Origin of the sequence: Halopseudomonas sp. Lyrl_26 (assembly GCF_051948695.1) — a bacterium.
In the GTDB taxonomy this organism is placed as follows: Bacteria; Pseudomonadota; Gammaproteobacteria; order Pseudomonadales; family Pseudomonadaceae; genus Halopseudomonas; species Halopseudomonas formosensis.
Map to the genome: position 1 here is coordinate 1 of NZ_JAYJLH010000015.1, position 51,097 is coordinate 51,097.

The window sequence follows — 51,097 nt, forward strand, 5'->3', positions numbered from 1 at the left end:
GGGAAGGGCCGGCGAGTGGGTGCTCGCCAACCCGAGGCCTAGAGAATCCAGCCCGATTCGCCCAGCTCCTGCCCGTTGGGGCCGAAGTTCCGCTCGACGAAGGTAATGCTGCCGTCGGCATCGATGGCCAGCAGGCTGCTGGCACGGGTGCCGTAGTCTTCCCCGCGGATGAAGGTGGCGGACAACCGCCGTTCCCACTCCAGACCCACACCACTGTCCGGCAACTGTTCGTCGGGGTATTCCCGGCTGTCCCTGAGCAGGCCCAGCAGGGCGTCGCTGTCACTCTCGCTGTCCAGATGCTGGTCGAGCCCCTGGCGCAGCGCCTGCAGCTTGGGCCAGGGACTGTCCAGCGCGGCATTGGACAGACCGTAGAGCCCGGGCGTCAGTGCCTGGGGTCGAGCCTCATCGCTGTTGAGGTACCACAGCTGCTGCATGTTGCCGACCAGCAGATTGAAGCCTGCATAGCCCGCCAGGTCATCGACCAGGGCGTTCAGGTAATCCTCCGGCGCGCTGCGTCCGGTGAGGTAGTCCAGTACCAGACTGCCCCGGGAGCGGGGCCCCCGGCGTGCACCGGGCGAGCGGATATTGGTCAGCGCAGCGAAGCGCCCGCTGCGGGTGACCCCCAACCAGGTGCCGCCGGCTTCCAGATCCTTGCCGGCGAGCAGCTCCGGGTGGCCCTCCTCGTTCCAGAAGGTGGCGGGGCGGGTAGGGCGGGCATGGAACTCGTCGCGGTTGCCGAGCAGCAACAGCGGGCGCCCGGACAGCTGCCAGGCAAAGGCGATCAGACACATGGCACTCTCCATCAGGTTGGCACCAGTGTACCGGTTTCCATGCGCCCGGTCGTCAGCCCACCAGCGCGATCAGGCAGGCGGCTGCCATATCCGATTGAACAGCAACTGGTCCTCCACCTACCTGTGTTGCCAACCCCGGTCTGGCTTCTGTGATCCTGCTGCAGTGCGCCAAGGCAGTCAGCGTAGCGCTCAGCCTGATGCGGGTCATTGAATACGGCGGTAATCCAGATACGTGTTTCAGACATTGGCACTTCCCTGTGACAGTGGGCCCATGATGACAGCGCCTCAGCACTACCGGCCATGCAACGCGGAGCCGGTCCGGGTCGGCGGTTTCGGCTCCAGGGTTATCGCGTTAAACTAGCGCACTTTGACATTCCTGGGGATAGGCTGCAGCGGACCCGGGTATGCCTCGCCTCGTTTTTCCGCACAGGGGACGTTAATGGAATTCATCTTGTATCTGGTTCTGGGAGGTTGTGCGGGGGTGCTGGCGGGTCTGTTCGGGGTCGGCGGCGGCATGATCATAGTCCCGGTGCTGGTCTACAGTTTCGCCCTGCAGGGCTTTGCCCCCGATGTGCTGACCCATATGGCGGTGGGTACCTCGCTGGCGACCATCGCCTTTACCTCGATCAGTTCGGTGCGGGCCCACCACAAGCTCGGTGCGGTGCGCTGGCCGCTGTTTGTCTGGCTGACCCTGGGCATCATTGGTGGCTGCGTGCTGGGTGCACTGACCGCGGCGGCGCTGAGCGGACCGGTGCTGCAGAAGGTGATAGGGGTGTTCGCCATCTGCGTGGCCATACAGATGGCCTTCGATCTCAGACCCAGAGCGGCGCTGGCCGAGCCCGGCAGGCCGACACTCGGCGTGGCCGGGGTGGTAATCGGCTGGGCGTCGAGTATCTTCGGTATCGGTGGCGGCTCCCTGACCGTGCCCTTCCTGGTCTGGCGCAGCGTACCCATGCAGCAGGCGGTGGCCACCTCCGCCGCCTGTGGCATGCCGATCGCCGTGGCCGGCGCGCTGAGCTTCATTGCCACCGGCTGGGGCGCCACACCGCTGCCGGATTGGAGCCTGGGCTATGTTTACCTGCCGGCGATGGTCGGTATTGCCGCCACCAGTGTGTTCTTCGCCGGCTTCGGGGCGCGTCTGGCCCACCGGCTGTCGCAGCGCCTGCTCAAGCGGCTGTTCGCCCTGCTGCTGGTGCTGGTGGGCATCAACTTTCTACTCTAGGACCCTGTCATGCTGACTTACCCGCAGATTGATCCCGTTGCCCTGTCCCTGGGGCCGGTGCAGATTCACTGGTACGGCCTGATGTATCTGGTCGGCATTGGCGGCGCCTGGTGGCTGGCCGCGCGGCGGCTGCACCGCTTCGAGCCCGGCTGGAGCCGTGAAACCCTGTCCGATCTGGTGTTCTGGGTAGCACTGGGGGTAATCGCCGGAGGGCGCCTGGGTTATGTGCTGTTCTACGATCTGGGTTCCTACATTGCCGACCCCAGCCTGGTATTCCAGATCTGGAAGGGGGGCATGTCCTTCCATGGCGGTCTGATCGGCGTACTGCTGGCGGTCTGGTGGTTCTCCCGCCGGCAGCAGGTGGGCTTCTTCCGGCTGATGGATTTCATCGCGCCGCTGGTTCCCATCGGCCTGGGCGCCGGGCGCATCGGCAACTTCATCAATGCCGAGCTCTGGGGCAGGGCGACCGACCTGCCCTGGGCCATGGTGTTTCCCACCGACCCGCAGCAGCTTGCCCGCCATCCGTCTCAGCTCTATCAGTTCGCGTTGGAAGGTGTCGCGCTGTTTGTCATACTCTGGCTGTTCTCCCGCAAGCCGCGACCAACCATGAGTGTCTGCGGGCTGTTTGCGGTGTGCTACGGAGCCTTCCGCTTCTTCGTCGAATTCTTCCGCGAGCCGGACGCCCATATCGGCTATCTGGCCTTTGGCTGGCTGACCATGGGTCAGCTGCTCTGTATACCTATGATTTTGCTCGGTGCCGCCTTCATCTGGTGGGGGTATCGCAAGGGGGATGTAAGGCATGAAACAGTATCTTGAGCTGATGCGCCGGGTGCGCGAGACCGGCACCTTCAAGAGCGACCGCACCGGTACCGGGACCTGGAGCGTGTTCGGCCATCAGATGCGTTTCGATCTGGCTGATGGTTTCCCCCTGGTGACCACCAAGAAGTGCCATCTCAAGTCCATCATCCACGAGCTGCTGTGGTTCCTGCAGGGCGATACCAATATCCGCTACCTCAAGGAGAACGGCGTCTCCATCTGGGACGAGTGGGCTAATGAAAACGGCGATCTGGGCCCGGTCTACGGCTACCAGTGGCGCAGCTGGCCGGCACCCAATGGCGAGTCCATCGACCAGATCAGCAAACTGGTGGAGATGATCAAAACCAACCCCGATTCCCGTCGGCTGATCGTCTCGGCCTGGAATCCGGCGCTGGTGGACCAGATGGCGCTGCCACCCTGCCATGCGCTGTTCCAGTTCTATGTTGCCGATGGCAAGCTGAGCTGCCAGCTGTACCAGCGCTCGGCGGACATCTTCCTCGGTGTGCCCTTCAATATCGCCAGCTATGCCCTGTTGACGCTGATGGTGGCCCAGGTCTGCGATCTCCAGCCGGGTGAGTTCATCTGGACCGGCGGCGATTGCCATCTGTACGCCAATCACATCGAGCAGACCGATCTGCAGCTCAGCCGCGAGCCGTTGCCGCTGCCGACCATGCGTCTCAATCCCGAAATCAGGGATCTGTTCGCCTTTACCTTCGAGGATTTCACCCTGGAAAACTACCAGTCCCACCCGCACATCAAGGCGCCGGTGGCGGTATGACCCGTTCGCTGCCGCTGTGCCTGATCGCCGCCTGTGCCCATGACCGGGTGATCGGGCGGGATAATCAGATGCCCTGGCATCTGCCGGAGGATCTCAGGCACTTCAAGGCGAAGACCCTGGGCAAGCCCATCATCATGGGGCGCAAGACCTGGGAGTCGCTGGGCCGGCCGTTGCCGGGGCGTCTGAATCTGGTGGTGACCAGGCAACCCGATCTGGTGCTGGAGGGGGCCGAGGTATTCGGCGATCTGCCGTCGGCCATTTGCCGAGCCGAGGAGTGGGCACGGCAGCAGGGCGTTGACGAGATCATGCTGATCGGCGGCGGTCAGCTGTATGCGGCAGCCCTGCCGCAGGCCGACCGCATCTACCTGACCCGTATCGAACTGGACGTGGCCGGGGATGCCTGGTTCCCGGCCTTCGAGGGCTGGGAGCGGATTGAGCATGAGGCCCATCCGGCTACCGGGAACACCCCGGCCTACAGCTTCGAAACCTGGGTCAGACCGGCTGGCTGATGCTCAGCCTGCCCTCGCCAGCTGCTCGACCAGTGCCTGACTGAAGGCAGGAATGTCGTCCGGTTTGCGGCTGCTGATCAGCTGGCCGTCGACCACCACCTCCTGATCTACCCAATGGGCGCCGGCGTTCTTCAGATCGTCCACCAGCGACGGCCAGCTGGTGATCTTCTTGCCCTGCACCAGACCGGCGGAAATCAGCAGCCAGCCGCCGTGGCAGATCACTGCGATCGGCTTGTTCGCCCGTGCCGCATCCCGTACCAGTTCCTGCGCCAGCTCGTTGGTGCGGATGGTATCGGAATTGACCACGCCGCCGGGCAGCAGCACCGCGTCGTAGTCGTCCATGCGGATACTGTCGAAGGTATGGTCCACGGTGAATTCATCCGCCGGTTCTATATGGTTCCAGCCGCGGATGGTGCCGGACTCGGCAGATACGATATCGGCCTGTGCGCCGGCCTTCTCCAGCGCCTCCCTGGGCCCGGTCAGCTCTACCTGCTCAAAACCTTCGGTTGCCAGGATGGCCACGCGCTTGCCACGCAGTGCTTGAGTCATGCCTGTTCTCCTCGATCTGAAAAATGGATACAGGATTTCGAACCATGGGATGGACGCTAAGTTCGCCCTATCGGTCGACCGGCAGGGTGGGGGGCAATGGGGCGTCTATGCTCCAGAGGTATCGCCATTTCCGGAGACGCCCATGGGCAAGTCCTTTTTGATCGCGCTGCTGCTGCTCGCTCCCGGCGAGGATGACAGTGCAACGCAGTCGGCAGTGAGGGAGGAGGGGACAGGGTCGTCCGTACAGGTAGTGAAGCTGGAACCGCTGGAGCAGGAGCCGCCGGGTACACCGGCGGCGGATCTGGGGAATGCAGCCCAGGATCTGGGGGAGCTGTGGACGGAGTAGCAGACGCTGCTCCGTCCGTGGTGGTCAGCCCTCCAGAAGAGCCTTGTTGCGTACCGCGCCCTTGTCGGCACTGGTGGCCAGCAGGGCGTAGGCCTTGAGCGCGGTGGAGACCTTGCGGGCGCGCGGTTGGGCGGGTTTCCAGCCCTTGGCGTCCTGCTCGGCGCGGCGCTGAGCCAGCTCCTCGTCGGACACCAGCAGGTTGATGCTGCGCTGCGGGATGTCGATGAGGATCCGATCGCCGTCGCGGATCAGGCCGATGGCGCCGCCGGACGCCGCTTCCGGTGAGGCGTGGCCGATGGACAGGCCCGAAGTGCCGCCGGAGAAGCGGCCGTCGGTGAGCAGGGCGCATTCCTTGCCCAGGCCCTTGGACTTCAGGTAGCTGGTCGGGTAAAGCATTTCCTGCATGCCCGGCCCGCCCTTCGGGCCTTCGTAGCGGATGATCACCACGTCGCCCGGCTTGACCTCGTCGCCGAGGATGCCCTTCACTGCGGCGTCCTGACTTTCGTAGACCCGGGCGCTGCCCTCGAATACCAGGATGGACTCGTCCACGCCGGCGGTTTTCACCACGCAGCCGTCCAGTGCGATATTGCCGTACAGTACGGCCAGACCACCTTCGCTGGAATAGGCATGTTCCACCGAGCGGATGCAGCCTTCGGCGCGGTCCAGATCCAGACTCGGCCAGCGGGTATCCTGGCTGAAGGCGGTCTGGGTCGGGATGCCGGCCGGACCGGCCTTGAAGAACTCATGCACCGCCGCATCGTCGGTCTGGGTGATATCCCACCGGGCGATGGCATCGGCCATGGTCGGGCTGTGCACCGTGGGCACGTCGGTATGCAGCAGACCGCCGCGGGCCAGCTCGCCGAGGATGGAGAAGATGCCACCGGCGCGGTGCACGTCTTCCATGTGGTACTTCTGGATGTTCGGCGCCACCTTGCACAGCTGCGGCACCCTGCGCGACAGCTGGTCGATATCCCGCAGGTCGAAGTCGACTTCGCCTTCCTGGGCTGCGGCCAGCAGATGCAGGATGGTATTGGTCGAGCCGCCCATGGCGATATCCAGGGTCATGGCATTCTCGAAGGCCTTGAGGCTGGCGATGTTGCGCGGCAGCACATTCTCATTGCCCTCTGCATAGTACTGGCGGCACAGATCGACGATCAGGCGGCCGGCCCGCAGGAACAGCTGTTCACGATCGGCATGGGTCGCCAGGGTCGAGCCGTTGCCCGGCAGGGACAGGCCCAGGGCCTCGGTCAGGCAGTTCATCGAGTTGGCGGTGAACATGCCCGAGCAGCTGCCGCAGGTGGGGCAGGCGCTGCGTTCATACTCGGCCACGGTTTCGTCGGAGCAGGAGTCATCGGCCGCCGCGACCATGGCATCGACCAGATCCAGACCGTGGTTGGCCAGCTTGGTCTTGCCGGCTTCCATGGGGCCGCCGGAGACGAAGACCACGGGGATGTTCAGGCGCAGGGCGGCCATCAGCATGCCGGGGGTGATCTTGTCGCAGTTGGAGATGCAGACGATGGCGTCGGCGCAGTGGGCGTTGACCATGTACTCCACCGAGTCGGCGATGATCTCCCGCGAGGGCAGGGAGTAGAGCATGCCGTCATGGCCCATGGCGATACCGTCGTCCACGGCGATGGTGTTGAATTCCTTGGCCACGCCGCCGGCCTTCTCGATCTCGCGCGCCACCAGCTGACCCAGGTCCTTCAGGTGCACATGACCCGGCACGAACTGGGTGAAGGAGTTGGCAATGGCGATGATCGGCTTCTTGAAGTCTTCATCTTTCATGCCGGTGGCGCGCCACAGCGCACGGGCACCAGCCATGTTGCGGCCATGGGTGGACGTCTTGGAACGGTAATCAGGCATGGGTACTGTCTCGTTATGCGTGAAGCAGGGATGGGCCTAGCATACCAATTTGCCGCCAAGGCCGCAGCCTTGTGCTGGGAGTGTCGAGCACCGGTTCGATGAGCGGCGTGGCAGCCGGTTCGGCGAGCGCCTGCTCGCCGAAGGGCAGTACTGCAGCTCACCCGGCGGGTTACAGGTTCTTCTCGAACACCTTGGAGTTGCGCTGGTAGTTGTACAGCTGGGCACGTTGCTGGGGCAGGCGCTCCACCGAGCTGGGCTCGAAGCCGCGTTCGCGGAACCAGTGCGCGGTACGTGTGGTAAGCACGAACAGCCGGGTCAGCGAGCGGCGTCTGGCTTCGGCCTCGATATGTTCCAGCAGCTGGTCGCCGCGCCCGCCGTGGCGATAGTCCGGGTGGATGGCGACGCAGGCCAGCTCGGCGCTCTGCTCGTCCAGCGGGTAGAGGGCGGCGCAGCCGATGATCATGCCGTCACGTTCGATCAGGGTGAACTGGTCGATCTCGGTTTCCAGGACCTCCCGGGAGCGGCGCACCAGGATGCCCGCCTGTTCCAGCGGACGCAGCAGATCCAGCAGGCCGGCCACATCGTCGATATGGGCCCGGCGGATCTTCTCGAAGGGCTCCTGGGTCACCAGGGTGCCGCCCCCGTCACGGGTGAACAGCTCGGTGAGCATGGCGCCGTCGTCGGCGTAGCTGATGATGTGGCTGCGCCGCAGCCCGGCGTTGCAGGCCTTGCAGGCGGCGCTGAGCAGCGAGCCGGGCAGGCTGTTGCCCAGCGCCTCGATCAGCGGCAGCGCGCGGCTGGGCTTGAGTTCGCGCAGCAGCTGGCCGTCGGTATCGAAGATGCCGGTGTCCGGCCCGAACAGGATCAGCTTGTCCGCTTCCAGTGCCGCCGCCGTGCTGATGGCCACATCCTCGCAGGCCAGATTGAATACCTCGCCGGTGGGCGAGTAGCCCATGGAGGACAGCAGTACTATGGAGGCATCATCCAGGTGGCGACTGATGCCCTTGCGGTCGATGCGCCGGACCTCGCCGGTATGGTGCAGGTCCACCCCGTCGATCACGCCGATCGGCTTGGCAGTGACAAAGTTGCCGGAGACCACGCGCAGCCGGCTGCCCTGACCGGCCAGTGTGCACAGGCGCGCCTCGATGGCGATGCGCAGGCTGCCCACCGCATCCATCACGCAGCCCAGGGTATCGCTGTCGGTGATGCGCAGGTCATTGTGGAAGCGCGAGGTCATGCCGCGGGCCGCCAGACGTTCCTCGATCTGCGGACGCGAACCGTGCACCAGCACCAGCCGCACGCCCAGGGTGCTGAGCAGCATGATGTCATTGATGATGTTGTTGAAGTTCGGGTGCGCGATGGCCTCGCCCGGCAGCAACACCACGAAGGTACGGTCGCGGTGGGTGTTGATGTAGGGCGTGGAGTGGCGGAACCACTTGACGTAATCGGACATGCTGCTGTTCCGTGGAAAAATGCCAGTGTAGAGACAATCTGGGGCGGGCATCAAGGTCGGGGCCCCGGGGCGTGCCATGAATCTGAAACACAGGCAAGATAGAAGGGTATCGATACTGTGCAAGGGGCAATGATGTGAGTACCGGATCCGAGCAATTCAGAGTGGTGCACACCCCCGAAGAGGCCGTGGACCAGCTGGCCGCCCTCTATGATCAGGCGGTTCAGGCGCTGTCCGAGGCGCTCAGGGGTTACCTGCGCGATCGCACCCGGCCCAGCGCTGCGCAGCTGGCGCTGTTCCGCTATCCCGAACTGCGCCTTGTCTGGGACGGCGACGACCCGGCGCCCAGCAGCGTGCGCGCCTGGGCGAGATTACAGGTGCCCGGCACCTATGCCGCCACCATCACCCACCCGCAGGCCTTTCGCGGTTATCTGCTGGAACAGCTGGGCCCGCTGACCCGGGACTTCAAGGTGCGGCTGGAGGTCGGTGTCAGTCAGCAGGCGATTCCCTATCCCTATGTCGTGGAACAGGGGGATGAGCTGGCCGGTTCCGGCGTGACTGCCGCCGAGCTGGCCCGGGTGTTTCCCAGTACCGACCTGTCGGCGACCAGCGATGGCATCGCCGACGGCCTGCTGGACTGGGCCAGCAGCGACCCGCTGCCACTGGCGCTGTTCGACGCGGCGCGGGTGGACTTCTCCCTGCGCCGGCTGGTGCATTACACCGGTACCGACTGGCGCCATGTCCAGCCGTGGATACTGCTGACCAACTACCACAGGTATGTGGACCAGTTCATCCGCCACGGGCTGGACATGCTGCTGGGCCAGTCGCGCTTCTGCCGTCTGGTGCTGCCCGGTAACGTGGTGGTCGAGCGTGGCATGCCCGAGGGTGAGATGCAGGCGGTGCTCGACAGTGTGGTCTGGCACAAGTACCAGATGCCGGCCTACCACCTGGAGGCCGCCGACGGCGACGGCATCACCCTGGTCAACATCGGCGTCGGCCCGTCCAATGCCAAGAACATCACCGATCACCTGGCGGTGCTGCGCCCCCATTGCTGGCTGATGATCGGCCACTGCGGCGGACTGCGTCAGTCGCAGACCATCGGCGACTACGTGCTGGCCCACGCCTACATGCGCCGCGACGGCATTCTCGACCGGGTGTTGCCACCGCATATTCCGCTGCCGGCGCTGGCTGAGGTGCAGCAGGCCCTGCAGGAGGCCGCCGCCGAGGTGACCGGCGACCGCGGCGACGCCCTCAAGGGCCGCCTGCGTACCGGCACGGTACTGACCTACGACGACCGCAACTGGGAACTGCGCTGGGCCCAGGAACGGCCGCTGATCAACCTGTCCCGGGCGGTGGCGGTGGACATGGAAAGCGGCACCATCGCCGCCCAGGGCTACCGGCTGCGGGTCCCCTACGGCACCCTGCTGTGCGTGTCGGACAAGCCTCTGCACAGCGAGCTGAAGCTGCCGGGGGCGGCGGGGGCCTTCTACGAACGGGCGGTGGCCCAGCATCTGCACATAGGCATTGCGGCGCTGGAGTTGCTGCGCAGTCAGGTGGGTAGTCTGCACTCGCGCAAGTTGCGCAGTTTTGACGAGCCGCTGTTTCGCTAGGTCGTGCCAGCCCCATCCCCCTCTCCCCGACCCTCTCCCGCCAGGGGAGAGGGAGCAGCCTGTGCCAGGGGAACCTCAGGCGCTGCGCAGAACCGCAGCCTGGCCCGAAGGGGGGCGGGTAGTGGGCCGGGGGGATGCTACAAGCAAAACCGCCCGATCAGTTCCCGCAGCACCCTGACCGTGGGCTCGATCCGCTCCATCGCCAGGTACTCATCCGGCTGGTGGGCCTGGGCGATGTCGCCGGGACCGAGGATCACTGTCTGCAGGCCGAGCTGGTTGAGGTAGGGGCCTTCGGTGGCGAAGGCCACGCTGCCGGCACTGTAGCCGGTGAGCTGTTCGCAGGCCCGGACAATCTCGGCACTGGCCGGGGTATCCAGCGGGGCGACGCCGGGGAACAGGGGCTGGTAATCGATTTCCACTCGGTGCCGTTCGGCCACCACTGCCAGGCGCTGGGCGATGGCCGCGCGCAGGGCCTCGGGTTCCATTCCGGGCAGGGGGCGCAGGTCGAACTCCAGGGCGCAGCGGCCACAGATGCGGTTGGGGTTGTCGCCGCCGTGGATGCAGCCCAGGTTCAGGGTTGGGGTCGGAACGCTGAACAGCGGGTTGTGCCACTGTGCCTGCCAGCTGCGACGCAGCTCCAGCAGCTCGCTGATGACCTGGTGCATCGCCTCGATGGCGTTGCGTCCCAGGCTCGGGTCGGAGGAATGTCCGGCCTGACCGATGATATCCACCCGCTCCATCAGGATGCCCTTGTGGATGCGGATCGGCTGCAGCCCGGTGGGTTCACCGATCACCGCATGGCGGGCACCGAGCAGATCGTCCGCCACCAGTGCCTGGGCGCCGCCCATGGCGCTTTCCTCGTCGGCGGTGGCGAGGATGATCAGCGGCTGCTTCAGCGGCTGATCGAGCAGCGGCCGCAGGGCCTCGATGATCAGCGGGAAGAAGCCCTTCATGTCGCAGCTGCCCAGCCCGTACCAGCGGCCATCGGCCTCGGTCAGGCTGAAGGGATCGTGCTGCCAGCGCTCGGGGTTGCAGGGCACGGTATCGGTATGGCCTGCCAGCACCAGTCCGCCGGGTCCGCTGCCCAGGCTGGCAATCAGATTGGCCTTGCCCGGCGCGTCCGGCACGGGCTGGATGCGGCAGTCGAAGCCGAGCTGGCCGAGCCAGTCCGCCAGCAGGTGAATGACCGGCAGGTTGGACTGGTCGAGATCCGGCTGGGTACAGCTGATCGAGGGGGTCTGCAGCAGGGCAGCGAACTGCGCCTTGAGGGAGGGAAGGGGCATGGCAACTCCTGACTGAACACCCTGCGGTCGCGGTGCGGACCGCAGGGTCGTAGCTGAAACAGCAGCTTACGTCAGTCGGGCGGCGGCGTCAGCCGAAAATGGCCCGGAAGATCAGGAAGTAGATGATCGACAGGATGGCGCCGGCGGGCAGGGTGACCACCCAGGAGGTGAAGATGGTGCCGATCACCCGCAGGTTGAGCGCGGCGATACCCCGGGCCATGCCCACGCCGAGAATGGCGCCGACCAGGGTGTGGGTGGTGGAGACCGGCAGGCCCAGGCCGGAGGCACCGACCACGGTGGAGGCGGCAGCGAGCTCTGCGGCAAAACCGCGGCTGGGGGTCAGTTCGGTGATGTGCTTGCCGATGGTGGCGATGACCCGGTAACCGTAGGTGATCAGACCCACCACGATGCCCAGGGCGCCCAGCAGCAGTACCCAGCCCGGTACGGTGGATTGCGGCTGGATGGTGCCCGACTGCAGCACACCGACGATGGCTGCCAGCGGCCCGACGGCGTTGGCCACGTCATTGGAGCCGTGGGCAAAGGCCATGGAGCAGGCGGTGAAGATCATCAGGATGGCAAAGACCCGCTCCACTCCCTGCAGATGCCGGCTGTCATCCTGTTCCTCCTTGATGCGGCTCATCAGCGCGACGCCGAGGACGGTCACCACCGTACCGGACAGCAGTGACAGGCCGAAACTTTCCACATTGTTCAGGTCCAGGCCAACGTGCTTGAGGCCCTTGGTCAGGGTCATCAGGGCAATGATGAAACCCACCGCGAACATGTAGATGGGAATGTAGCGCTTGGCATTGGCGAAGGGGTTATCCGTATCCAGGATAAGCTTGTGCACCGTGACGAAGATCATGAAGGAGATGCTCCCCGCCAGCAGGGGCGAGATGATCCAGCTGGACACGATCGGCACGACGCCGCCCCAGTGCACCGACTCCACTGATACGCCGACCGCGGCAAAGCCGATCACGGCGCCGATGATCGAGTGCGTGGTGGAGACCGGCCAGCCCTTGATGGACGCGATCAGCAACCAGGTACCCGCTGCCAGCAGCGCGGCCAGCATGCCGAAGATCATCTGCTCCGGGCCGATCATCGAGGAGTCGACGATGCCGCTGCGGATGGTCTGGGTCACGGAACCCCCGGCCAGGTAGGCGCCGAGGAACTCGAAGACCATGGCGATAAGAATCGCCTGCTTGATGGTCAGGGCCCGGGAGCCGACCGAGGTGCCCATGGCATTGGCCACGTCGTTGGCGCCGACGCCCCAGGCCATGAAGAAACCGAACAGGCAGGCCAGCACCAGCAGGATGGTGCCATATTCTGCTATCAGGGTCATAAGTCAGAACTCATTTGGATGGAAGTGAGATGGCCCGTCAGCGGGCCATGATGATTCCCAGGCGGTTCCCTACCCGCTCTGCCCGGTCCGCCACATCACCGATCCACTCGATGACCTGGTAGGTGAACATCACGTCCACCGGGGGCAATACGGCTTCGCGCTGGTAGAGCGCGGCCCGCAGTTTGATCTGCATCTCGTCGGTATCATGCTCGATGCGCTCCAGTTCATCGATCAGATTCTCCACCAGCTTGACCTCACGGCCTGCGAAGCTGGTTTCCATCAGATCGCTCAACTCGCCAATGGCCTTCAGAGCCTGGGCAGAAGCGTCCACGGAGCGAACCACGAAGCTTCTGAATGCGGGCTGCACATCCGGATGAATCTTCATCTTGCGGCCCAGCATCAACCCGGCGATATCCTTGGCGCGGTTGGCTACTTTGTCCTGTACACTGAGCAGCTCCAGCAGATCCGAGCGGGGAACCGAAAGGAAAAGACTGTTGGGCAGACTGACGCGAATATTCTTCTTCATCTGATCGGCTTCGCGTTCAAGGTGGGATATCTGCTGCTGGATGCGCTCGGCCTCGACCCAATCCTCCGCCATCAGGGCATCGATAAAGGGAATCAGCTGCGCTGCGCATTCGTGTGCCTTGGCCATGTGTCGCTGCATCGGCCCGATGGGGGAGCGACCGAACAGGTTCAGAAAGGGATTGTTGGGCATATTCCAGGCTCCAAGGCATGAAGGGGGCGTAATTATAAGCCCGGTTCGCACGGGTGGTCACCCGATAGCAATAAAAAGGCCACAATCAGAATAGACGCTGTATCACCGTTGAGGGTGGTGCAACCAGGTATGAGACAGAGTATGGACAAGGAAACAGAGATCAAGCTGCGGGTCAGCCCGGCGGCGATCACCAGCCTGCGGGAGCATCCGCTGCTGAACAGGCGCAGAACCGGAGAGTGGCACACCGGCACCCTGTACAACCAGTACTACGACACGGCGGAGCGGGATCTGGCCCTGGCCCGGGTGGCCCTGCGTGTACGCAGGGACGGCGAACAGTACATCCAGACACTCAAGAGCAAGGGCCAGAGCGTGGCCGGGCTGTCTGAACGCAACGAATGGGACTGGCCCACCGATGGTCCCGGTCTGGACCTGACGCTGCTGGATGACAGCTGCTGGCCGGCCAGCCTGGCGACCCTGGACAAACTGCTGCTGCAGCCGGTGTTCACCACCGATTTCCAGCGCACCAAGGCGCTGCTGAACTGGGAGCACGAAGGCCAACCGGTGCAGGTGGAGGTCGCGCTGGATCAGGGGCAGGTGCTGGCCGATGGCCGTGCCGAGCCGATCTGTGAGTTCGAGCTGGAACTGCGTAGCGGCCCCGTCGTGGCATTGCTGGAGCTGGCGACCAGCCTGTCGGCCGATATTGCCCTGATACCCTGCGACATCAGCAAGGCCGAGCGCGGCTACCGGCTGTACGACCCCGCCAGCTATGAGCTGCAGTTGCCGGCCCATCCCTGGAGCGAGCAGACCACGGTGGATGAGGTGGTGGCGGCAGCCGGCTGGCAGTTGCTCGGGCATACCCAGCGTCTGGCCGAGCAGTACCGTTTCAGCGGTCAGTGGCGCCTGTTCCGGGAGCTGGTGGCGAGGCTGGTGGATCTGCGGGCCTTCTTCAGCGTGTTCGATCTGGGCGTGCCGCGCAGCTCGACCCAGCGCTTCACCCCCCGTCTGGACAGCCTGCTGGCGGAGTACCGGCCGCTGGTGCTGGCCGGCTGGGCCGATGATGAGGATGGCCGGCGGGCCAGGGAAAAGGCGCCGGAGCTGTTCGACGGCACGCAGAACGATCCGGCCTGGGGCCAGTTGTTCCTCGGGCTTGCCCTCTGGCTGCATACCGGCGCCTGGAAGCAGGAGCGTCCACCCCGGGGTGATCGGGTAGGCGCACTGACCTTGCCGCGCTGGTTGCTGGCGGCGGTGGCCCGGGAGATCCAGGAACTGCGCGTACCCCACCAGAATGACGATGACCGTGACGTCGAGCTGTGGCTGGCCCAGCAGCCGCGTCTGCAGCGACTGGGCTTCCTGCTGGGGAGCTTCCGCCAGTTCCTTGCTCTTCCCCAGGTGGATCACCTGTATGGCGAGCTGAACAAGCTGCAGGCGCTGCTCGAGCAGTACCCGCTGGTCGACGACGAGGTGCGCCCGGCGCTGCTGCTTGCCCTGCGCAAACAGGGTCAGAAGGTGCGTCGGCTGGACGCCTGGCGCGAATTGAACCGCTGATCACGGGGCCAGCTGGATGAACTACCGTCACAGTTTCCACGCCGGCAACCATGCCGACGTACTCAAGCATGCCGTGTTGTTGCGCGTGCTCAACTTGATGCAGCGCAAGACGACCCCGCTGTGCTATCTCGACAGCCATGCGGGCACCGCGCTTTACGACCTGCAGGGCGACGACGCCAGCCGTACCGGCGAGTATCTCGATGGCATCGGACGGCTCTGGGAGCGGGACGACCTGCCCGAACTGCTCGCCGACTACCGCGCTGCGGTGGCGCGGCAGAATCCGGACGGGGCGTTGCGGTTCTACCCCGGCTCACCGCAGCTGGCGGCGGATCTGCTGCGCGAGCAGGACCGGATGATTCTGAGTGAGCTACACCTGGAGGATGCCGCGACCCTGCGCGAGCATTTTGCCGGGCACCCGGCCGTTGCCGTGCACCACCGCGATGGCTACGAGTTGCCCAAAGCCTTCCTGCCGGTCGCGGAAAAGCGCGCCCTGTGGCTGCTGGATCCGCCCTTCGAGAAGAGCGATGACCTGCAACGCTGCGTGGATGGCGTGCAGCAGGCCATCGGCCGCATGCGCCAGACCGTGATTGCTCTCTGGTACCCGATCAAGGACGAGCGCCTGCTGCGTGATTTCTATCGCCGCATCGCCGAGGCCGAGGTACCCAAGGTGCTGCGTGTCGAGCTGCATGTTCGACCTATCGACACCGGCCTCGGGCTCAACGGGTCGGGGCTGATGCTGATCAATCCGCCCTGGCCTTTGTGGGAGGAGCTGGAGGCAGTGCTGCCCTGGCTGGCCTCCCAGCTGGCCCACGCCCCGGGGGGCGGATGGCGGATGGACTGGCTGGTCGGGGAACCCTGAGGCGGATATAGCGGGAACACCGGGGGCGCTTCGGTAGTCAAGTACTATGTCGGCGCCCTGGCGTCCGGCCAATTCGAAGCTATCAAGGAGCCCTGAACATGAGTGCTGTTGACAAGAACGGACCCGTAGTAAACCAGAGCAACGATCGCAGGGAAGAGATCGAGTCCGGCAAGGAAGCCGTGGCTGCCGCCTACAGCAAGCTGATGGAAGCCAAGGAGCATTTCCGTCATGCAGCCGAAGCGGCGGGGATGGACTGGAAGCATGATGCCGAGGCGCAGCTGGCCAAGGGCAAGAGCAAGGCTACCGAGCTCTGCGATCATGCCAACGGTTACCTGCACGACAAGCCGCTGGTGACCCTGGGCATCGCCTTTGCCGCCGGTTTCCTGGTTGCCCAGCTGACCTCCCGGAAATGAGCAGGGTGCCGGGGGACGACGTCCCCGAGAGCGGAGATGTCGGGGGCCAACCCCGGCAATCCCAGCCGGTGCTGGACGAGCTGAAATCCTCCGCGCAGTGGTTGGAACATGCAGCTCTGGTCGGCGGGGATCTGGTTCGCCTGGCGGGTATGGAGCTGCGGTTGGCGGCCGGGGACTCCGGCCGCATGCTGCTGCTTGCCCTGGCGATGATCCCGGTAGCCATTCTGGCCTGGACCGGGCTGTCGGTGCTGCTGGCCTGGCTGGTTTTCACCTGGCTGGGGTCTGTCGCCTGGGGCCTCGCGGGTTTCATTGCGCTGCAGTTGCTGATGCTCGGGATCGTGGCAGCCTACTGTCGAAAACTCTCCGCCAGCCTGCGCTTTCCGGCTACCCGCCGTCAGCTCGACGCTTTGAAGGAGCAGATCCATGGGACGCAAGATACTTCAGAAACAGATTCAGCAACTGGATGAACAGCTGGCCATCGAGATGGCGCTGCTGAAACTGGATGGACGTGAACGCCTGACCGCACTGAAGGGGGTGTCACCGCTGTACTGGATAGGCGGTGGGCTGGCCCTTGGATTGCTCGCCGGCAAACTGCTGGGTGCCAATGGGCCAGGCCTGCTGATCAGGCAGGGCAGCCACCTGTTACGCCTGGCCAGTCTGATGATGCCGGGTCTGGCTGTCGCCACCAACCCCCCTGAACCCCTCTGATCCGCGGGCGGCTCCGGTCGCCCCCGTCTCCCTCCCCGTTATTCGTCGTCCGGAAACTGATAGGCGGTCGTTGGCTCGTCGCTGGCCTTGCGCCGTGCACGCAGATCGCGGTACACCGCCGCGCGCATGGTCAGCATGGAGACTATGGGCGCGGTGAGCAGCACGAAGGCGGTGATCAGCAGCTCGTGTACCACGGGGCGTTCAAGGGTGCCGGAAAAATACAGCATGGATGCGATGAGGAAACAGCCGGTGCCTACAGTGATGAAGACCGCCGGCCCGTGGATGCGCTGATAGAAATTCGGCAGCCGCAGCAGGCCCAGGGCGCCGATCAGGGTGATCAGTCCGCCGAGCACCAGCAGCAGCGCGATGGGCAGGGCCAGCCAGATACTCAGATCGGCCATGGGCCGGGTGAGGAAACCGGTCATTCTATGATCTCCCCGCGGATCAGGAACTTGGCCAGGGCGATCGAGGATACGAAGCCGATCAGCGCGACCAGCAGCGCCGCCTCGAAATAGACCACGCTGGAAAAGCGGATGCCCAGCAGCAGGATGAACAGCATCGCCGCCATCCACAGTGAATCCAGCGCCAGCACTCGGTCCTGGGCGGTCGGACCGAGCAGCAGGCGGATACCGCAGAAGATCAGCGCCAGCATCACACACAGCAGGGCGAAGCCGAGCGCGGCGGTCAGCATCAGGCCTGTCATGCTTTCTCCTGTTCGAATATCTCGATCAAGGGCTGCTCCAGCTTGGTCTTGATCATGTTTACCCACCAGTTGGCATCATGCAGGTCGAAGACATGCAGGGCCAGATCGTTGGTGCCCGGGATGATCTCCACCCACACGGTGCCGGGCGTGGAGTTGATGATGCAGGCCAGCACCGCCAGACCGTGGGGGTCACGCAGATCCAGCGGAATACGGATGAACTGGGTGTTCAGCCCCCTGGAGCGGAACAGGATCAGCGTGCAGACGTTGAAGCACGAGCGCAGTATCTCGATCAGCGAGGAGATGGTGAGCCTGATCACGGTCAGCGGTCGCGACACCCGTACCGGGGTCGGACGCAGCGGGGCTACCAGCAGGGGGATGGCAATGGCGATCACCGCGCCCAGCAGCAGGTGGGCCGGGTGCAGGGTCTGATTGAGCATCAGCCACAGCCCCAGCAGGGACAGGGAAATCAGCGGGGTCGGTAGCCAGCGCCTCATGAATCACCTCCGGTGGTGCTGACCACGCCAGGCACCGCCGGCGTCGACATCACCCGCTCGATATACCGCCCCGGATCGTGCAGGGCGTCGGCGGTACGGTCCAGATAGCGGCTGGTGGGGCCGGCCGCCAGGCTGATGGTGATGCACAGGGCCAGCAGCACGGTAATCGGCAGGGCCTCGCTCAGCTGCAGGCGCGGCGCCGTGGCATCCGCTGCGGCCCAGAAGGTCCGCACGCCGTAGCGCATCAGCGAGATGATCGCTGCCAGCCCGGACAGGATGATCAGCGCGAGTATGGTCCAGGCCAGCGGATCGGCGACATAGGTGTTATCGGTGAACATGCCGGTCGGATTGAGCAGGGCGTGGAACAGCGCGAACTTGGCGATGAAGCCGGACAGTGGCGGCAGACCGGCCATGATCAGGGCACTGGCGACGAAGGACAGACCGAGGAAGGCCATGGCGGCGGGAATCACCACCCCGGCGGACTCCTCGGGAGCGTCATCGATGGCGAAGGCCTCCATGGTCAGGGCCAGTACCGCGGCACTGGGTTTGCGGATGCGTTCGATCAGCTCCATCAGCAGCATGAAGGCGGCCACTGCCAGGGTGGAGCTGATCAGGTAGAACAGGGCGGCGCTGATCACCCGGGGCTCACCATAGCCCAGGGCGGCCAGCAGGGTGCCCGAGGAGATGATGGCGCTGAAGCCTGCCATGCGTCCCAGTTCCTGGCTGCCGAGCATGCCGATGGTGCCGAAGGCCAGGGTCAGCAGGCCGCCAGTCACCAGCACCGCACCGGACAGGGCATTGAGCAGCTCGGTCTGCTCGGCGAACACCAGCTGCCACAGGCGCAGCAGTACATAGATGCCCACCTTGGTCATCAGCACCAGCATCGCGGCCACCGGGGGCGCGGCGGCCGCATAGGTGGTCGGCAGCCAGAAGCCCAGCGGCCAGACTGCACTCTTGATCAGGAATACGATGGCCAGCACCGCTGCGCCGATTTCCAGCAGCAGCCGCTCGCTTTCGCCCATGGTGCTGGCGCGCACCGCCAGATCGGCCATGTTCAGGGTGCCGGCGGCAGCATAGATCAGGGCCACGCCGATCAGGAAGAAGGAGGAGGCCACCAGGTTGATCACCACATACTGCATGCTGGCCCGGATCCGCTCCGATTGCAGACCGAGCAGCAGCAGGCCGTAGGAAGCGGCCAGCATGATTTCGAAGAACACGAAAAGGTTGAACAGGTCACCGGTGATGAAGGAGCCGTTGATACCCGCCAGCAGGAACTGGAACAGGGAATGGAAGTGCACCCCGGCGCGGCTCCAGCGGCGGTAGGAAAACACCAGTGCCGCCAGTGCGATAACGGCACAGAGGGTCAGCATCAGCGCTGACAGGCGATCGACCACCAGGGCGATACCGAAGGGCGCCGCCCAGTTGGCCGCCAGGTAAACGCCGACGCCCTGGGGCCAGACCTCCCGATCGGTGAACCAGAACAGCGTGATCGCGGTGGCCAGCAGGGCCAGGGTGCCGATCAGGTTGATGGCAAACTTCAGTTGCTGCCGGCGGCCGCTGAGCAGGACCAGCGCTGCGGCAAACAGCAGCGGCAGCAGGATGGGCAGGAGTATCAGTTGATCAGCCCAGAAGCTCATTGACGGGGTTCCTTGCCATCCACGTGGTCGGTTCCGGTCAGACCCCGGGAGGTGAGCAGCAGTACCAGATACAGGGCGGTGGTGGCGAAGCCGATGACGATGGCGGTGAGCACCAGGGCCTGAGGGACCGGGTCGGCGAACAGCGCCGGGTCAACCGTCTTCTCCAGGGTCAGCGGCGGCTTGTTCACCCACAGCCGGCCCATGATGAAAATGAACAGGTTGACCGCATAGGAGATCAGCAGCAGGCCGATGATCACCTGGAAGGTACGCGGGCGCAGGATCAGCCAGACGCCCGAGGCAAAGAGTACGCCAATGGCAATGGCGATGACGGCTTCCATCAGTTTGTCTCCTGTCCGGTAGCATCAGCCGCATCGATGGCGGCCACCGGCAGGCGGTGGCTGCGCAGCGACTGGTGCGCCAGGGCGGTGAGTATCAGCATGGTGGCGCCCACCACCACGCTGAACACGCCCAGATCGAAAAAGAAGGCGCTGGGCAGGTGCAGCTCGCCGAGCATTGGCAGCTCGAAATGGGCGGTGTGGCTGGTCAGGAAGGGGTAGCCCACCACCAGCGCGCCCAGTCCGGTCAGCACGGCGAGGGCCAGGCCCAGCGCCAGCCAGCGGTGCGGTTGCAGGTGCAGCCTGGATTCGACCCAGATGGTACCTGCCAGCATGTACTGGATGATGATGCCGACCGAGAACAGCAGACCGGCGACGAAGCCGCCCCCCGGCAGATTGTGACCGCGCATGAAGAAGTACAGGGCGCACACCAGAATCATCGGCAGCAGCAGACGCAGGTAGACGCCGGGCACCATCAGGTAACCCGTTTCGGCCTGCTCCGCGGGCTGCTGCGAACCGGCGGGGTCTACGGGGTTGGTCTGCTGCGGCGGCAGGGCCATGCTTTCCGGCGCCGGACGGAAGCGCCGCAGCAGGCCGTACACGGTCAGGGCAACAATGCCCAGTACCGCGATCTCGCCCATGGTGTCGAAGCCGCGGAAATCCACCAGCAGCACGTTGACCACGTTGCTGCCGCCACCCTCGGACAGCGAGCGCTCGAGGAAGAAGCCGCCGATACCGGCGCCGGCCGGCAGCATCAGCACCAGATAGCTGATGGCTGCCATGGCCAGACCCGACGCCACGGCGAGGATGAAGTCCCGGGTGCGGCGCGAGCGGGCAATGCGGTTCTCCCGCTTGTCGCGCTCGATATCCAGCAGCCGCGGCGGCAGCCAGCGCAGGCCCAGCAGGATCAGCACCGTGGTCACGGTTTCCACCATCAGCTGGGTCAGCGCCAGGTCCGGAGCGGACAGCCAGAGGAAGGTCAGGCAGACCACCAGACCGGCGCCGCCGACCAGCGCCAGCGCCGCCAGTCGGTGATATTTGGCCTGCCAGGCGGCAGCCACGGCGCAGACGCAGCCGATCAGCCACAGGGCCGCGAAGGGCAAGTGCGGGGTGCTGGGTTGCACCGCCGCCCATACTCCGGGGGCGCTGGCTGCCACAGCTATGCCGGCGAAGAGGCAGACCGAAACGATCAGCACCAGCTGCGGCTGCAGGCGTCGGGTCCCCAGCAGACGCTCGAGACGCGAGGCAGTGCTGCGCATCTCCAGCATGATGTTCTCGTAGGCCTGCTTGCCGTTGAAGCGGTACAGCACCGGCACCCGGTCGACCTGCTGAAGGTTGAAGCGCACACGCAGCACCGTATAGAACAGCACGCCGCCGCCCAGCGCAACGAAGCTCATGACCAGCGGGATGTTGAAGCCATGCCAGAGCGCCAGGCTGTAGTAGGGGGTCATGTCACCGAGCACCGACTGTACGCTGTTGTGCAGCAGTGGACCCACGCTCAGCCCGGGGATGATGCCGACGATGAGGCAGAATACCACCAGCACCTCCACCGGAAAGCGCATCCAGCGCGGCGGTTCATGGGGGATACTGGGCAGGTCGGTGGTCGGCTTGCCGAAGAACACGTTGATGAAGCGCAGCGAGTAGGCCACGCTGAACACGCCCATGGTCACTGCCGCCATGGGCATCCACCAATTGTCGCTGCTGCCGACCATCAGGGTCTCGGCAAAGAACATTTCCTTGGAAATGAAGCCGTTGAGGAAGGGCACCCCGGCCATGGCGGCGGAAGCCACTATCGCCAAGGTGGCGGTATGCGGCATCAGCCGGTACAGGCCACTGAGCTTGCGCATGTCGCGGGTACCGCTTTCGTGGTCGATGATGCCCACGGCCATGAACAACGACGCCTTGAAGGTGGCATGGTTGAGCGTATGGAATATGGCTGCGACCATGGCCAGGGGGGTGCCTATGCCCAGCAGGGCGGTGATCAGCCCCAGATGGCTGATGGTCGAGTACGCCAGCAGCCCCTTGAGATCGTGCTGGAAGATGGCAATGAAGGAGCCCAGCAGCAGGGTGCAGACCCCGGCGCCGCCGATGATCCAGGTCCACTCCGGGGTGCCGGAGAGTATCGGCCACAGGCGCATCAGCAGGAAGATCCCGGCCTTGACCATGGTTGCCGAGTGCAGGTAGGCGGACACCGGAGTGGGTGCAGCCATGGCATGGGGCAGCCAGAAGTGGAACGGGAACTGAGCGCTCTTGGTCAGCGCGCCCAGGGCAATGAGGATCAGGGTCGGCAGGTACCAGTCATGGTCGCGCAGGGTTTCGCCGGAGTTGAGCACCACATCCAGATCATAGCTGCCGATGATGTGCCCGAGCATCAGTACCCCGGCCAGCAGACAGAGCCCGCCGCTGGCTGTGACGGTGAAGGCCATGCGGGCACCCCGGCGGGCGTCGGCGCGGTGGTGCCAGTAGCCGATCAGCATGAAGGAGGACAGGCTGGTCAGTTCCCAGAACATCACCAGCTGGATCAGGTTGCCCGACAGCACCACACCGAGCATGGCGCCCATGAACGCCAGCAGAAAGGAGAAGAAGCGCGGCACCGGATCTTCCGGTGACATGTAGTAGCGGGCGTATACCACTACCAGCAGGAAAATGCCGACGATCAGCAGACTGAACAGCCAGGCCAGACCGTCCATGCGCAATACCAGGTTCAGACCGTACTCGGGCATCCAGTCGATCTGCTGGCGGACCACCTCGCCGCTGTTGATCTGCGGGAACAGGCAACCGAGTATGACCAGCCCTGCCAGACCGATGGCCGCTGCAAGCCATGCTTCCTGATTGCGTGCATTGACCGGCAACATGGCCGCCAGCGCGCACCCGATGAAGGGGATCAGTGTCAGTATCAGTAACAGCATGGGCTCCGGAGTGCCTGAATCTGGTAGAGGGATGATTATTATCGCGCTCTGATGTCCGAAGAGCGTCAGACCGGCATGACCGGGCCGCGGGGCCAGTCATGCTTGTTGCAGAGCGGATGTTTTATTAGCAATCCGCTGAATTCGCAAGTAAAAAACTATTACCTCATGCAAACTCCGGTGCCGCCGATGCCGCAGTAGCCGCCCGGATTCTTGTGCAGATACTGCTGATGGTAGTCCTCGGCGTAATAGAACTCCCCAGCCGGAGCAATCTCCGTGGTGATCGGGCCAAGACCGGCGGCCTGCAGGGCATCGGCATACTGGGCGCGGCTGGCTTCGGCCACGGCGCGCTGATAGAGGTCGAAGGTGTAGATGCCCGAACGGTACTGGGTGCCCAGATCGTTGCCCTGGCGCATGCCGGAGGTGGGATCGTGGTTCTCCCAGAAGACCCGCAGCAACTCCTCCAGGGGCAGCCTCTCGGGGTCAAATACCACCAGCACCACCTCATTGTGTCCGGTCAGGCCCGAACAGACTTCCTCATAGGTCGGGTTGGGCGTGAGTCCCGCGCTGTAGCCGACGGCGGTGCTGTACACGCCTTCGAGCTGCCAGAACAGCCGCTCGGCGCCCCAGAAACAACCCATGCCCACCACCAGTTGCTGCAGGCCGGCGGGGAAGGGGGGCTGTATCCTTGTGCCCAGTACGGCGTGGATCTCGCTGGTGACTACGGGTTCGGCCCTGCCGGGCAGGGCTTCCTCGGCGGTGGGCAGGCGCATCTTGTGCTCGGGCACGGTGCGGAAGAACATGGCCGACTCCTGAATCCTGAATGAATGGGGTGGGATCAGCTCCCAGTCTAGCTAGTCGAGCAGCAATCGGGTCAGTGCTCCGTCAGGCAAGCCGGTGGCGATGAACCAGGGGTTCAGCCAGTCGGCGCGCTGGGGGTAGTGAAAACGCCGGCCATCCAGTCCCAGCACCTGACCACCGGCCCCTTCCACTACGGCCTGGGCGGCGGCGGTATCCCACTGGCTGGTGGGGGCAAAACGCGGGTAGAGATCGGCGCTGCCTTCGGCCAGTACACAGAACTTGAGCGAGCTGCCGACATTGGTCAACTCCAGGCTACGGGCGGCCTGCAGGCGTTCGAGCAGGGCTTCCTGGTCGGGACTGCTGTGGCGGCGGCTGGCGACCACCCGCAGGGGCTCGGCGGGGGCGCGACAGCGGATCGGCTCGGCGGGCCCATCGCCCTGCCGGCGCCAGCTGCCCAGCCCGGCGCCGCCCCAGTAGAGCACGCCGCGTGCGGGGACGCCCACCACACCGAAACGCACCTGGTCCGCTTCGATCAGGGCGATGTTGACAGTGAATTCGTCGGTGCCGGCGATGAACTCCCGGGTGCCATCCAGCGGATCGACCAGCCAGAAGCGCGTCCAGTGCCGGCGCGCCTCGTAGGGTACATCGGCCGCTTCCTCGGAGAGGATGGGAATATCCGGGGTCAGGGCCTGGAGACCCTGCATGATGTGTCTGTTGGCGGCCAGATCGGCGGCGGTGACCGGCGAATCATCAGCCTTGGTGATCACCTCGGGGTCCTGGCGCCACCAGGGCAGGGCGATTTCGCCGGCGTCCCGGGCCAGCTGGCACAGGGCTTCAACGGCAAAGGGCAGGGTCATCGACTCAGCTCTCCACGTTGTTCCAGCAGATCCCGCACCAGGTAGAGCGCAGCCAGCGCGCGGCCTTCGGAGAAGCCGGGACGGCTCATGAGACCGCTGAGGTCATACAGATCGACACTGTCGACCCGGATGGGCTCGGGCTCGTCGCCCGGCAGGCGCTTCTCGTACAGGTCCCGGGCCAGCACCACGGAAATGCTCTGGCTCATGTAGCCCGGTGACAGGGACAGCTTGCCCAGCAGCTCCAGCTGCCTGGCACCGAACCCGGCTTCCTCCATCAGTTCGCGGTTGGCCGCATCCAGCACGTCCTCACCGGGCTCGACCAGACCCTTGGGCAGGGACAGCTCATATTCCTGGGTGCCGCCACAGTACTCCTCGATCAGCAGGGCCGTGCGGGTATCCTTCAGCGCCACCACCATCACCGCGCCGTAACCGGAGCCGGAGCTGACCAGGCGTTCATAGGTACGTTCGGTGCCGTTGCTGAACCGCAGCTGCACCTGTTCCACGGTGAACAGGCGGCTTTTCGCGACTATGTGGGCGTCGAGGATGTCTGGCTTCTGCGGCATGCTATCTCCGTGGTCACTGGCTGGTCTGTTATCATAGCCGTCCACCTGCTCAAAACCCAACTGCCATGCCTGACTGGAACACCATAGATACCGTCCTGCTGGACATGGACGGTACCCTGCTGGATCTGCGTTTCGATAATCACTTCTGGGTCGAGTACCTGCCGCGGTGCTATGCCCGCAAGCACGGCCAGTCAGAGCAGTGGGCCCGGGAACGGATCTTTCCGCTGATGCAGCGCATCCAGGGTCAGCTCGACTGGTACTGCCTGGACTTCTGGACCCGCGAGCTGGATCTGCCGATCGTCGAGCTGAAGCGGGAGGTCGCGCATCTGATCCAGTTGCGACCCGATGCGGACCTCTTCCTCCAGGCGCTGCAGCGCAGTGGCCGCCAGGTAGTGCTGATCACCAATGCACACCGCGATTCCCTGTCCCTGAAGATGGAGCGGGTACAGCTGCGCACCTGGTTCCAGCGGCTGATCAGCTCCCACGATTTCGGCTATCCGAAGGAGGAGCAGCGCTTCTGGCAGGCCCTGCGGGCCGAGGTGGACTTCGACCCCGAGCGGACCCTGTTCATCGATGACAGTCTGGGCATCCTGCGCGCGGCCAGACAGTTCGGCATCGGCCAGCTGCTGGCGGTGCGTCAGCCCGACAGTCGCGGTGAGCCACGCGATACCGAGGAGTTCGCCGCGGTGGAGGACTATCTCAGTCTGGTGCGGGATATCGAGGCAGGCTGCCCGGTCGAGGTCCGGGAGGCCTGACAGCTCTCAGCCCTTGCCCCTGGTGCGGGTCTGGTTGGGTCGAGCGTTCTTCTCGATGTAGCTGATGATGAGGCCGGCCACGTCCTTGCCGGTGGTCGACTCTATGCCCTGCAGTCCCGGCGAGGAATTGACCTCCATTACCACCGGGCCGTGGTTGGAGCGCAGGATATCCACGCCCGCCACGTTCAGCCCCATCACCTTGGCCGCGCGCACGGCGGTCATGCGCTCCTCGGGGGTGATCTTGATCAGGCTGGCGCTGCCGCCACGGTGCAGGTTGGAGCGGAACTCCCCCGGCCGCGCCTGGCGTTTCATGGCGGCGATCACCTTGTCGCCGACGACCAGGCAACGGATGTCCGCCCCGCCGGCCTCGCGGATGTACTCCTGCACCATGATGTTGGCCTTCAGGCCCATGAAGGCTTCCAGTACCGACTCGGCGGCCTTCTCGGTCTCGCACATCACCACACCGATACCCTGGGTCCCCTCCAGCAGCTTGATCACCAGCGGCGCGCCACCGACCATGCTGATCAGGTCGGGAATGTCGTCGGGAGAGTGGGCGAATCCGGTCACCGGCAGACCCACGCCCTTGCGTGACAGCAGCTGCAGCGAACGCAGCTTGTCCCGGGAGCGGCTGATGGCCACCGATTCGTTGAGCGGGAACACGCCCATCATCTCGAACTGGCGCAGCACCGCCGTGCCGTAGAAGGTGATGGAGGCGCCGATGCGCGGAATCACCGCGTCGAAGGGCTCCAGCTCGGCCCCCTTGTAGTGGATGCTCGGCTTGTGGCTGGCGATGTTCATGTAGGCACGCAGGGTGTCGATGACATGAACCTCATGGCCGCGCTCTCGTCCGGCCTCGACCAGGCGCCGGGTGGAGTAGAGGTTGGGGTTGCGCGACAGTACCGCAATTTTCATGGTGTTCTATTCAACCTCTGAGGGTTCGATCGGTCTGGGGAAAGCCCTGGACGAAGCGTTGTCCGGGGTTGATCACGAGCTGGCCATCGAGCATGGCGCTGCAGCCGAGCAGCACGCGGTAGCGCATCGATTCCCGGCAGGTCAGGGTGAAGTCCACCGGCCAGCGCTGGTCACCGAGCACCAGGTCGGTGCGAATCACGTGGCGCTCCTGCAGCTGACCATTGGAACTCCTGACCCGCCTGAAACTGACCAGTCTGGCTTCGCATTCAACGTCCCTGGGGTGGCGCCGGGTGCCGGTGTGTGCCTTGAAGCGCACCCAGGTTTCGCCGTCGCGGTAGAAGGTGACGATATCGCTGGCATGCAGGGCGGAGGTTTTCGCGCCGCTGTCCACCTTGGCGCGGACCCGGTCGATGCCCAGTTCGGGCAGGCCTATCCATTCGCGCAGACCGATCACGCTCAGATGGTCAAAGGTTTTCATGCTGTCTCCGCCACAGGGCTCTGATCGCGCGCATCATGGACCATGATCGGCCTTTCAACAAGCTTGATACACTGGCTGCCGGAAGAAATGCATGGAGTCCCCCATCAATGAGTGAAGACAGCAAGCCGCGCCTCGATAAATGGCTCTGGGCGGCGCGTTTTTTCAAGACCCGTGGCCTGGCCAAGGCCGCCGTGGAAGGCGGCAAGGTGCATTACGCGGGCGAGCGCTGCAAACCCAGCAAGGAGCCCAGAGTAGGCGACCAGTTGCGAATCCGCCAGGGCTTCGATGATCGTACCGTGGTGATACGCGCCATCTCCATGACCCGCCGGGGCGCGCCCGAGGCGCAGCTGCTCTATGAGGAGACTGCGCAAAGCATCCGTCTGCGCGAACAGGCTGCCGCCGCGCGCAAGGCCGCAGGTCCGGGGCTGGTGATCAGCGAGCAGCGCCCGACCAAGAAGCAGCGCCGGCAGATCCACCGGTTCAAGGAGCAGCAGGGCGACTGAGGGCGGGGCGCTCCGTCAGTTTGCGGATACCCTTCTGTGGGTCGTGGGTTATAATCGACGTTTTTCGAAGGTTCCCGTCATGCCATCCCAGGATGTCACACAGCGTTTTATTTTCGAGCAGGCCGATGTGCGCGGCGAACTGGTATCGCTGAACGAGAGTTATCGCGAGATCCTCGCCCGTCACGACTATCCCGAACCGGTCAAGGCGCTGCTGGGGGAGATGCTTGCCGCCGCAGTCCTGCTGTCCACCGCCATCAAGTTCGACGGACTGCTGGTCATGCAGGCCCGTTCCTCCGGCCCCCTGTCCACCCTGATGGTGGAGTGTTCCAGTCGCCAGGAAGTGCGCGGTATTGCGCGCTATGCCGATGAACTGAGCGGTGACACGCTGTCCGAGCTCATGCCCGACGGCGTACTGGCGATTACCGTGGACCCCGAGCGTGGACAGCGCTATCAGGGCGTGGTGGCGCTGACCGGGACCAGCCTGGCCGATGCGCTCGCGGGCTACTTCGACAGCTCCGAACAATTGCCCAGCCGCTTCCGCCTGCTGGCCGACGGCCAGATGGCGCGCGGCTTCATGCTGCAGGCGCTGCCGGCCAACCGGGAAACCGATCCGGCCGCCCGTCAGGAGACCTGGAATCGTCTGAGCACCCTGGCCGACACCCTCACCGTCGAGGAGCTGAAGGCCCTGGACAATCGCACCATACTGCACCGCCTGTACCATGAGGAGGATGTGCGCCTGTTCGACGAGCAGTCGGTGTGCTTCCGCTGCAGCTGCTCGCCGGAGCGTTCGGGTAACGCGCTGATCAGCCTGGGACGCGAGGATGCCTTCGCGCTGCTCGCCGAACAGGGCGGCGAAATCAGGGTGGACTGCCAGTTCTGCAATGCCTGTTACCGCTTTGATCAGGCTGCCCTGCAGACGCTGTTCGACAAGGCCCGGGAGCATGCCAGAAGCCTGCATTGAGGTCACCCGGCGCTCGGCTTAGCGCGCCGCGTAATTCTTTGGCATAATGTCGCGCCTGCGCGGCCATGCCGCTTGATTTTTTGAGGAACTGTAACCCCCACGGGCGAGGCCGAAACCGTCGGTCTTATGGAGATTTCGGTCAAGCCGAAGAGGATTAAGTTTGATGACGCAAGCAACCAATACCGTATTTAACGACCTGAGCATCGCCGAGTTGATCGAGGCGGCGATCCAGCGCAATGAGGGTCAGCTGGCCGATACCGGAGCTCTGGTCGTGAAGACTGGTGAGCGTACCGGCCGTTCGCCCATGGACCGTTTCATCGTTGACGAGCCGTCCACCAGCGCCGATATCGCCTGGGGATCCATCAACCGTCCGTTCCCGGCTGACAAGTTCGACGCCCTGTGGACCCGGGTCGAGGATTATCTGGCCGAAGGTCCCAGCTACGCTTCGCGTGTACACGTGGGCGCCAGCCCCGAACACTACCTGCCTGTGGTCATGGAAACCGAAACCGCCTGGCACAACCTGTTCGGCCGTACCCTGTTCATCAATCCCGAACAGTACAATCCTGCCGGCAAGGACGAGTGGCAGATCCTCAATGCGCCGCACTTTGTCTGCGAGCCTGAGCGTGACGGCACCAACAGCGATGGTTGCGTGATCATCAACTTCGCCCAGCGCAAGGTGCTGCTGGCCGGCATGCAGTACGCCGGCGAGATGAAGAAGGCCATGTTCTCGGTGCAGAACTTCCTGCTGCCGGCCAAGGATGTGCTGCCGATGCACTGCGCCGCCAACGTCGGCGACGATGGCGATACCACGCTGTTCTTCGGTCTGTCCGGCACCGGCAAGACCACCCTGTCCGCCGATCCGGCACGCAACCTGATCGGGGACGACGAGCATGGCTGGGGTGAAGGCGTGGTGTTCAATATCGAGGGCGGTTGCTACGCCAAGTGCATCGACCTGTCACAGAAGAACGAGCCGGTGATCTGGAATGCCATCAAGTTCGGCTCCGTACTGGAAAACGTCATCATCGATCCTCAGACCCGCAAGGCTGACTACGCCGATGTGAGCCTGACCCAGAACACCCGCGCTGCCTACCCGCTGGAGCATGTCGAAAAGCGTGTTGAGGCGAACCTGGCTGGTGAGCCGAACGCCATCATCTTCCTGACCTGCGACCTGACCGGTGTACTGCCCCCGGTGTCCATCCTGAACAACGAGCAGGCGGCCTACCACTTCCTGTCCGGTTACACTGCGCTGGTCGGCTCCACCGAGATGGGGTCGGGCGGCGGCATCAAGTCGACCTTCTCCACCTGCTTCGGCGCGCCTTTCTTCCCGCGCCCGGCCGGCGTATACGCCGAACTGCTGATCAAGCGCATCAATGCCTTTGGCAGCAAGGTCTATCTGGTCAACACCGGCTGGACCGGTGGTGGTTACGGCGTGGGCACCCGCTTCAGCATCCCCACCACCCGGGCCATCATCACCGCCATCCAGTCCGGCGCCCTGGTCGGCGCCGAGACCGAGCACGTGCCGGTTATCAACCTCGACGTGCCCAAGGCTGTCGAGGGTGTTGACAGCAAGCTGCTGAACCCGCGCAACACCTGGGCTGACCCGGCTGCCTACGATGCCGCCGCCCGGGATCTGGCCGGCCTGTTCATCCAGAACTTCAAGAAGTTCGATGTGGCCGAAGCCATCGTCAAGGCCGGTCCGCAGCTGTAAGGCTGACCCCTTGAAGTGACAAACCCGCCTGCCTGGCGGGTTTGTTGTTTCTGGGGTGCTGATGGCATGGGGGCTTTCGCAGCGGGGCGCTGCTCCTACAGATGAATCGAGAGGTGCTCAGCTTTTGTAGGAGCAGCGCCCCCGCTGCGAACGGCGCGCAGCGCGCGCCCGCAGGCTGCAATAGATCGCCGGCGCGAAGAGGTCTCCGGAGGGTCGAACACGCAGCATCAAGCCCCGCCTGGACAATCATCCCGAACGGACACGATAAGCGGATTTGAGGAGGAGAGGGCGAACAGGAAGTTTTGAGTGGTGGGTCGTGCAGGATTCGAACCTGCGACCAATTGGTTAAAAGCCAACTGCTCTACCAGCTGAGCTAACGACCCGCTCAAAAATGGTCGGGGTAGGGGGATTCGAACTCCCGACATCCTGCTCCCAAAGCAGGCGCGCTACCAGACTGCGCTATACCCCGAATATTGACAGGTTGGCTCCGCGACCTGGACTCGAACCAGGGACCCAATGATTAACAGTCATTTGCTCTACCGACTGAGCTATCGCGGAATCATATCCTGAAAACACCCTTCAGAGGATTGGGCTGTGGCCATATATCCCCTGTCGAGGCGCGCCATTTTACCCGCCACAGCGGTGCTGTCAACCCTGAAAAAGGGCTGTCGATGAAAAAGTCGGGTTACGCCTACCTGCGGCCTGAAATCAGCCGATAACCGTCCAGGCCAGGAAGCGGGACAGCAGTCCCAGACCGGCCACCGAGACGGTGAGTATCAGCAGTAGCCACCAGACCCGGAAGGGTTTGCGTTCGACGCGGTGCTGGGGCAGGTTGAGGTATTCCTCGACGCGCTTCTGGTCGTCGGGGTAGAGGCGGCTGGACATGTATCACCCTGTGCTGCTTGTTGTCATTGATTTTCAGAACTCGGGTTGCGAGCTTCAGTCTATACCCGGTGTGGACGCTTTGCACACCCGGCTGCCTGCAGGTGTGGCCCTCCTGATATCATTGCTCTGCACGCTTGCCGCTTCACCGCCATCGGGGGACCCCATGCTGTCAGTCAGTCTGCTCACCACCACCCAGATCATCCTCAGCCTGCTGCTGTATGGGGGCGTGCTGCTCTGGGCTCTGGCGCGCGTTTCCTGGGTCGAGCTGGTGGCCGACAGCCGGCGTCAGCACCTGCTGTTTGGCAGTGTGTTTGTGTTGTTCGTGCTGTGGCTGCTGCGCAAGGAGTTCGACAACGGCCTGACCTTCCACTTCCTCGGGCTGACCGCCATCACCCTGATGCTCGACTGGCCGCTGGCGGTGCTGGCCGCCAGTCTGGCCCAGCTGGCGCTGGTCGCCCTGGGGTTGGATGACGCCGGCGCACTGGGCGCCAATGGCCTGCTGCGGATACTCGTGCCGGTACTGATCACCGTGACCATGAGCCGGCTGCTGGAGCGCTTCAGACCCACCAACCTGTTTCTCTACATCTTCATTGCCGGCTTCTTTGCCGCCGCGCTGGCGGCTGTGGCCACCATGCTTGCCGGCATGGGGCTGCTTGCCTGGTCGGGACAACTGCGGGCACCGGACTCGCTGGTGGAGCTGGCCGGGTACATGATCCTGGTGGCGTTCCCGGAGGGATTCATCAACGGCATGGGCATAGCGGCGCTGGTGGTGTTCCAGCCGCACTGGGTGGAGACCTTCGACAGCGACCGCTATCTGCAGGAGCCGTTCGACGACGGGGATCACTGATACTGAGCCAGATCAATGCATGCACCTGCCAGGCATGGTGCAATCAGCCTTTTTCCAGATCATGCGGAGGTGCGAGATGTCGGTATACGGATTGGCAGCACAGGTGATGCAGCAGGCGCTGGAGCAGGGGCAGCAGGCCGGGTACGGGGAACAGGAGCTGGCCCGGGCGCTGATGACCGAAGTGCTGGCGGTGTACAGGCGTGGGCGTACCCCGGCGGACATCGCCCACGAGCTGAATTTCCTCGCCGAGAATCTCGACGAGGATCAGGACTATGCCTTCATGCGGCCCTGAGCGGAGCTCAGCGCAGCTGCACCTCGATGACGCCGTCGGCGCTGACCTGGACGTCGGCTTCGCCACCCTCGACCGCGGGCGTGGCCATTTCCATGTCGGCGGCCATGGCCATCATGCGGCCGCTCTGCATGTAGGGGCGGGGCGTCATGAACTGGGTGTTGAGGTTGAGGTGGACAATCCGGTAGTCGCTGCCGCCCAGACTCTCGGTAGCGATGTCCGCCCGCTGACGGAACGCCGCTATGGCGCGCTTGATCAGCTCGTCCTCGGTGGCACTGCGGCTGTCGGCTGACAGGCTGAACTGCATGCTGCCCAGGGCCAGATCACCCAGCAGCTCGCCCATGGTGCCGGACAGGGAGGCGAAATCGGTTCCTTCAAGGCGAATCTCGCCGCGTTCGCGCCAGGCGATGATGTTCTCGCGCTTCTCGTCGTACACCGGCTGGGTAGAACGGTTGCCGCTGGAGACCTTGATGCCGGTGTTCTTGCGGGCAACTTCCAGGCCCTTGTTCAGGCGGGTGGTGATACGATTGGCCAGTTTCGCCGGGTCGGTATCCTGGTCCTCGGTGAACAGGGTGACGGTCAGGGTGTCGTTGTTCACCGACTGCCTGACTTCGGCGCGCAGGGAAATCTGGTTGTAGTTGAGCGAATCGGCCAGTGCCGGCGTGGCCGTGGCGAGGCACGCCATGACCGGAAGCAGGAAAAGCGGGCGCATGAAGGTCTCCTTGTGACATGCTGGGGCCCGGGCCCCATGACTGATCTATGACCCATGGCTGCCAACAGGGTTCCAGCGGGTCGGGACACCAATCTATATCACGTATGCCGTATCACGGAAACGGCCGAGGGCTGACTTATCTGGAGCAAGGTTGTGGCTGAGCGACTGTCAATGAACCTGAATACGCTGGCCCTGTCGCCGGCGCGGCAGAATCTGTGGCGGGTCATCATCATCCGTCTGCTGGTGCTGATGGCCCAGGCCATCTCCATCCTGGGCGCCTGGTACAGCGGGCTGTTCGCCCTGGAGTGGCTGCCACTGTTGCTGACGCTGGGACTGTCCGGCGCGGTCAGCCTGCTGTCATTGCTGCGCCTGACCCGCAGCTGGCCGGTGACCAATCTGGAATACAGCATGCAGCTGCTGTTCGACATCCTCATTCACAGCGTCCTGCTGTACTACGCCGGGGGGCCGACCAACCCCTTTGCCTCCTATTTCCTGGTGCCCCTGACCATAGCGGCGGCGACCCTGTCCTGGCTGTATACCGCCGCCCTGGCCAGCATCGCCATGCTCGCCTACAGCCTGCTGCTGTTCTGGTACCATCCCCTGCCACTGTTCGAGATGCGCACCGGCGAAAACCAGATCAATATCCGGGTGATAGGCATGTGGCTGAACTTCGCCATGAGTGCCGGGCTGATTACCCTGTTTGTGGTGCACATGGCCGAGGCCCTGCGCAAGCACGCCGAGCGGCTGGCCGAGCGTCGCGAACAGAGCATGCGCGATTCGCAGCTGCTGGGCATCGCCAGTGTCGCAGCGGGGGCGGCCCATGAACTGTCCACACCGCTGTCGACCATGAGCGTGTTGCTCAAGGATCTGCATGCGGACAACAAGGATCCGCAGATTCAGGAAGACCTGGAGCTGCTGCAGGAGCAGGTGCGCCAGTGCAAGGCCAGCCTGCAGCAGATGGTGCGCAGTGCCGAGTTCAATCGCAGCCAGCCGCACAGCATGCAGGCCGCCGACAGCTGGCTGCGCGGGCTGCTGGAGCGCTGGCAGCTGATGCGTCCGGAGGTCAGCTGCCGGCTGAGACCGCTGCCCGATGGCAAGGTGCCGCTGATCAAGGACAGCCCCGAACTGGGGCAGTCGATCCTGAATCTGCTGAACAACGCCGCCGATGCCTGCCCGGACAACATCCAGATCGGCCTCGAATGGAACCAACAACGACTGCGTCTGTGCATCCGGGACTACGGTCCGGGTGTGCCGCTGCACATCGCCGAGCAGTTGGGAACCGCCTTCGTCACCACCAAGGGCAAGAAGGGCTTCGGCCTCGGACTGTTTCTCAGCCAGGCCGCGGTGGAGCGCATTGGCGGCAGTGTGAAACTGTTCAATCAGGATGGCGGGGGTACCCTCACAGAGGTAATCTTGCCAGTGGAACATGACTGATCTGCCCTGCGGGATGCGGCGCAGATCGAATGTTAGCGAGGAGCGTGCATGACTGAGAATACCCAACCGCAGGACCAGCCCCTGCTGCTGCTGGTCGACGACGACCCGACCTTTACCCGGGTAATGGCCCGGGCCCTGACCCGCCGCGGTCTGGAAGTGGAAACGGCAGGCGATGCCGAGGAAGCCATGCAGCTGGCGCGCCAGCGCAAGCCGGACTATGCGGTGCTGGACCTGAAGATGGAGGGCGACTCCGGCCTGGTGCTGCTGCCCCGGCTGCTGGAGCTGTACCCCGACCTGCGGGTGGTGATACTCACCGGCTACTCGAGCATCACCACGGCGGTGGAGGCCATCAAGCGGGGCGCCTGCAACTATCTGTGCAAACCCGCCGATGCGGACGACGTGCTCACGGCGCTGCTGTCGGACCAAGCCGATCCGGAAAGTCTGGTGCCCGAGCACCCCATGTCGGTGGACCGCCTGCAGTGGGAGCATATCCAGCGGGTGCTGGCCGAGCACGACGGCAACATCTCCGCTACGGCCCGGGCACTGGGCATGCACCGCCGGACCCTTCAGCGCAAACTGCAGAAGCGCCCCGTGCGTCGCTGATCAGACACTTTCCTGCGATAAAAGAAAAAACCCCGGCCTGAGCCGGGGTTTTTCATGGTGCGATCAATGCGGATATCAGTTCTGACGGATACCGCAGATGATCCAGGGCTGGTTGTCCCCGTCGGCACGTTCCAGCCGCCAGCTCTCATCGAAGTGTTCGCCCTCGTCGGTGGGGAACTCTCGGTCCACGCCGGTGAAGCCGACGGTGGCAATGGTCCGGCCTTCGCGCTGCTCGATGCCTTCAAGACGGGCTTCCAGCTGCTCGACGAAGCCATTGCTGCTGGGCGGATTGGCACTGCGTTCGGCCAGCATCTGCTGCAGCAGGGCCGGGTCCAGGTATTCGGCCATGCCCGCCACATCGTTGTCACGCCAGTGGCGCTGCAGGGTATAGAAATGCTCCTCTGCGCCTTTCAGGAAGCTGTCGGCATCGAACCAGGCGGGTGCGTCCATGGTGACCGGGGCTGCTGCCGGCTGGGCGGAGGCGCTCTGGCTCGGCCAGACCGGCTGCTGCTGCGGGGCTGGCACCGGACCACCCGCCGGGTGCGGCTGGCGCTGCATGACCGGGGCGCTGCGGCGGGAGAACAGCTTGAACAGCACGAAGGCCAGCAGGCCGAAGATCAGGATGTCGAACAGCTGCAGGCCCTGGAAACCATCACCGAACAGCATGGCAGCCAGCAGGCCGCCGGCGGCGATGCCGGCCAGCGGGCCCAGCCAGCGGCTGGCGCCGGAGGTGGCCGCGGGGTTCGTCTGCTGGTTGCGTGGTGTGGCCTGCTGCGGAGCCTGCTGGCGCTGGGCTGGCTGACTCTTGTGCATCGGGGCAGCGCCGAAGCTCTTGCCGCCACCCATACGACGGGCTTCGGCATCGGGGACGGTCAGGCCGACCATGAGGAATACGGCAAAGAAGGGTAGCAGCCAACGCATGGGCAGTTCTCCAGGGAAAATCAGGCCTGCGATAGTGCCAAAGGCGGGCGCTGCCCGCCAGCAATAAAGTGTTTCGTGTTTTTAGAGCATGCGGTCGAGCTTGAAGCGCTTGCGCAGCCGGGTGTCGAGTATCGACGTCGGCAGCCAGCGCTTGAGGCGGACCATGCTGCGTGCGCCGGAGCCGATCAGCGCGGTTTCCGGGCGCAGCGGTTTGCGGATGTAGTCCATCAGCTCCTCGGCGAACTCCCGGGCCGAGGTGGAGCGGGTGTTTTGCGACGCCTTGGCCCGGGCCTGGACGGCCTTTTCCCAGGGCTTGAACCAGGAGTCCTCGGCCATGGTGATGGCAGCACTGGCATTGTTGCCGAACTCCGAGGCGATGGCACCCGGCTGCACCGTGAGGACCTGGATGCCGAAGGGTGCCAGTTCCAGACGCAGGGCATCGGACAGGGCGTGCAACGCCGCCTTGGATGCACAGTACACTCCCGAGAAGGGCGTGGTGGTGACTCCCGAGACGCTGCCGATATTGACGATCAGCCCGCGCGCCTCGCGCAGCAGATCGGCATGGGCGCGAACCATTTCCAGCGGCGCGAAGACATTGGTGTCGAACTGCTTGAGCAGGGTCGCGCGGTCCGCATCCAGTACCGGGCCCATGGCACCGTACCCCGCGTTGTTGACCAGCAGGTCCAGCCGGCCCGCCTCGCTGCGCAGACGTTCGGCACAGGCGGCAACCTGTTCGGCGTTGTTCACGTCCAGGGTGACAGCCAGCGCGCCTCGGCTGGTCAGCGGAGCCAGGCTGTCGGGATTGCGCGCCGTGGCATAGACGGTATAGCCCTCATCCAGACAGACCTGGGCCAGCGCCTGGCCGATACCGCTGGAACAGCCGGTGATGAGTGCAACGGGTTTGTTCATGGGTACTTGTCCTTGTTCTCTTTGTTGTTGGATCTCAGCGCTGGAGCTGGGCCCGGACCTGGTCTGCCCGGTATTCCAGATCTCCTGCGCGGTAGCCACTGCGCAGGGCAGGCGCCGGGTAGCAGCGCTGCCACCGCCCGTCGGCTGGCAGTATGTCGTCGAGCAGATAGGTTCTGCGACTGGCTTCGCCGGTCAGCAGATCGAAGCTGTACCCGGGCTGGCTTGCGCGCAGCTGCCAGCTCATTCCGGTCACGGTGCGGGTGCTGCGATTGTGTACCTCGACCCGCAGCGGCCTGCCGAATTCGCAGTGCTCCGGGTCGTGCCGGATGCTGATCTCGATCTGGCTGACCTGACGCTCATGTCGCCACTGGGCGACAGCCGCTACCGCCGCGATGAGCAGGGCGATGACCCCGATGATCGCGGTCGCCGGCAGCATGGGACGCGGATAACGCACCAGCAGTACCAGCCAGACCAGCAGCAAGACGATACCCAGTGGCATGATCACTCCCGCAGACAGCTTCTGTGACAGTCCGACTCTACCAGACTGACCGGCTCAGGAAAGTGCAGTGGCAGACCAGTCGAACAATTCACAGGTGTTATGCAGGCACTGTCTGGCCAGCTGCTCCGGAGTTTCCCCACGCAGCGCCGCCAGCTCGCTGCATATGCGCGGCAGGTTCTGCGGAGTGTTGCGCTGGTGGGGGGTGAAGGCAGGGGGCATGTCCGGACTGTCGGTTTCCAGCACCAGGCTGGTGCCCGGCAGCTGGGCAATCACCCGGTGCATGCGGCGGGCCTGGGGCCAGGTGGCGGCGCCGCCCAGGCCCAGCCTGAAACCCAGGCGAATGTATTCCCGCGCCTCCTCCAGGCTGCCGGAGAACGCATGGATGATGCCGCCCCGGGCCAGTCGGTAGCGTTTGAGGGTGGCTATGGTCGGGGCGTGGGCCCGGCGTACATGCAGCAGCACCGGCAGCGCGAAGTCCGCCGCCAGTGCCAGCTGGGCCTCGAACAACTGCTGCTGGGCCTCGCGATCGGCGTCCTGGATGAAGTAGTCCAGGCCGAACTCCCCCACGGCGCAGCATCTTGGGTGATCCAGATGCCGGGTCAGCCTTTCGCGCAGTTGCTCCAGGTGCTCCGGTCGGTGCTGCTCGAGGAACACCGGATGCAGTCCGAAGGCGGCGTACAGGCGTTCGTCCCCACTCGCCAGATCCCAGATCCTGTCCCAGTTATCGACGGTCACCCCCATCAGCAGCAGGCGGCGTACCCCCAGTCGCTCGCAGTCGGCGAGTACGGCCTCGCGGTCGTGATCGAAGTCCGGAAAATCGAGGTGGGTATGGGTATCGATGTAGATGCTCATGGTCATAGCATGGGCATGGTCGGCGTGGCAGGCAAGCGGGGTATGAACGGACCCTGCACCCGCCTGCTAGGCTCCGGCGGCCTGCAGCAATATCTCCCAGTGCTCTGCTGTGACCGGCATCACCGACAGGCGGCTGCCGCGCTGGATCAGGGCCAGCCCCTCCAGTCCGGGCAGCGACTTGATGCGAGTCAAGGGCAGCACTTGTCCGAAACGCTGATGATGCACCATGTCCACCGCCAGCCAGCGTGGATTGTCCGAGGTGCTGCGGCTGTCATGGTAGGGTGAGTCCGGATCGAACTGGCTGGGGTCAGGGTAGGCGGCGGTGCTGATCCTGGCGATGCCGGCGATGCCGATCTCGCGGCAGCTTGAGTGGTAGATGAACACCAGGTCGCCGACGCTCATCTGCCGGAGAAAATTGCGTGCCTGAAAGTTGCGTACGCCATCCCAGCGGATCGGCGTCTGCGGGGCGCGGGCGAAGTCATCGATGCTGCATTCATCGGGTTCGGTCTTGGCCAGCCAGAATGCCATGGGGGCCTGCCTCGGGGTCGGATAGGGAAAGCCGCCCAGTTTGCAGCGGCCTGACCGGCGCGTAAAGCCTGTGTGTCTTTATGTAACCGGTCGTGGAGTTTGTCGCAGTTTAACGTAATATTTCGCATTTTCGAAACTGTATGGCCTTGGGCAGCTAGTCTGCCGGTTGCGGTCGGGCCGCTTGATGGAGCGTGAATATGTACAGGAAGTTGGGCGCTATATTCTTGGCCGTGCTGGCCAGTCAGGCGCAGGCTAAGGTGGACAGCAGCCAGGCGGCCCGTCTGGAGCAGGATCTCACACCCCTGGGCGCGGAGCGCGCAGGCAACGCCGAGGGCAGCATTCCCTCCTGGGAGGGAGGTGTGCGCCCCCCAGCCGGTTATCAACCGGGCATGCATCATCCCGATCCCTTTTCCGGCGACCAGCCGCTGTTTCGCATAGACGCGCAGGACGTCGAGGGATTCCGCGCGAAGCTGCCGGCGGGTCTGGTCGATCTGCTCGAGCGCCATGCGGACTATTACCTGCAGGTCTATCCCACCCGCCGCAGCGCCGCATCGCCGGAGCGCATCTACGCGGCAACCCGGCACAACGCCGAGCACGCCGAGCTGATCGAGAACGGCAACGGCGTATCCGGTGCGGTTGCCGGGATTCCCTTCCCCATTCCGCAGAGCGGCATGGAGGCGGTCTGGAACCACCTGCTGCGCTATCGGGGCGAGCAGACGCGCATCATCAACAACCAGGCGGTGGTGATCAACGGACGTGCCAACCTGATCAAGCGTGACCGCTACCTGCTCTATGTGTACAACCGCACCGGCATGACCCCGGACGAGCTGGGCAACACCCTGCTGTACTACCGCTATCAGGTGACCGCCCCGGCCAAGCTGTCGGGCACGGCGCTGGTAGTCCAGGACCCGCTGGATCAGGTGCTGACCACCCGCCGCGCCTGGCGGTACAGCCCCAGCGACCGCCGGGTGCGGCGCCTGCCTTCGCTGGCCTATGACTCGGTGCAGCCGGACACCAGTGGCCTGGCCACGGCGGACGTGGTGGATGCCTACAATGGCGCGCCGGACCGCTACGAATGGGTGCTGCTGGGCAAGCGCGAAATGCTGGTGCCCTACAACAGCTACAAGGTGCATCAGCAGGGCCTGGCCTACGATGAGATAGTGCTGCCCGGGACGCTGAACCCGGCGCTGCTGCGCTATGAACTGCACCGGGTGTGGGAAGTGGAGGCCAGGCTGCGCACCGGCTACTCGCATCCCTATGCCACCCGGCGTTTCTATCTGGACGAGGACAGCTGGTCGATCCTGGCGGCGGATCTGTACGACGCCCGCGGCGAGCTGGTGGGGCTGCAGGAAAGCCACCCGATCAGCTACTACGAGGTGCCCATGTTCAACAGCACCCTGCAGACGCTCTATCACCTGAAGACCGGGAACTACTTTGTCGACGGCCTGGACAACAACGAGCCCATGTACGACTTCGACTACCCCATGTCGCCCCAGGACTTCACTCCCCAGGCCCTGCGCCGGGCGGGCAACTGATCAGCGCCGCCTGAGGTGGCGCCAGCGCTGGCTGATCTGGTCCAGCCAGACCTGCTCCAGGCGGTTCTGCTCCGGCGCCAGGCCCATGGCCGTCATGCGCTCGAGGTGACGATCAACCCCCTTGACCAGATCGCTGATGGCGGTCTGGTTGCCCTCCAGGGTGTGCATCTGGATCAGCCCCAGATGGTAGAAGCGCAGCACCTTCATCGCCGTCGGGTCCTCCTCGGCCACAGCGGCTTCCACCTGATGCAGCATGTTGGTGATCTTCATCAGCTGGCGCTTGAGGCGCAAGCCATAGACGGCGGCAGCCATCCAGGGCTGTTCCCAGAGGACCCTGCGTACCAGGGCGATGGTCAGCAGCAGTCCGGCGATCACCCCGGCCAGATTCCAGCGGAAATTGTTGTCGCCGCCCGGCTCGCCGAACAGGAAGATGGACAGGTTGGCCATCAGAAAGCAGGACGCGGCCAGAATGACACAGACCACCAGGGTGCTGCGCCGGGTCTGGCTGCGGTAGAACTCGGCCGCCATGGGCTGGAGCTCGAACATCGGCAGTACCTCAGAGCTTGCTTTTCAGGGGGACGTCGTCGATCACTATCTGCTCCGCCGGCCGGCAGCAGCAGGGCAGTATCTCGTCACGCCTGACGAAGGCCAGCGGCGCCGTGGAATAGACCACGCTGCCGACCTTGAGTTTGATCCGGCAGGCGCCGCAGTAACCACTGCGGCACTGGTACTCCACATGGTGACCGGTACGCTCCAGGCCTTCGAGCAGGGTTTCCTCCTCGCCCAGCTCGAAGAAGGTGTCGCGGGTGAAGACCTGCACGACCTAGAGCTCGAAATCGCCCAGATCCTCGACCGACACCTCCGCATCGATCTGACCGACCAGGTAGGAGCTGACCTCCACTTCCTGGGGCGCGACCTGCACGTTGTCCGAGACCAGCCAGGCATTGATCCAGGGGATCGGGTTCTGCGAGGCGCCGGGGAAGATCGGCTCCAGCCCCACCGCGCTCATGCGCAGGTTGGTGATGTACTCCACGTACTGGCTGAGGATGTTGTAGTTCAGGCCGATCATGGAACCGTCCTTGAACAGGTACTCGGCCCAGCGCTTCTCCTGCTCGGCGGCGTGGCGGAACAGCTCCACGCTCTGTGCACGGCAGGCCTGGGCCACCTCGGCCATCTGCGGATCGTCCTCGCCCTCCTGCATGATATTGAGGATGTGCTGGGTGCCGGTCAGGTGCAGCGCCTCGTCCCGGGCGATCAGGCGGATGATCTTGGCGTTGCCCTCCATCAGCCGGCGCTCGGCAAAGGCGAAGGAGCAGGCGAAGCTGACATAGAAGCGGATCGCCTCCAGCACGTTGACCGACATCATGCACAGGTACAGCTTCTTCTTCAGTTCGAACAGACTGACGTTGACGGTCTGGCCGTTGAGCTGGTGGCTGCCATCGCCGAACTGGTTGTACAGGTTGCCGTACTGGATCAGGTCGTCGTAGTAGTTGGAGATGTCGCCGGCACGCTCGATGATGTGCTGGTTGCGCACTATGTCATCGAATACCACCGCAGGGTCGTTGACGATGTTGCGGATGATATGGGTGTAGGAGCGGCTGTGGATGGTCTCGGAGAACGACCAGGTCTCGATCCAGGTTTCCAGCTCGGGAATCGACACCAGCGGCAGGAAGGCCACGTTCGGGCTGCGGCCCTGAATGGAATCGAGCAGGGTCTGATACTTCAGGTTGCTGAGGAAGATGTGCTTCTCGTGGTCCGGCAGGTTGCGGAAGTCGATGCGGTCCTGGGACACATCCACCTCCTCCGGGCGCCAGAAGAACGACAGCTGCTTCTCGATCAGTTTCTCGAAGATCGGGTATTTCTGCTGGTCGTAACGGGCCACGTTGACCGGCTGGCCGAAGAACATCGGCTCGCGCATCTGGTCATTGTCGGTCTGGGAAAAGGTGCTGTATTTCATTTTCATGCTGGCCACTCGGGGAACCTGAAGTCGTTAATTAGCTTTGAGGGGGCCCGCAGTACGGGCCATCGCGGCGAGGGCGCCGCTCCTACACCAAACCGGGGCGCCACGGGCCGCCAGCGCAAACGCATCGGTGGCATGGAGCGGCAGGAACGTCGACCCGGCGCGATGCTGGCCGCACGGCCGGCCGGTTGTCAGATCTTGCACGCCCCACCCGCACAATCATCCGCCAGGTCCGCCTGGGCATCATCGGCCCCGTCCCGGGTGTTCTGATAGTACAGGGTCTTGAGGCCGAACTTGTAGGCGGTCAGCAGATCCTTGAGCAGCTGCTTCATCGGCACCCGGCCGCCCTCGAAACGCTGGGGATCGTAGTTGGTGTTGGCCGAGATCGCCTGGTCGACGAATTTCTGCATGATGCCTACCAGCTGCAGGTAGCCGTCATTGCTCGGCATCTGCCACAGCAGCTCGTAGGCGCCCTTGAGCTCCTGGTAGTCCGGCACCACCTGCTTGAGGATGCCGTCCTTGGACTGCTTGACGGTGACCAGACCGCGGGACGGTTCGATGCCGTTGGTGGCGTTGGAAATCTGGCTGGAGGTTTCCGAGGGCATCAGTGAAGACAGGGTCGAGTTGCGCAGGCCGTGGGCGACGATGTCGGCGCGCAGGGATTCCCAGTCCAGATGCAGCGGCTCGGAGCAGATCGCATCCAGGTCCTTCTTGTAGGTGTCGATCGGCAGCACGCCTTCGGCATACACGGTCTCGTTGAAGCCGGGGCAGGCGCCCCGTTCACGGGCCAGCTTGTTGGAGGCCTTGAGCAGGTAGTACTGGATGGCCTCGAAGGTACGATGGGTCAGGTTGTTGGCCGAGCCGTCGGAATACTTCACGCCGTTCTTTGCCAGATAGTTGGCGAAGTTGATCACGCCGATGCCCAGGGTGCGGCGTTTCATGGAGGCGCGGCGCGCGGCCTCGATCGGGTAGTCCTGGTAGTCCAGCAGCGAGTCCAGCGCGCGTACCGCCAGCTCGGCCAGCTCCTCCAACTCGTCGAGGCTGTTGATCGCGCCCAGGTTCAGCGCCGACAGGGTGCACAGGGCGATTTCGCCATTGGCGTCGTCCATGCTTTCCAGCGGGCTGGTGGGCAGGGCGATTTCCAGGCACAGGTTGGACTGGCGCACCGGCGCCACCTTCGGGTCGAAGGGGCTGTGGGTGTTGCAGTGGTCGACGTTCTGGATATAGATGCGGCCGGTGCTGGAGCGCTCCTGCATCATCAGGCTGAACAGCTCGACCGCCGGCAGGCTGCGCTTGCGGATATTCGGATCCTGCTCGTACTTCTCATACAGCCGCTCGAATTCGTCCTGGTCGGCGAAAAACGCCTCGTACAGGCCGGACACCTCATGGGGCGAGAACAGGGTGATGTTGCCGCCCTTGATCAGGCGCTGGTACAGGGTGCGGTTGATCTGCACGCCGTAGTCCATGTGGCGGACGCGGTTTTCCTCGACGCCGCGGTTGTTCTTCAGTACCAGCAGCGACTCCACCTCCAGGTGCCACAGCGGGTAGAACAGGGTCGCCGCGCCGCCCCGCACGCCGCCCTGGGAGCAGGACTTGACCGCCGCCTGGAACAGCTTGAAGAAGGGAATGCAGCCGGTGTGCTGGGCCTCGCCGCCACGGATGGGGCTGCCGACGGCGCGGATGCGCCCGGCGTTGATGCCGATGCCGGCCCGCAGGGACACGTACTTGACGATGGCCGAGGTGGTGGCGTTGATCGAATCCAGGCTGTCGCCGCACTCGATCAGCACGCAGGAGCTGAACTGCCGCGAGGGCGAGCGCACGCCGGACATGATCGGCGTCGGCAGCGAGATCTTGAAGGTCGAGATGGCATCGTAGAAGCGCTTGATGTAATCCAGCCGGGTGTCGCGCGGGTAGTCGGCGAACAGGCACATGCCGATCAGCATGTAGAGCATCTGTGGGCTTTCATAGACCCTGCGGCTGACCCGGTCCTGGATCAGGTACTTGCCTTCCAGCTGCTTGACCGCGGCGTAGGAAAAGTTCAGGTCGCGGTTGTGGTCGATGTGCTGGTTCAACTGGTCGAACTCGTCACGGCTGTAGTCGCGCAGGATGTGCTGGTCGTAGCGCTTCATTTCGGTCAGCGTGGTCACGTGATCGAACAGGTGTGGCGGTTCGAACTGCCCATAGGCTATCTTGCGCAGATGGAAGATCGCCAGCCGCGCGGCCATGTACTGGTAGTCCGGCGTCTCGGTGGAGATCAGGTCGGCGGCGGCCTTGATGATGGTCTCGTGGATATCCTGGGTGCGCATGCCGTCATACAGCTGGATCTGGGATTTCAGCTCGACCTGGGAGACAGAGACGTTATTCAGGCCCTCGGCGGCCCACTCCAGAACGCGATGGATCTTGTCCAGGTTGATGGGCTCCTGGCGGCCGTCGCGTTTGGTTACCTTGAGGGACTGGAAATCGGTCATGGTGGGCATCCTGGGGCAATTGAGGCTTGAATAAGTGGTGATTTCGTTGTATGGCGAAATCACTATATGTAGTGATCGGCGTTCGAATGAACGCAATATAGAGTGTGGGCGGCGTGGGGTCAAATGAAGAATCAGCTTGAATTTTTTGAAATCCCCAGTCCCTGCATCGGCGTGTGCGAGGTCAATAACAAGGGCTTCTGCAAGGGCTGCTTCCGCTCCCGGGAGGAGCGGCTGTACTGGCTGCAGTTCTCGGTTGATCAGAAGCGCGAAGTGATCCGCCTGTGCCAGAGCAGACGGGCCCGGGTGATGCGCGCCAGGCAGGAGGCCCTGGCCAGACAGCAGGCACAGGAGCCGTCTGCGGATCAGGGCGAGCTGTTCTGAAGCGGGCGGGGCGCAGGTGCCCCGCCGCTGCAGTGGCGGTCAGTGGTGCTCGCGGGTGGCGTTGAACCTGATGTCCGGCCAGCGCTCCTCGGTGAGGCTGAGGTTGACCCGGGTCGGTGCCAGATAGGTCAGGTGGCCGCCGCCATCGATTGCCACGTTCTCGACGTTCTTGTTGCGGAACTCCTCCAGCTTCTTCCTGTCGGAGCTTTCCACCCAGCGGGCGGACCAGACGTTGATCGGCTCGTACAGGCACTCGACCTTGTATTCCTCCTTGAGCCGGCTGGCGACCACATCGAACTGCAGTACACCGACCGCGCCGAGGATGATGTCGTTGTTGCGCTCGGGGAAGAATACCTGGGTGGCCCCTTCCTCGGCCAGCTCCTGCAGGCCCTGGCGCAGCTGCTTGGACTTGAGCGGGTCCTTCAGGCGTACCCGGCGGAACAGCTCCGGCGCAAAGTGCGGAATACCGGTGAAGCTGACGTTCTCGCCGGCGGTGAAGGTATCACCGATCTGGATGGTGCCGTGGTTGTGCAGACCAATGATGTCGCCGCCGTAGGCCTCCTCCAGCCGCTCCCGGTCGCTGGAGAAGAAGGTCAGGGCATCGGCGACCCGGATGTCCTTGCCGATACGCACATGGCGCATCTTCATGCCCTGTTCGTACTTGCCCGAGCACACCCGCATGAAGGCGATACGGTCGCGGTGGCGCGGGTCCATGTTCGCCTGAATCTTGAACACGAAACCGCTGAAGGCCTCCTCGGTGGGCGCTACCTCGCGCTCCTGGGTCGAACGCGGCAGCGGTGCCGGGGCCCAGTCAACGAAGGCGTCCAGCACATGGCTGACCCCGAAGTTACCCAGCGCGGTACCGAAGAACACCGGGGTCAGCCTGCCGGCCAGGTACTCCTGCAGATCGAACTCGTGGCAGGCGCCCTGCACCAGCTCCAGTTCCTCCACAAAACCGTCGTACATGTCGCCGAGCAGGGCGCGGGCCTCGTCACTGTCCAGCCCCTGGATGATCCTCTCTTCGGTGCGCTCGTGACCATGCCCTGGGGTGTAGACATGGATGCAGTCGTTGGCCAGGTGATAGACACCCTTGAACTCCCGGTAGCAGCCGATCGGCCAGGTGATGGGGGCGGCCTTGATGTCCAGCACCTCCTCGATCTCGTCGAGCAGCTCGATGGGATCGCGGATATCCCGGTCCATCTTGTTGACGAAGCTGATGATGGGCGTGTCGCGCAGTCGGCAGACGTTCATCAGGGCGATGGTGCGTGGCTCCACGCCCTTGCCGCCGTCGATCATCATCAGCGCGCTGTCCACTGCGGTCAGGGTGCGGTAGGTGTCTTCGGAGAAGTCCTCGTGACCGGGGGTATCAAGCAGGTTGATCATGTGCTCGCGGTAGGGGAACTGCATCACCGAAGTGGTGATGGAGATGCCGCGCTGCTGCTCCATGGCCATCCAGTCGGAGGTGGCATGGCGGTCGGATTTGCGCGACTTGACGGTCCCGGCTACCTCGATGGCCTTGCCCATCAGCAGCAGGCGCTCGGTGATGGTGGTCTTACCGGCGTCGGGGTGGGAGATGATGGCGAAGGTGCGTCGACGGGCGACTTCTTTCTGGATCTGTTTACTGGACATAGGCGCTGTTTCGGTTCATGCCGGCACCACTGGCGGGTCAGCGCAAGGGCAGCCGGATGGCAATGAAATTGGATTGGCGCGTATTGTCGCTGATCCGGCGGGGCAAACAAAGCACAAATACCGCGCTACGGCTCACATCGACAGTTACCGGTCCAGGTGATCGACGGCACCAGGTTGATTGACTCAGGTGCGCAATCAGCTGTGGTCGGCGGCGTGCCAGCGGGTGCGTATGTCCATGTAATCGCGCAGCACCGAGACCTCCGCGGGGCGCAATCTCAGTCCGAGCTTGGTTCGGCGCCACAGCAGGTCCTCCGGTTCCAGCACCCACTCACGCTGAATCAGGTAGAGCACCTCGCGGGCGTAGAGGTCGGCACCGAAGTGGCGGCCCAGATCATCCAGGCTCCTGCAGCCCTCCAGCAGCTCATGGGTCAGGGTGCCATAGCTGTGACAGAAACGCTGCAGCAGGGTGTCCGGCAACCAGGGGTAGAGCTTGGAAAGGTCGGCTGTCAGGGTGGCGGTATCGACAAAATCGCCGCCGGGCAGGGCTGCCTCGGCGGTCCAGGGCCGAGCCGGGCGTTGCAGCGCGGCGCAGAGCTGGTCGGCAGCTTCTTCGGCGAGACGACGGTAGGTGGTGATTTTGCCACCGAGCACGGAGATCAGCGGGGCCTGCCCAGGCGGGTGCTCGAGATCGAGGGTGTAGTCCCGCGAGGCGGCCTGAGCCTTGCCATGGGCGTCATCGGCCAGCGCGCGCACCCCAGCATAGCTCCAGAGTACATCGGTTTCCCGCAGCGGCTGACGGAAATGGGCGTTGACCACACGCAGCAGGTAGCGCGTCTCCTGAGGCGATATGGCCGCTGCGGCCGGATCGCCCTGGTAGTCCACATCGGTGGTACCGATCAGACTGTAGTCGTTCTCGAAGGGAATGACGAAGACGATACGGTCATCCTCGTTCTGCAGGATATAGGCATACTCGCCGGGATACAGCCGGGGCACCACCACATGGCTGCCCTTGACCAGGCGCAGGGGGTGGTGCACCTGGCAGTGGATGGTCGACTGCTGCAGCTCCGCCACCCAGGGGCCCGCCGCATTGACCAGCGCCCGGCTCATGTGGGTGCTGCGCCGCCCGGTACGCCTGTCCTCCAGAGTCACCTGCCAGAGGTCGCCCCGGCGCTCGGCATCGATACAGGCGGTGCGGGTCAGGATGCGCGCACCGTGGCTGGCCGCTGCCCGCGCGGTGAGTACCACCAGGCGGGCATCGTCCACCCAGGCATCGGAGTACTCGAAGCCGCGGACGATATGCGGCTTGAGCGGGCTGTCCGGTCCCAGTCGCAGGCTCCGTGAGCCGGGCAGGGCCTTGCGCCGGGCCAGGTGGTCGTAGAGGAACAGGCCGCTGCGGATCATCCAGGCCGGACGCAGGTGGGGCTGGTGGGGGAGACGGAAGCGCAGGGGGCGGATGATATGCGGCGCATTGCGCAGCAGTATCTCGCGCTCGGCCAGCGCTTTGCCGACCAGCCGGAACTGAAAGAACTCCAGATAGCGCAGGCCGCCGTGAATGAGCTTGCTGCTGCGCGACGAGGTGGCACAGGCCAGATCATCCTGCTCGCACAGCAGCACCGTGAGACCACGCCCGGCGGCATCCATGGCGATGCCGCAGCCATTGATGCCGCCACCGATGATCAGCACATCGTGGATCGGCTCCGGCTGCTGGCCGGCTGCTGTCACGTCCCCCATGGGTAAACCTCCTCAGATGGCGGCGGGCGGGCCCACGTCAGATTATTGCATACTGGCGATGCCGGGCTATTGACCGCAGCGCCTCTTGGTTTTAAGGTGCGCACCGAACGTTGAGGCTGGCACGATCCATACGGCTCAAGTACTGACGACGAGACAGCAAGACCGGTTCCAGAAGGGGGCGGACTTATTGCTTTCGGCGCACGCCTTGGGAAGTAGGCGAACCAAAGTGGGGATACTGATCAGACGTTCGCACCCCCGGGTTGTGTGTTGGCTGAAAACGTTCAGAGTCGCTTACGGAAGGCGTATCCCGTCCTGGCAGTTGCCGGGCGAACGGGCACGTCTATCTGCCCTGCACCTGATCTTCATGTCCCCACGCGGCCCGACACCAGAACTTTTGCTTTGGAGCCGACGCCATGACCATCAAGCTTGACGAGTATTTCGACCGCGAGACCTTCAGCCGCATTCGCGCCTGTGCCGACCAGCACGAAACCCCCTTTCTGGTCGTTGACCTGAAAACCATCGACCGTGCCTACGACGACCTGGTTGCCGGCTTCCCCTATGCCAAGGTGTTTTACGCGGTCAAGGCCAACCCCGCCAACGAGGTCCTGAGCCTGCTGCGGGACAAGGGCTCCAACTTCGATATCGCCTCCATCTACGAGCTGGAGAAGGTGCTGGCGCTGGGCGTCAAGCCGGAACAGATCAGTTACGGCAACACCATCAAGAAGTCGAAGGACATCCGCGCTTTCTATGAGAAGGGTGTGCGCATGTACGCCACCGACTCCGAAGCCGACCTGCGCAATATCGCCAAGGCCGCGCCGGGCTCCAGGGTCTATGTACGCATCCTGACCGAAGGTTCGACCACCGCAGACTGGCCGCTGTCGCGCAAGTTCGGTTGCCAGAGCGACATGGCCATGGACCTGCTGGTGCTGGCCCGTCAGCTGGGTCTGGAGCCCTATGGCGTGTCCTTCCACGTCGGTTCTCAGCAGCGTGACATCGGCGCCTGGGACGCGGCCATCGCCAAGGTCAAGGTGATCTTCGAGCGCCTGAAGGAAGAGGACGGCATCACCCTGAAGATGATCAACATGGGTGGTGGCTTCCCGGCCAACTATCTGACCAAGACCAACACCCTGCAGACCTATGCCGAGGAGATTACCCGGTTCCTGCAGGAGGACTTCGGTGACGAGCTGCCCGAGATCATTCTCGAGCCCGGCCGTTCCCTGATCGCCAACGCCGGCGTGCTGGTCAGTGAAGTGGTGCTGGTCTCGCGCAAGTCGCACACCGCGCTGGAGCGCTGGGTGTTCACCGACGTGGGCAAGTTCTCCGGCCTGGTGGAAACCATGGACGAGGCGATCAAGTTCCCGATCTGGACCGACAAACGCGGTGAGCTGGAAGAAGCGGTGATTGCCGGCCCGACCTGCGACAGTGCCGACATCATGTACGAGGATTACAAGTACGGCCTGCCGCTGAACCTGGCCATCGGTGACCGCCTGTACTGGCTGTCCACCGGTGCCTACACCACCAGCTACAGCTCCATCGAGTTCAACGGCTTTCCGCCGCTGGAAGCCTTTTACGTCTGATCACGGAGGTCTGGGGGTGTAGCGCCCCTGCGCTACGCCTGCAGCCGGGCAGTGGCTGAGGTCGTCGTCGAGCAGGCGCTCGACAACCCTTTCTGGGAGGGACGAGCACCAGCTCGTCCATGCGGCCGGGCGATGGCGCGCTCATCGAGCTGGTGCTCGACGTTCCCAGGGCGACACCCCACCCGGCATCGTAATGGAAGTCCAGTAAATGAATTACCCGCTGTTACTGCTATACATCGCCACGATCTCTCTGTTGATCGCCACGCCGGGCCCGGTAGTGGCATTGGTGATCAGCGATGCTTCCCGTTTCGGTTTCCGTCATGCCTTTCGCACGGTGCTGGGCACCAACCTGGCATCGCTGCTGCTGATAGGTAGCGCGGCGCTGGTCATCACTGGGTTGCTCTCGGTCAATGACCTCTGGCTGGGTTGGATCAGCCTGCTGGGTTGTGTCTTCATCGGCTGGATCGCCTTGCGTGCACTACTCGGTGAGCTTCGTTCCAGTGTTGAAGCGGCGGGGGAGGCCGGTCCGGTGGCGAGGCGACAGTATCCAGCGCTGAATGGCTTCATGGTTGGCATCTCCAACCCCAAGGACATTGTGTTCTTCATTGCCTTCTTTCCCCAGTTCATCGGCATAACCCAGGCACCGGGTGTAAGTCTGGCGGTGCTGACGGGGGTGTGGGTTCTGTTCGACCTGCTGATTCTCGTGGCTTACATAACTGCGATGAAGAGTGGTTTCTTCCAGCGCCGCCGGCGGCTGATTTCGCTGCTGTCGGCCAGCTTTCTGTTGCTGATTGCGCTGGTGGGGTTTGTCTACTCGCTGAAGGAAGTCAACATGCTCGGGGTGTAGCGCCCCCGCGCTACGCCTGCCATCAGGCCGTGGCTGAGGCCGTCGTCGAGCAGGCGCTCGACAACCCGGAAAGGGAGTGCT

Annotated in this window: 54 protein-coding genes and 3 tRNA genes; 23 read left to right on the forward strand and 34 right to left on the reverse strand. The window is 64.1% G+C overall.

The genetic code is table 11. The features are described 5' to 3' along the window. Positions 1-38 precede the first annotated feature (38 nt). Positions 39-791, reverse strand: a complete 753-nt coding sequence (locus VF673_RS13350; RefSeq protein WP_440292319.1) for an NRDE family protein — start codon at positions 789-791, stop codon at positions 39-41. A 439-nt stretch (positions 792-1,230) separates the two neighbouring features. Here VF673_RS13350 and VF673_RS13355 point away from each other — a divergent pair, with 439 nt between their 5' ends. The 4 genes from VF673_RS13355 to VF673_RS13370 are packed head-to-tail and all read left to right on the forward strand — an operon-like array spanning position 1,231 to position 4,116. Beyond that, a complete protein-coding gene (locus tag VF673_RS13355; RefSeq protein ID WP_090539084.1) occupies positions 1,231-2,013 on the forward strand; it encodes a sulfite exporter TauE/SafE family protein in 783 nt (260 codons plus the stop codon). Positions 2,014-2,022: 9 nt separating this feature from the next. After that, the gene (lgt, locus tag VF673_RS13360) at positions 2,023-2,829 is read left to right on the forward strand and encodes a prolipoprotein diacylglyceryl transferase (RefSeq protein ID WP_440292320.1); all 807 of its coding nucleotides are present in this window, start codon (positions 2,023-2,025) and stop codon (positions 2,827-2,829) included. Then, positions 2,813-3,607: a thymidylate synthase gene (locus tag VF673_RS13365; protein WP_440292321.1), complete on the forward strand. Its 795-nt coding sequence runs from the start codon at positions 2,813-2,815 to the stop codon at positions 3,605-3,607. Before lgt ends, VF673_RS13365 begins: the two co-directional genes overlap by 17 nt. After that, positions 3,604-4,116, forward strand: a complete 513-nt coding sequence (locus VF673_RS13370) for a dihydrofolate reductase (RefSeq protein ID WP_090539078.1) — start codon at positions 3,604-3,606, stop codon at positions 4,114-4,116. The genes VF673_RS13365 and VF673_RS13370 overlap by 4 nt, the downstream gene beginning before the upstream one ends. 3 nt (positions 4,117-4,119) lie before the next feature. Here VF673_RS13370 and VF673_RS13375 read toward each other — a convergent pair whose 3' ends face one another. Beyond that, positions 4,120-4,665, reverse strand: a complete 546-nt coding sequence (locus VF673_RS13375; protein ID WP_273123741.1) for a type 1 glutamine amidotransferase domain-containing protein — start codon at positions 4,663-4,665, stop codon at positions 4,120-4,122. Positions 4,666-4,807: 142 nt separating this feature from the next. Here VF673_RS13375 and VF673_RS13380 point away from each other — a divergent pair, with 142 nt between their 5' ends. Further along, positions 4,808-5,011 carry a hypothetical protein gene (locus tag VF673_RS13380; RefSeq protein WP_143084176.1) on the forward strand — a complete coding sequence of 68 codons (204 nt, stop codon included), beginning with the start codon at positions 4,808-4,810 and terminating at the stop codon, positions 5,009-5,011. Between the two features lie 24 nt (positions 5,012-5,035). On the opposite strand, the gene ilvD is transcribed toward VF673_RS13380, so the two are convergent. Both ilvD and argA read right to left on the reverse strand, forming a co-directional pair. After that, entirely contained in the window at positions 5,036-6,874 is a 1,839-nt protein-coding gene (gene ilvD, locus VF673_RS13385; protein ID WP_320330439.1) for a dihydroxy-acid dehydratase, read from the reverse strand. Between the two features lie 169 nt (positions 6,875-7,043). Then, positions 7,044-8,327 (reverse strand): amino-acid N-acetyltransferase, encoded by a 1,284-nt coding sequence (argA, locus tag VF673_RS13390; protein WP_090539070.1) that lies wholly within the window; start codon positions 8,325-8,327, stop codon positions 7,044-7,046. A 134-nt stretch (positions 8,328-8,461) separates the two neighbouring features. On the opposite strand from argA, the gene amn reads away from it, so the two are divergent. Further along, positions 8,462-9,934, forward strand: a complete 1,473-nt coding sequence (gene amn, locus VF673_RS13395) for an AMP nucleosidase (protein WP_440292322.1) — start codon at positions 8,462-8,464, stop codon at positions 9,932-9,934. A gap of 137 nt (positions 9,935-10,071) precedes the next feature. On the opposite strand, the gene argE is transcribed toward amn, so the two are convergent. The 3 genes from argE to VF673_RS13410 all read right to left on the reverse strand — a co-directional run bounded on the left by argE (position 10,072) and on the right by VF673_RS13410 (position 13,271). Further along, entirely contained in the window at positions 10,072-11,217 is a 1,146-nt protein-coding gene (gene argE, locus VF673_RS13400) for an acetylornithine deacetylase (protein ID WP_440292323.1), read from the reverse strand. An 88-nt stretch (positions 11,218-11,305) separates the two neighbouring features. After that, positions 11,306-12,556, reverse strand: coding sequence for an inorganic phosphate transporter (locus VF673_RS13405; protein WP_440292324.1), 1,251 nt, complete (start codon positions 12,554-12,556; stop codon positions 11,306-11,308). A 37-nt stretch (positions 12,557-12,593) separates the two neighbouring features. Continuing rightward, on the reverse strand, positions 12,594-13,271 hold the full coding sequence (locus tag VF673_RS13410) for a TIGR00153 family protein (protein ID WP_090539062.1): 678 nt from the start codon (positions 13,269-13,271) through the stop codon (positions 12,594-12,596). A 141-nt stretch (positions 13,272-13,412) separates the two neighbouring features. Between VF673_RS13410 and VF673_RS13415 the strand changes: the two genes are divergently transcribed. The 5 genes from VF673_RS13415 to VF673_RS13435 all read left to right on the forward strand — a co-directional run bounded on the left by VF673_RS13415 (position 13,413) and on the right by VF673_RS13435 (position 16,796). Further along, a complete protein-coding gene (locus VF673_RS13415) occupies positions 13,413-14,816 on the forward strand; it encodes a CYTH domain-containing protein (protein WP_440292325.1) in 1,404 nt (467 codons plus the stop codon). A 16-nt stretch (positions 14,817-14,832) separates the two neighbouring features. After that, positions 14,833-15,675: a 23S rRNA (adenine(2030)-N(6))-methyltransferase RlmJ gene (locus VF673_RS13420; protein WP_440292326.1), complete on the forward strand. Its 843-nt coding sequence runs from the start codon at positions 14,833-14,835 to the stop codon at positions 15,673-15,675. 98 nt (positions 15,676-15,773) lie between these two features. Next, the gene (locus VF673_RS13425; RefSeq protein WP_440292327.1) at positions 15,774-16,088 is read left to right on the forward strand and encodes a hypothetical protein; all 315 of its coding nucleotides are present in this window, start codon (positions 15,774-15,776) and stop codon (positions 16,086-16,088) included. Positions 16,089-16,156: 68 nt separating this feature from the next. Further along, positions 16,157-16,555 carry a hypothetical protein gene (locus VF673_RS13430; protein WP_273124640.1) on the forward strand — a complete coding sequence of 133 codons (399 nt, stop codon included), beginning with the start codon at positions 16,157-16,159 and terminating at the stop codon, positions 16,553-16,555. After that, entirely contained in the window at positions 16,512-16,796 is a 285-nt protein-coding gene (locus VF673_RS13435) for a hypothetical protein (protein ID WP_320330431.1), read from the forward strand. Before VF673_RS13430 ends, VF673_RS13435 begins: the two co-directional genes overlap by 44 nt. A gap of 38 nt (positions 16,797-16,834) precedes the next feature. Here the strand turns inward: VF673_RS13435 and mnhG are convergent, their stop codons facing one another. The 9 genes from mnhG to nudE form a co-directional block, all read right to left on the reverse strand. Beyond that, on the reverse strand, positions 16,835-17,221 hold the full coding sequence (mnhG, locus tag VF673_RS13440; RefSeq protein ID WP_273124634.1) for a monovalent cation/H(+) antiporter subunit G: 387 nt from the start codon (positions 17,219-17,221) through the stop codon (positions 16,835-16,837). Continuing rightward, on the reverse strand, positions 17,218-17,487 hold the full coding sequence (locus VF673_RS13445; protein WP_407046195.1) for a K+/H+ antiporter subunit F: 270 nt from the start codon (positions 17,485-17,487) through the stop codon (positions 17,218-17,220). Before VF673_RS13445 ends, mnhG begins: the two co-directional genes overlap by 4 nt. Positions 17,488-17,495: 8 nt before the next feature. Next, complete coding sequence (locus VF673_RS13450; protein ID WP_090539048.1) at positions 17,496-17,993, reverse strand: Na+/H+ antiporter subunit E; 498 nt, start codon at positions 17,991-17,993, stop codon at positions 17,496-17,498. Continuing rightward, positions 17,990-19,630: a monovalent cation/H+ antiporter subunit D gene (locus tag VF673_RS13455; protein ID WP_440292328.1), complete on the reverse strand. Its 1,641-nt coding sequence runs from the start codon at positions 19,628-19,630 to the stop codon at positions 17,990-17,992. The genes VF673_RS13450 and VF673_RS13455 overlap by 4 nt, the downstream gene beginning before the upstream one ends. Further along, complete coding sequence (locus VF673_RS13460; RefSeq protein ID WP_440292329.1) at positions 19,627-19,968, reverse strand: Na+/H+ antiporter subunit C; 342 nt, start codon at positions 19,966-19,968, stop codon at positions 19,627-19,629. The genes VF673_RS13455 and VF673_RS13460 overlap by 4 nt, the downstream gene beginning before the upstream one ends. After that, the gene (locus tag VF673_RS13465; protein WP_440292330.1) at positions 19,968-22,874 is read right to left on the reverse strand and encodes a monovalent cation/H+ antiporter subunit A; all 2,907 of its coding nucleotides are present in this window, start codon (positions 22,872-22,874) and stop codon (positions 19,968-19,970) included. Before VF673_RS13465 ends, VF673_RS13460 begins: the two co-directional genes overlap by 1 nt. A 158-nt stretch (positions 22,875-23,032) precedes the next feature. Continuing rightward, positions 23,033-23,674, reverse strand: coding sequence for a peptide-methionine (S)-S-oxide reductase MsrA (gene msrA, locus VF673_RS13470; RefSeq protein WP_440292331.1), 642 nt, complete (start codon positions 23,672-23,674; stop codon positions 23,033-23,035). Positions 23,675-23,725: 51 nt separating this feature from the next. Beyond that, positions 23,726-24,529, reverse strand: coding sequence for a 3'(2'),5'-bisphosphate nucleotidase CysQ (gene cysQ / locus VF673_RS13475; protein ID WP_090539037.1), 804 nt, complete (start codon positions 24,527-24,529; stop codon positions 23,726-23,728). Then, entirely contained in the window at positions 24,526-25,092 is a 567-nt protein-coding gene (gene nudE, locus VF673_RS13480) for an ADP compounds hydrolase NudE (RefSeq protein ID WP_440292332.1), read from the reverse strand. Before nudE ends, cysQ begins: the two co-directional genes overlap by 4 nt. 65 nt (positions 25,093-25,157) lie before the next feature. On the opposite strand from nudE, the gene yrfG reads away from it, so the two are divergent. Beyond that, positions 25,158-25,847, forward strand: coding sequence for a GMP/IMP nucleotidase (gene yrfG / locus VF673_RS13485; RefSeq protein WP_440292333.1), 690 nt, complete (start codon positions 25,158-25,160; stop codon positions 25,845-25,847). Positions 25,848-25,853: 6 nt separating this feature from the next. Here the strand turns inward: yrfG and rimK are convergent, their stop codons facing one another. Then, complete coding sequence (rimK, locus tag VF673_RS13490; RefSeq protein ID WP_440292334.1) at positions 25,854-26,759, reverse strand: 30S ribosomal protein S6--L-glutamate ligase; 906 nt, start codon at positions 26,757-26,759, stop codon at positions 25,854-25,856. Positions 26,760-26,769: 10 nt separating this feature from the next. Continuing rightward, positions 26,770-27,237 (reverse strand): retropepsin-like aspartic endopeptidase RimB, encoded by a 468-nt coding sequence (rimB, locus tag VF673_RS13495; RefSeq protein WP_090539031.1) that lies wholly within the window; start codon positions 27,235-27,237, stop codon positions 26,770-26,772. Between the two features lie 107 nt (positions 27,238-27,344). Between rimB and VF673_RS13500 the strand changes: the two genes are divergently transcribed. The 3 genes from VF673_RS13500 to VF673_RS13510 all read left to right on the forward strand — a co-directional run bounded on the left by VF673_RS13500 (position 27,345) and on the right by VF673_RS13510 (position 30,409). Beyond that, a complete protein-coding gene (locus tag VF673_RS13500; protein WP_090539030.1) occupies positions 27,345-27,740 on the forward strand; it encodes an RNA-binding S4 domain-containing protein in 396 nt (131 codons plus the stop codon). 79 nt (positions 27,741-27,819) lie between these two features. Continuing rightward, entirely contained in the window at positions 27,820-28,701 is an 882-nt protein-coding gene (hslO, locus tag VF673_RS13505) for an Hsp33 family molecular chaperone HslO (RefSeq protein WP_440292335.1), read from the forward strand. Positions 28,702-28,864: 163 nt separating this feature from the next. Next, on the forward strand, positions 28,865-30,409 hold the full coding sequence (locus VF673_RS13510; protein ID WP_440292336.1) for a phosphoenolpyruvate carboxykinase: 1,545 nt from the start codon (positions 28,865-28,867) through the stop codon (positions 30,407-30,409). Between the two features lie 307 nt (positions 30,410-30,716). On the opposite strand, the gene VF673_RS13515 is transcribed toward VF673_RS13510, so the two are convergent. From VF673_RS13515 to VF673_RS13530, 4 genes are all read right to left on the reverse strand, one after another. Then, a tRNA-Lys gene (locus VF673_RS13515) sits at positions 30,717-30,792 on the reverse strand. A 9-nt stretch (positions 30,793-30,801) separates the two neighbouring features. Continuing rightward, positions 30,802-30,878: transfer RNA gene (locus VF673_RS13520), tRNA-Pro, on the reverse strand. Positions 30,879-30,891: 13 nt separating this feature from the next. Continuing rightward, positions 30,892-30,967: transfer RNA gene (locus VF673_RS13525), tRNA-Asn, on the reverse strand. A 150-nt stretch (positions 30,968-31,117) separates the two neighbouring features. Then, on the reverse strand, positions 31,118-31,294 hold the full coding sequence (locus VF673_RS13530) for a DUF3094 family protein (protein WP_440292337.1): 177 nt from the start codon (positions 31,292-31,294) through the stop codon (positions 31,118-31,120). Positions 31,295-31,457: 163 nt separating this feature from the next. On the opposite strand from VF673_RS13530, the gene VF673_RS13535 reads away from it, so the two are divergent. Further along, positions 31,458-32,141 (forward strand): energy-coupling factor ABC transporter permease, encoded by a 684-nt coding sequence (locus VF673_RS13535; RefSeq protein ID WP_440292338.1) that lies wholly within the window; start codon positions 31,458-31,460, stop codon positions 32,139-32,141. A 76-nt stretch (positions 32,142-32,217) separates the two neighbouring features. Then, positions 32,218-32,433, forward strand: coding sequence for a hypothetical protein (locus VF673_RS13540; protein WP_440292339.1), 216 nt, complete (start codon positions 32,218-32,220; stop codon positions 32,431-32,433). 7 nt (positions 32,434-32,440) lie between these two features. On the opposite strand, the gene VF673_RS13545 is transcribed toward VF673_RS13540, so the two are convergent. Continuing rightward, on the reverse strand, positions 32,441-33,142 hold the full coding sequence (locus VF673_RS13545) for an SIMPL domain-containing protein (RefSeq protein ID WP_440292340.1): 702 nt from the start codon (positions 33,140-33,142) through the stop codon (positions 32,441-32,443). A 171-nt stretch (positions 33,143-33,313) separates the two neighbouring features. Here VF673_RS13545 and VF673_RS13550 point away from each other — a divergent pair, with 171 nt between their 5' ends. Beyond that, positions 33,314-34,576: an ATP-binding protein gene (locus tag VF673_RS13550; RefSeq protein ID WP_440292355.1), complete on the forward strand. Its 1,263-nt coding sequence runs from the start codon at positions 33,314-33,316 to the stop codon at positions 34,574-34,576. A 48-nt stretch (positions 34,577-34,624) separates the two neighbouring features. Next, positions 34,625-35,179: a response regulator transcription factor gene (locus tag VF673_RS13555; protein WP_440292341.1), complete on the forward strand. Its 555-nt coding sequence runs from the start codon at positions 34,625-34,627 to the stop codon at positions 35,177-35,179. A 75-nt stretch (positions 35,180-35,254) separates the two neighbouring features. Here VF673_RS13555 and VF673_RS13560 read toward each other — a convergent pair whose 3' ends face one another. The 5 genes from VF673_RS13560 to VF673_RS13580 all read right to left on the reverse strand — a co-directional run bounded on the left by VF673_RS13560 (position 35,255) and on the right by VF673_RS13580 (position 38,888). Continuing rightward, entirely contained in the window at positions 35,255-36,100 is an 846-nt protein-coding gene (locus VF673_RS13560; protein ID WP_440292342.1) for a Tim44 domain-containing protein, read from the reverse strand. 81 nt (positions 36,101-36,181) lie between these two features. Further along, positions 36,182-37,009, reverse strand: a complete 828-nt coding sequence (locus VF673_RS13565; RefSeq protein ID WP_440292343.1) for an SDR family oxidoreductase — start codon at positions 37,007-37,009, stop codon at positions 36,182-36,184. A gap of 34 nt (positions 37,010-37,043) precedes the next feature. After that, positions 37,044-37,508: a hypothetical protein gene (locus VF673_RS13570; protein WP_440292344.1), complete on the reverse strand. Its 465-nt coding sequence runs from the start codon at positions 37,506-37,508 to the stop codon at positions 37,044-37,046. Positions 37,509-37,562: 54 nt separating this feature from the next. After that, positions 37,563-38,360 (reverse strand): TatD family hydrolase, encoded by a 798-nt coding sequence (locus VF673_RS13575; RefSeq protein ID WP_440292345.1) that lies wholly within the window; start codon positions 38,358-38,360, stop codon positions 37,563-37,565. 66 nt (positions 38,361-38,426) lie between these two features. Beyond that, positions 38,427-38,888, reverse strand: coding sequence for an EVE domain-containing protein (locus tag VF673_RS13580; RefSeq protein WP_440292346.1), 462 nt, complete (start codon positions 38,886-38,888; stop codon positions 38,427-38,429). 197 nt (positions 38,889-39,085) lie between these two features. Between VF673_RS13580 and VF673_RS13585 the strand changes: the two genes are divergently transcribed. Next, positions 39,086-40,423, forward strand: coding sequence for a DUF1329 domain-containing protein (locus VF673_RS13585; RefSeq protein WP_440292347.1), 1,338 nt, complete (start codon positions 39,086-39,088; stop codon positions 40,421-40,423). On the opposite strand, the gene VF673_RS13590 is transcribed toward VF673_RS13585, so the two are convergent. The 4 genes from VF673_RS13590 to nrdA all read right to left on the reverse strand — a co-directional run bounded on the left by VF673_RS13590 (position 40,424) and on the right by nrdA (position 44,851). Then, positions 40,424-40,975: a DUF3087 family protein gene (locus VF673_RS13590; RefSeq protein ID WP_440292356.1), complete on the reverse strand. Its 552-nt coding sequence runs from the start codon at positions 40,973-40,975 to the stop codon at positions 40,424-40,426. Positions 40,976-40,979: 4 nt separating this feature from the next. After that, the gene (gene yfaE, locus VF673_RS13595; RefSeq protein WP_440292348.1) at positions 40,980-41,243 is read right to left on the reverse strand and encodes a class I ribonucleotide reductase maintenance protein YfaE; all 264 of its coding nucleotides are present in this window, start codon (positions 41,241-41,243) and stop codon (positions 40,980-40,982) included. 3 nt (positions 41,244-41,246) lie between these two features. Then, on the reverse strand, positions 41,247-42,386 hold the full coding sequence (gene nrdB / locus VF673_RS13600; protein WP_235818618.1) for a class Ia ribonucleoside-diphosphate reductase subunit beta: 1,140 nt from the start codon (positions 42,384-42,386) through the stop codon (positions 41,247-41,249). Between the two features lie 188 nt (positions 42,387-42,574). Continuing rightward, entirely contained in the window at positions 42,575-44,851 is a 2,277-nt protein-coding gene (gene nrdA, locus VF673_RS13605) for a class 1a ribonucleoside-diphosphate reductase subunit alpha (protein ID WP_440292349.1), read from the reverse strand. Positions 44,852-44,974: 123 nt separating this feature from the next. On the opposite strand from nrdA, the gene VF673_RS13610 reads away from it, so the two are divergent. Continuing rightward, positions 44,975-45,232 (forward strand): DUF1289 domain-containing protein, encoded by a 258-nt coding sequence (locus VF673_RS13610; RefSeq protein WP_440292350.1) that lies wholly within the window; start codon positions 44,975-44,977, stop codon positions 45,230-45,232. A gap of 39 nt (positions 45,233-45,271) precedes the next feature. Here VF673_RS13610 and VF673_RS13615 read toward each other — a convergent pair whose 3' ends face one another. Together VF673_RS13615 and glpD are read right to left on the reverse strand one after the other, a co-directional pair. After that, entirely contained in the window at positions 45,272-46,861 is a 1,590-nt protein-coding gene (locus VF673_RS13615) for a peptide chain release factor 3 (protein ID WP_440292351.1), read from the reverse strand. A gap of 195 nt (positions 46,862-47,056) precedes the next feature. Beyond that, complete coding sequence (gene glpD, locus VF673_RS13620; RefSeq protein ID WP_440292352.1) at positions 47,057-48,592, reverse strand: glycerol-3-phosphate dehydrogenase; 1,536 nt, start codon at positions 48,590-48,592, stop codon at positions 47,057-47,059. Positions 48,593-49,005: 413 nt separating this feature from the next. On the opposite strand from glpD, the gene VF673_RS13625 reads away from it, so the two are divergent. Next, positions 49,006-50,169, forward strand: a complete 1,164-nt coding sequence (locus VF673_RS13625; RefSeq protein WP_440292353.1) for a type III PLP-dependent enzyme — start codon at positions 49,006-49,008, stop codon at positions 50,167-50,169. Positions 50,170-50,377: 208 nt separating this feature from the next. Beyond that, positions 50,378-51,016, forward strand: coding sequence for a LysE family translocator (locus VF673_RS13630; RefSeq protein ID WP_440292354.1), 639 nt, complete (start codon positions 50,378-50,380; stop codon positions 51,014-51,016). Positions 51,017-51,097: the final 81 nt, after the last annotated feature.

Bases quoted from the DNA above. Each gene is read 5' to 3' on its own strand.
- VF673_RS13575 (WP_440292345.1), bottom strand. From the start codon at position 38,360: ATGAGCATCTACATCGATACCCATACCCACCTCGATTTTCCGGACTTC.
- VF673_RS13610 (WP_440292350.1), top strand. From the start codon at position 44,975: ATGAAGAATCAGCTTGAATTTTTTGAAATCCCCAGTCCCTGCATCGGC.
- VF673_RS13535 (WP_440292338.1), top strand. From the start codon at position 31,458: ATGCTGTCAGTCAGTCTGCTCACCACCACCCAGATCATCCTCAGCCTG.
- msrA (WP_440292331.1), bottom strand. From the start codon at position 23,674: ATGTTCTTCCGCACCGTGCCCGAGCACAAGATGCGCCTGCCCACCGCC.
- VF673_RS13545 (WP_440292340.1), bottom strand. From the start codon at position 33,142: ATGCGCCCGCTTTTCCTGCTTCCGGTCATGGCGTGCCTCGCCACGGCC.
- VF673_RS13435 (WP_320330431.1), top strand. From the start codon at position 16,512: ATGGGACGCAAGATACTTCAGAAACAGATTCAGCAACTGGATGAACAG.
- VF673_RS13450 (WP_090539048.1), bottom strand. From the start codon at position 17,993: ATGAGGCGCTGGCTACCGACCCCGCTGATTTCCCTGTCCCTGCTGGGG.
- nudE (WP_440292332.1), bottom strand. From the start codon at position 25,092: ATGCCGCAGAAGCCAGACATCCTCGACGCCCACATAGTCGCGAAAAGC.
- VF673_RS13625 (WP_440292353.1), top strand. From the start codon at position 49,006: ATGACCATCAAGCTTGACGAGTATTTCGACCGCGAGACCTTCAGCCGC.
- VF673_RS13510 (WP_440292336.1), top strand. From the start codon at position 28,865: ATGACGCAAGCAACCAATACCGTATTTAACGACCTGAGCATCGCCGAG.
- VF673_RS13560 (WP_440292342.1), bottom strand. From the start codon at position 36,100: ATGCGTTGGCTGCTACCCTTCTTTGCCGTATTCCTCATGGTCGGCCTG.
- lgt (WP_440292320.1), top strand. From the start codon at position 2,023: ATGCTGACTTACCCGCAGATTGATCCCGTTGCCCTGTCCCTGGGGCCG.
- hslO (WP_440292335.1), top strand. From the start codon at position 27,820: ATGCCATCCCAGGATGTCACACAGCGTTTTATTTTCGAGCAGGCCGAT.
- VF673_RS13500 (WP_090539030.1), top strand. From the start codon at position 27,345: ATGAGTGAAGACAGCAAGCCGCGCCTCGATAAATGGCTCTGGGCGGCG.
- VF673_RS13615 (WP_440292351.1), bottom strand. From the start codon at position 46,861: ATGTCCAGTAAACAGATCCAGAAAGAAGTCGCCCGTCGACGCACCTTC.
- VF673_RS13580 (WP_440292346.1), bottom strand. From the start codon at position 38,888: ATGGCATTCTGGCTGGCCAAGACCGAACCCGATGAATGCAGCATCGAT.
- VF673_RS13550 (WP_440292355.1), top strand. From the start codon at position 33,314: ATGAACCTGAATACGCTGGCCCTGTCGCCGGCGCGGCAGAATCTGTGG.
- ilvD (WP_320330439.1), bottom strand. From the start codon at position 6,874: ATGCCTGATTACCGTTCCAAGACGTCCACCCATGGCCGCAACATGGCT.
- VF673_RS13365 (WP_440292321.1), top strand. From the start codon at position 2,813: ATGAAACAGTATCTTGAGCTGATGCGCCGGGTGCGCGAGACCGGCACC.
- argE (WP_440292323.1), bottom strand. From the start codon at position 11,217: ATGCCCCTTCCCTCCCTCAAGGCGCAGTTCGCTGCCCTGCTGCAGACC.
- rimK (WP_440292334.1), bottom strand. From the start codon at position 26,759: ATGAAAATTGCGGTACTGTCGCGCAACCCCAACCTCTACTCCACCCGG.
- VF673_RS13465 (WP_440292330.1), bottom strand. From the start codon at position 22,874: ATGCTGTTACTGATACTGACACTGATCCCCTTCATCGGGTGCGCGCTG.
- VF673_RS13425 (WP_440292327.1), top strand. From the start codon at position 15,774: ATGAGTGCTGTTGACAAGAACGGACCCGTAGTAAACCAGAGCAACGAT.
- VF673_RS13455 (WP_440292328.1), bottom strand. From the start codon at position 19,630: ATGAGCTTCTGGGCTGATCAACTGATACTCCTGCCCATCCTGCTGCCG.
- nrdB (WP_235818618.1), bottom strand. From the start codon at position 42,386: ATGAAAATGAAATACAGCACCTTTTCCCAGACCGACAATGACCAGATG.
- VF673_RS13570 (WP_440292344.1), bottom strand. From the start codon at position 37,508: ATGCCACTGGGTATCGTCTTGCTGCTGGTCTGGCTGGTACTGCTGGTG.
- VF673_RS13375 (WP_273123741.1), bottom strand. From the start codon at position 4,665: ATGACTCAAGCACTGCGTGGCAAGCGCGTGGCCATCCTGGCAACCGAA.
- VF673_RS13370 (WP_090539078.1), top strand. From the start codon at position 3,604: ATGACCCGTTCGCTGCCGCTGTGCCTGATCGCCGCCTGTGCCCATGAC.
- glpD (WP_440292352.1), bottom strand. From the start codon at position 48,592: ATGGGGGACGTGACAGCAGCCGGCCAGCAGCCGGAGCCGATCCACGAT.
- VF673_RS13355 (WP_090539084.1), top strand. From the start codon at position 1,231: ATGGAATTCATCTTGTATCTGGTTCTGGGAGGTTGTGCGGGGGTGCTG.
- VF673_RS13565 (WP_440292343.1), bottom strand. From the start codon at position 37,009: ATGAACAAACCCGTTGCACTCATCACCGGCTGTTCCAGCGGTATCGGC.
- argA (WP_090539070.1), bottom strand. From the start codon at position 8,327: ATGTCCGATTACGTCAAGTGGTTCCGCCACTCCACGCCCTACATCAAC.
- VF673_RS13380 (WP_143084176.1), top strand. From the start codon at position 4,808: ATGGGCAAGTCCTTTTTGATCGCGCTGCTGCTGCTCGCTCCCGGCGAG.
- VF673_RS13540 (WP_440292339.1), top strand. From the start codon at position 32,218: ATGTCGGTATACGGATTGGCAGCACAGGTGATGCAGCAGGCGCTGGAG.
- yrfG (WP_440292333.1), top strand. From the start codon at position 25,158: ATGCCTGACTGGAACACCATAGATACCGTCCTGCTGGACATGGACGGT.
- VF673_RS13530 (WP_440292337.1), bottom strand. From the start codon at position 31,294: ATGTCCAGCCGCCTCTACCCCGACGACCAGAAGCGCGTCGAGGAATAC.
- VF673_RS13460 (WP_440292329.1), bottom strand. From the start codon at position 19,968: ATGGAAGCCGTCATCGCCATTGCCATTGGCGTACTCTTTGCCTCGGGC.
- cysQ (WP_090539037.1), bottom strand. From the start codon at position 24,529: ATGACCCTGCCCTTTGCCGTTGAAGCCCTGTGCCAGCTGGCCCGGGAC.
- mnhG (WP_273124634.1), bottom strand. From the start codon at position 17,221: ATGACCGGTTTCCTCACCCGGCCCATGGCCGATCTGAGTATCTGGCTG.
- VF673_RS13350 (WP_440292319.1), bottom strand. From the start codon at position 791: ATGTGTCTGATCGCCTTTGCCTGGCAGCTGTCCGGGCGCCCGCTGTTG.
- VF673_RS13415 (WP_440292325.1), top strand. From the start codon at position 13,413: ATGGACAAGGAAACAGAGATCAAGCTGCGGGTCAGCCCGGCGGCGATC.
- VF673_RS13630 (WP_440292354.1), top strand. From the start codon at position 50,378: ATGAATTACCCGCTGTTACTGCTATACATCGCCACGATCTCTCTGTTG.
- VF673_RS13585 (WP_440292347.1), top strand. From the start codon at position 39,086: ATGTACAGGAAGTTGGGCGCTATATTCTTGGCCGTGCTGGCCAGTCAG.
- VF673_RS13555 (WP_440292341.1), top strand. From the start codon at position 34,625: ATGACTGAGAATACCCAACCGCAGGACCAGCCCCTGCTGCTGCTGGTC.
- VF673_RS13420 (WP_440292326.1), top strand. From the start codon at position 14,833: ATGAACTACCGTCACAGTTTCCACGCCGGCAACCATGCCGACGTACTC.
- rimB (WP_090539031.1), bottom strand. From the start codon at position 27,237: ATGAAAACCTTTGACCATCTGAGCGTGATCGGTCTGCGCGAATGGATA.
- VF673_RS13405 (WP_440292324.1), bottom strand. From the start codon at position 12,556: ATGACCCTGATAGCAGAATATGGCACCATCCTGCTGGTGCTGGCCTGC.
- VF673_RS13410 (WP_090539062.1), bottom strand. From the start codon at position 13,271: ATGCCCAACAATCCCTTTCTGAACCTGTTCGGTCGCTCCCCCATCGGG.
- nrdA (WP_440292349.1), bottom strand. From the start codon at position 44,851: ATGACCGATTTCCAGTCCCTCAAGGTAACCAAACGCGACGGCCGCCAG.
- VF673_RS13445 (WP_407046195.1), bottom strand. From the start codon at position 17,487: ATGCTGACCGCCGCGCTCGGCTTCGCCCTGCTGTGTGTGATGCTGGCG.